The following is a 56407-nucleotide window of genomic DNA, read 5'->3' as shown; positions in this document are numbered from 1 at the left end:
TGTGAACGAGCGCTGGGAAGAACTGGGGATCGATATTCCGCTACCCGCCCCTCGCCATGGCGGCTGATACTGCCGCCCACGCGGATCGATTTTCTACAAAGAGGCTTTCATGAGCGCAAGGACGTTACGAGAGACTGCGACGTGCAGAACGTTGACCTGCCAGGTAACGGCCGTTGAGGATTTGAGTCCTGATGTATTTGGCGTAACGCTGGAAGGCCGCGCCGAAGCGATGGCCCATGCGCCCGGCCAGTATCTGGAACTTCAGCTGGATGAAAGCACCTGGGTGCCGTTTTCCATTGCCAGCGCCGAGAAAGGTGATGGCGTAATTGAGCTGCATATTCAGCACTGGCCTGAGCGCGATAACTCAGCGCGGCTTCGCAACTTGCTTCAAGTCGCCAATCAACTAACCCTGCGTCTGCCCAGCGGCGAGTGCGTGGTTGATCGGCAAAGCGAGCGCCCGCTGCTGCTGATTGCGGCAGGCACCGGGTTTTCACAAATGAAGGCGATCATAGAAGCTACCCTGCATGACCAGCCTGAGCGGCCAATCTCACTCTGGTGGGCCGCTCGTGAGCATCGCGATCTTTATGCCGAAAGCCTTGCTAGCGAGTGGGCACAACGCTACCCCCAGATTAGTTTCCAGGCGGTGACCGAGTTTCCCCTGACCGAGCCTCTGGCAAGTGGCGAACGCATTCACCACCACCAGGGCCGGGTAGATCTGGTGCTGGAAAAGTCGGGCCTTGCGTTCAGCGATTACGATATTTACCTCTCGGGTTCTCCGGGAATGGTATACGCCTGCCTGGACGTACTAGAAGCCAAAGGCGCCACGGCCGAGCGCGTCTTCTCGGATGTGTTCGCCTACGCACCGCGCCCTTAAACACGCTTATAGCGTTAAATGTCCTGCCTGGGGCGGGCAAGGCAACTGTTTTGCGACGAACAGTTGCCATTTGTCACGCTTGAAGGCAGGATAAAGCAACAGTTTACAAAACCATGGCACCAAACGTCACGTTTTAACGCTTATTTTCGCAGTGCCTCCGGCCTGCCAATAACCCGGAATGATATGCCAACACTTGCCTTCGCCCACACTGCTAAATGCCTGCCTCTTGCGGCGGTTAGCGTGCGCTCGCATGGTGTTGCCTATTTTGGATATTGGTTTAGCGGCGGTGTGCCCGCGGCCGACGTCTGACGTTGCGCTACCAGGCACACCCACTAGGTTGCCTGCCGAATGTCTGAACCCCGGTTGGTAGCCCAGCCGGGGTTTTTGCGTTTAGCACCCTTTGTTCAATGCCATAGACTTTATTCAACACCATCGAAACGTCATCAAGGAGCGGCACCATGACTTATCGCGCTTACCAATACGCTACTGCAACCGGCTATGTGGGCTATGGCTGGCGATTTAGCGGCGCGCGGTCGGTGCAAGCTGCCACCTCCGACCGCGCCAGCCTGGGTGGTAACGCCAGTCAACGATGTCATGCGAGTCCGGAGAATCCTTTATGAACGCCCCAGCAAGCCCAGCCCTGAATATCCAGCGTACTGTTTCTGCCACTGCCCCCACACCCAGTGCCACCACGCTGCTGCCTACACCCGCCCAGCTGCGCCAGAGTGTTTGCGTGGATGCTGCGCTCGCACAGCAGATATCTCATCAGCGCAAAGCGGTACATGACATTCTAAGCGGCCAGGACGATCGCCTGCTGGTGGTGGTCGGGCCTTGCTCGATACACGACCCGGATTCCGCGCTCGAGTACGCCGACCGTCTGGCGGTACTCAGCGAGCAAGTAAGCGAGCGGCTGCTGCCGGTGATGCGCGTCTACGTTGAAAAGCCACGCACTACGGTGGGCTGGAAAGGGCTTGCCTACGACCCGGATCTGGATGGCCGCGGCGATATGGCTAAGGGCATTACGCTATCGCGGGAATTAATGCATGCCGTGGCCGCCCGCGGCCTGTCGGTTGCCACCGAGCTTCTACAGCCCATGCTCGCGCCTTACCTGGATGATCTCTTGAGCTGGGTTGCCATCGGCGCGCGCACCACCGAGTCCCAGCTGCATCGCGAGCTGGCAAGCGATCTAGCGGCAGCAGTCGGTTTTAAGAATGCCACCAGCGGCGATGTGCAAATTGCCATTGACGCGATGCAGGCCGCCGCCCACGGCCACCAGCGCTTTGCCCAGGATGCCAACGGGCGCCCGGTGATGCAGCAGAGCGCTGGCAATCCGCACACCCACGTGGTGCTGCGCGGGGGGCATGGCGAGCCCAACTACCAGGCTTCGCACGTTCAGGCGGCTGTTAAAGCACTCACTCAGGCGGGCCAGAACCCACGGCTAATGGTCGATTGCAGCCATGCCAATGCGCGCAAGGATCACCGCCGTCAGAATGAAGTCATGCTGGATGTACTGGCCCAGCGTCAGGCGGGAAACGTCAATCTGGTTGCGCTGATGCTAGAGAGCCACTTGTTTGAGGGCAAGCAGCCGTTGAAGCCGAACGCCCTGCGCTACGGTGTTTCGGTGACCGATGCCTGTGTTAGCTGGGAGGCAACCGAGCGGTTGCTAAAAACAGCCGCAGAGCGGTTAAGCTAACGTTTAGCGGCCCAGACTTGTTTGCTTTGGTCAGCCCCGTATCATAGAGCGTTCAATTAGATGACGAGGTTGGCCATGGTTTTTACCCTCGAGCAGCATGATTCACATAGATATCGCCGCAAGGCGCGCATGATCAGCTTCGCAATGGCGGGGCAGCTGATTATTTTCGGCATGCTGTTTTCCATGCTGCTGGCATCGACCTTTGGCAGCGGCCCTTGGCTATACGCACTGGGTATATTTCTTGGGCTTCTAGCCACCAGTGCGCTATTTGCCGTGCTGCGCGAGCGTCCGTGGATGACGGAAATGCGTTATGTATGGCAATTGCGCCAGCACCTGTCGCAGATCAGCGGCTTCCTGCCCACTTTGCGTCGCGCAGTTGAAGACGATAACCGGACCGCGCTTGATATCGTCACGTTCTACCATGCGGGCGTGACGCAGCTTGCTGAGCTTAATGGCCGCACGCCACCTGGCGATGCCGCTTGGCTTGCCGAGGCGACGCGCCTTGCCGAGAAGCGAGAAGCACTTGGGCTGCAAGCTCAGGTAGATACCTTCGACTCGCAGGATCTGCACGCCTTCAAGCGAAGCTGAAGCTTTAAGCGACGTTCAGCCGCTATATAATAAACGAGAAATGTAGGGAAGAAATTGATGACACGGTTTTCAAAACCCATCTCGATAGTCGGAGCGGGTATTCTGGCAGTGGCGCTGGCAGGCTGCGCTGCCACACAAATGCCAGAGGCTACGCCTACCCAAACTACAGTGAACAGCAGCGCGCCGCTGTTTCCGTCAGTGCTGTTTGCGGGCACGGCCGAGCGCTTTCAAGGCTGGCACTGCACGCCGGCCAATCAGCACCTAGTTAGCGCTACCAATGCGCAAGACTTGCGGCTCTGGTCTCTGCATGGCGCGTGGAGGCTTCCCCAGGCTGTGGTAGCCAACGGCGCACGCTATCAGGACGGTAAAATCAGCTTCTGGAACCGCGGCGATGAAGCCCGGGTGGAGACGCCCCGCGGCCAGCTGAAATGTTCGCTGAGTGATGAGCGAGTGGCTATTACCCGTGCAGAAAAACCGGGCGTTATGTTCTGGGGGCAGGGCAATGAGCCCGGCTGGAACGTGGCGTTAGCCCATGATGCGCCGACGCTTGCTCTACAGCTCAACTATGGTGATACGCGTATCGAGCTGCCCTACATGGTCAGCGTGATGGACAACGCAGCGGGGCGGGTAGTGCTTGAAAATGCGCGCGTCGAGCCTTTCTTTCGCCTGCGCATTGAAGCGGCTGCCTGCTTTGACAGCATGAGCGGCCAGCCTTTTCCTTCCCGGGTGACGCTCACCTATGCAGACGAGCAGTACAGCGGCTGTGGGCAAGGAATCGCCCCCTAGCGCAGCGGCTAGCAGCGGTATACAAACCGCTCGACTCGCCAGTGTGATGCCACAAAATCGCTGGCACATAAGGCTGTTACGTCGCCGGTGGCACGCTCGGCAAGCCTTGAAAGGGTGGCAAGGCTTATGCCCCGAGGCGCTTCTACCGCTTCGCTTCTTGCCACCGGCACCCAGTGATTATCCTTCAGGGTGGCAAGCGTAAAGCTAAACGGGTGAAAGCCAGGGAAACCCAGGCGGATATCGGTGGCTACCAACGTTTGGCTGCCGTTAACCAGACGCACGTCGTAGCGTAGAAAGGGGCCGGTAAACCACGTCAAACGCTGGCCCAAGGGGCCTGAAAGCGCGTCCTGTTCAAGCCCTGAATTACGCCATAGCGCTTCTAGCTGGGGCAGGCGGGGCGAATCAAAAACGCTGACCAAACTCTCGTAGTAGCGGTCTTCGCCCACTATCGTGGCCCGCCAGAGCAGAATATTGAAGGGCGTTGGCTGGACGAGAAGCGGCATTTGAGTAAGCCCCTGCTCGGCAAGCGCAGGGGCCAGGCGCTGCTCCACGTTCCATTTTGCGCCTGCTGCCAGAGCTAGATAAAGGCTCGAGGCCGATAACCCCCATACGCAGTATTTGCGCACCCGCTGGGAAGCCAGACCTACGCCCAGGCCAATCAAAAGCGCCAGGGTATAAACAGGGTCGATGATAAAGATAATTGGCCATGCGGCGGGCGGTGTATCCAGCGGCCAGAAAAGTTGAGTGCCGTAGGTCGTTAGCGCATCAAGCAGCGGGTGAGTCACTAAACATAGCGTAAAAAAGCTCCACCAGCGGAGCAGGGAAATATCCCCGGCGGGCGCGAAACGCTTGCACAATACGGCCAGCAGCGTAGCAAGGCCAGTAAGAACAAATACGGAGTGGGAAAACCCGCGGTGCTCGGTCACATTGGCAATTGCATCGCCATAGTCAAGCACCACATCAAGATCAGGCAGGGTGCCTAGCAGTGCGCCAATCAGCACAGCCTTTCGCCCCAGACGACGGCCTAATACCGCTCCACCCACAGCGGCACCTAACGCAGCCTGTGTGATTGAATCCACTGGTTCCTCCTTGAAGCTCGTTAAAATTCCTTCTTAACATTTATTATAAAACGTTATTAATTTTGTGCTTGTGTGTTGCATATTCGCCAAGTGAAAAAATATTGGTAAATGAATACAGCAGGCCAAAGGCGTAATCGGGCAATTTTCTGTTCTGCGCGATATCATGCATCAAGAGTACACTGGAATCGTCATCACTGAAGGAGTAACTGCATGCAATATTTACATACGATGGTGCGCGTTAAGGATATAGACGCCTCATTGCGCTTTTACTGTGACCTGCTGGGGCTTAAAGAGGTGCGCCGCAAGGAGAGCGAAAAAGGTCGCTTTACGCTGATCTTTCTCGCTGCACCGGATGATGAAGAGCGCTCGGCGCAGTTAACCGCCCCCGAGCTTGAGCTGACCTACAACTGGGATCCTGAAGAGTACACCGGCGGGCGCAACTTTGGCCACCTGGCCTATCGGGTGGATGATATTTATGCCCTGTGCCAGAAGTTTCAGGACAACGGCGTGACCATTAATCGTCCGCCACGCGATGGCCATATGGCGTTTGTTAAATCGCCTGACGGTATTTCCATCGAGCTTTTGCAGAAAGGCGATGCGTTGCCTCCTCAGGAGCCCTGGGCTTCCATGGAAAACAGCGGCAGCTGGTAAGCAAAAGGTGAAGGATATGTTCATGAAGAGACTACGCCCACGTGCTGGCCTGCTGCCCTTGCTGGTGCTAGCCACCCTGTTACTCAGCGCGTGTAGCAGCGCGCCCGGGCCGCAGTTGAACGAAGCCTCCCAACATTCAGGGTTATCAGGCCCGATAGTGGGCCAGCGTTGGAACCTGCTGCTGGTAGGTACTGATGAGCGGCTATCGTTTGCAGAAACGCCGTTTTTCACGATCTCGCAGGATGGAACAGTAGCAGGATCTGACGGATGCAACCGCTTTACCGGCCATGTAAGCCTGGGGGAAAGCCATCGTATCGATTTTGAAGGGCTTGCAACCACGCGTATGGCCTGCCCGCAGATGGCCGACGCCAAACGGGTAACGGATATGCTGGATACCGCTTACCGTTATCTGATTGATCACGACCGGCTGGTATTCTTCGGCCCGGATAGCCGCGTTCTCGGCGGCTGGCGTAAGGCGCACTAACGCCCGGAGATTTACAGAACCTAAACCCCTCATGCCCGCTGATGCGGGCATGAGGGGTTTTTTTACGTTCTATTGGCGCAGTATCTAGTGGTGGCCTTGCAGCTTTTGAAAGGCGCTATCGAAGAAGGCAGCCATACGCTCGATCAAGCGGGTAATGTACGTGTTGCATAGAATCCATGGGAGCACTACCAGCGCGATGGCGAGTGCACCAAAGTAGACGTCGCTCACCCAATGGCCGCCCACCATGATTCGCGGCAGAGTAACAAAGATGGTAATTGCTACGGCGACCAAGGCGATCAAGCGGTCGGCGAAGCGCAGCATGAAGCTTGCAAACACCATAGCCAACAGGCCGTGGTCGCTGGGGAAGCTGTTTGCTGCTGTCGCCTTGGCATTCATGTAAGTGTAGTCGGTGAGCAGATTAGCCCCATCGTGCACGATTGTCGGGCTGGGGCGCGCCATCAGCAGGTGCACATGCAAAAGCTCGCCAAGTAATGCGCCCACCGCTGACATGATCAAGCCTATGGCCAGCCACTTCGGCCAGCTGCCGTTGCGGTCGCGCAGCATGGCAAGAAACAGCATTACTAATAGCACCCCAAACATGATCTTGTCGAAGGTGCGAGTATTGAACAGGGCCAGCACTTCTATCCAGCGCGGGTATACCGGGCTGATAAACTGGTTGAAGAAGAAAAACACATCGTCATCAAGCTTGGTCCAGAACAAAAGGGAGGGTAGCCACCAGCTTAGTATCAGGACAAGTCCTAAGAGGTTATAAAATAGAATTCGACGAATTTGCATAGTACGGCGCTCACTAGATGGTTTACATAGTGCAATATGCGCCAGTTTAAATAATTAGCCTGTTAATTAACAGTGTTTCCTAACTCGCTTGTGCCACCAATAACGTGACCCAACGTTTATAGCGGCCATAAAAACGCCCGGCTCCGCAAGGGGCCGGGCGCACTAGCGTCTATGAACCTGGGGAGGGCTTATAGTGCCTCGATCTTGGCCCGCTGCTCTTCCAGCAGTTTCTTGGCAGACTGGAACTCGGCAAGTTTACCGCGCTCTTTCTCGACAACGGCGACCGGGGCTTTGGCGATGAAGCCATCATTACCCAGCTTTTTCTCGATACCGCCAATCAGCTTATCCTGTTTTTCAATTTCTTTGGTTAAGCGGGCTAGCTCGGCATCCTTGTCGATCAGATCGGCCATGGGCACCATCACTTCCATATCACCTACCAGCTGAGTAGCTGAAAGCGGTGCGTCATTGGGGTTTTCAAGCCAGGTGGCACTTTCAAGCTTGGCAAGCTTGGCCAGGAAGTGGTGGTTTTGCTCCAGGCGCTTAACGTCTTCAGGCTGGCCCTTGGTCAGCAGCACGTCCAACGGCTTGCCGGGGGCAATGTTCATCTCTGCGCGGATATTGCGCACGGCGATAATGACGCCTTTCAGCCATTCGATATCCCGGCTGGCCTGCTCGTCGATCTTGCTCTCGTCGGCTTCGGGCCAGGCTTGAAGCATCAGCGAAGCACCTTCGCCCATAAACGTACCGGCCAGAGGCGATACGCGCTGCCAGATCTCCTCGGTAATGTAGGGCATCATCGGGTGAGCAAGGCGTAGGATGGTTTCGAGTACGCGCACTAGCGTGCGTCGCGTTCCACGCTTGGCTTCAACGGAAGCATTTTCGTCCCACAGTACCGGCTTGGAAAGCTCCAGGTACCAGTCGCAGTACTCGTTCCATACGAATTCGTAAAGCGCTTGGGATGCATGGTCAAAGCGGTACTCCTCCATCGCCTTGGTGACCTGGGCCTCGGTTTTCTGCAGCTGGGAAATAATCCAGCGATCAGCCAGCGAAAGCTCCACCTCGCTGCCCTGGCCTTGAGAAGGGATGCCGCAATCCTCGCCTTCAGCATTCATCAATACGTAGCGCGAGGCGTTCCACAGCTTGTTGCAGAAGTTGCGGTAGCCTTCCAGGCGGTTCATATCAAACTTGATATCGCGCCCGGTGGTCGCTTGCGACAGGAAGGTGAAGCGCAGCGCATCGGTGCCGTGGGGCTCGATACCGTCCTTGAACTCATCGCGGGTAGCCTTGGCGATGGCCTTGGCCTTTTGCGGCTGCATCATGTTGCCGGTGCGCTTCTCTAACAGCTCATCCAGCGTGATGCCGTCGATGAGGTCGATGGGATCCAGCACGTTGCCCTTGGACTTGGACATCTTCTGGCCCTGGCCATCGCGCACCAGACCGTGTACATACACGGTCTTGAAGGGCACCTCTCCGGTGAACTTCAGGGTCAACATGATCATCCGGGCAACCCAGAAGAAGATGATGTCGAAACCGGTGACCAGCACGCTGGTGGGGTGGAAGGTCTCAAGGTCAGGCGTCTGTTCCGGCCAGCCCAGCGTGCCGAAGGTCCAAAGACCCGAGCTGAACCAGGTATCCAGCACGTCTTCGTCCTGGGTCAGCACCAGGTCGGCATCCAGGCCATGCTTCTCGCGCGCTTCTTCTTCCGTGCGGGCAACGTAGACGTTACCTTCGGCGTCGTACCACGCCGGAATGCGATGCCCCCACCACAGCTGGCGGGAAATACACCAGTCCTGCAGGTCGCGCATCCAGGCAAAATACATGTTCTCGTAGTTCTTGGGTACGAACTGAATCTCACAATCCTCAACCGCTTTAATGGCCGGTTTGGCCAGTGACTCAACTGCCACGAACCACTGGTCGGTAAGCAATGGCTCGATCACATCGCCCGAGCGGTCGCCATAGGGCAGGGTGTTGTTGATGGCTTCCACCTGCTCCAGCAGGCCGAGAGCATCCATGTCTGCGACGATCTGCTTACGCGCTTCAAAACGGTCCAGGCCCGCGTATTTCGCGGGCAGGCTGGCATCTTCTTCCGGCTGCGGCTGGCCCTTGAGGTCGAAGATTTCCGCCGTTTCAAGAATCGTGGCGTCCTTGGAGAAGACATTGATCAGCAGATGGTTCTGGCGTTTTCCGACTTCATAGTCGTTGAAGTCGTGAGCAGGTGTAATCTTCACACAGCCCGAGCCTTTCTCCATATCGGCGTGTTCGTCAGCCACCACGGGAATGCGGCGACCTACCAGCGGCAGCTCGATAAACTTGCCGACCAGCGAGGCGTAACGTGCATCTTCTGGATTTACCGCCACACCGGTGTCGCCCAGCAGGGTTTCCGGGCGGGTAGTGGCAACCACCACGTAATCCTTGCCATCGGCGGTTTTAACGCCGTCGGCCAGCGGGTAGCGGAAATGCCAGAAGCTGCCCTGCTGCTCTTTGTTTTCCACTTCCAGATCAGAAATGGCGGTGTGCAGGGTAGGGTCCCAGTTGACCAGGCGTTTGCCGCGGTAGATCAGCTTCTCTTCGTGCAGGCGAACGAAGACTTCCTGGACCGCCTTGTAGAAGCCGTCATCCATGGTGAAGCGCTCGCGGGACCAGTCGACACTGGCACCCATGCGGCGCAGCTGGCGGGTGATATGCCCGCCGGACTCTTCCTTCCACTCCCAGATCTTGTCGGTAAACGCCTCGCGGCCGAGATCGTGGCGCGTTTTACCCTCTTCTGCGGCGACCTTGCGCTCAACCAGCATCTGGGTCGCTATCCCCGCATGGTCGGTGCCTACCTGCCAGAGCGTGTTATTACCCTGCATGCGCTTCCAGCGCGTCAGGGTATCCATGATGGTGTCCTGGAAGGCGTGGCCCATGTGCAAGCTGCCTGTCACGTTGGGCGGCGGAATCATGATGGAGAAAGGCGCGCCCTTACCCGAAGGGGCAAAGCGGTTATCAGCTTCCCAGCGCTGGTACCAGCGAGTTTCGATCTGTTCGGGTTGGTAGGTCTTTTCCATGGGGAGTTGGCTCACAACGTGCAAAAAAATGGCGACAAGTATAGCGCGATAAGCGCGAAAGCGTCAGGCCCTTGGCGAGTGATGGTTAAGGCCGCGCATAGCAATCAGACCCAATACCGGGCCCGGGAGCAGCCACCAGGTAACGGCCAGGCTCTGGCTTGACCACAAGGCGGTTACCAGCGCGATAGAGGGAATGGTTAACCCAAAACCAATGGCGTTCATCATGGCAAGCGCCGCGCCCAGCCGTTCGGGCGGGGCGTGAGCAGACGCCAGGGCCGAAAACTGCGCCGAGTCAGCAATCACGCTAACACCCCAAAGGCCCAAAAGCATCAGTAACAACCAGGGTGACAGACTGCCTAGCAGTGGATAAGCCAGGCAAAGCGCACCAGAGGTAAGCAGCGCCACAAAAGCGACATGGGCGCTGCCTGCTTTGCGGCTCCATTTTCCCGCCCACACGCAGCCTGGCAGGCCCAGGGCAATGACCACAAAGCTTAACCACGGTTGAAGGCTCGCTGATGTGCTTAACCGTTCAAGCTCGCGGGTAACTAGAAAGGGAACCAGCGCCCAGAAGGCATAAAGCTCCCAGCAGTGGCCGAAGTAGCCTAAAGCGGCTTTGCGAAACGAGCGCTGCTTGAAGGCGCTAAGCCCCGCCCAGGGGCGGCCGCTTCCGGCTTTAGCAGGCAGGTGGGACCCCACGCCTAACCGGAAAACCATCACCGCAGCAATCAGTGCCAGAAGAGAGGCCAGCAGCAACGGCCACTGCCAGGGTAGGTTTAGCGTTAAACCGCGCAGCAGGTGCGGCGAGGCGATGCCGAGGGTCAACATGCCGACAAGCCAACCCAAGGCGGCACCTGCGTGTTTGGGCGTCCAACTGACGATAAGCTTCATACCCAGCGGATAGATGCCCGCCAGGCAAAGCCCGGTGGCAAAACGGGCGGCCGCAGCCAGCGTGATGTTTTCGGCCACACCAATAAATGCCGCGTTGATTAACGCGCCGAGAACGGAGGAAATCGCAAACAGATGGCTTGCCCGCATGCGGTCGGCAAGGCCGGTGGTAGCAATCAGCAGCGTGCCGCTAATAAACCCGGCCTGAACGGCAATGGTCAAAAGCCCCAGATCGCCCTCGCTCAGCCCGACCGCTGCCTGCAGCGCAGGGCCAACACCGTTGACGCTGAACCACAGCGAGGTGCCAAACAGCTGGGCGATGACAATAACGGCCAGCGGGTAGCGGGGTAAAAAGGAGTAGGTCATCATCAAACTCTTGCACTAAGTAGTTGTTATTAACGTTTTGAACTTATGTTGGGCAATCGCTCTCTAGTCCAGCTTGTGCGGCACTACTTCTTTTATCTCACCTAGTTTTTTATCTCGCCTAGTTCCTGCTCGATCTGCTCAATACTAGGTAGATCGGTTTGCAGTTCAGCAGGTAGTGATTCCAGCAATTTGTATTCGGCAATGCCCATTGGCTGGGATTTGTCGCTTAAAGCATACTCGGCCACCACCTTGTTTTTGCTCTTGCACAGCAGCAGGCCAATGCTGGGATTATCTTGTTCACCCTTGAGCTGGCGATCAACCGCCGTGAGATAAAAGCCTAGTTGCCCCAAATGTTCTGGCTTGAACTTGCCGGTCTTCAGTTCGATTACCACATAGCAACGCAGCTTGAGGTGATAAAAGAGCAGGTCGATAAAAAACTCCTCGCCGCCCACATCCAACACTACCTGCCGCCCGACGAAGGCAAAGCCTGCACCCAGTTCTAGTAAGAACTCTGTGACATGGCGCACTAAAGCCCTCTCCACTTCACGCTCCTGCGCCTTTGCAGACAGCCCAAGAAAATCAAAGCGGTAGGGGTCTTTCAGCGACTCTCGCGCTAAATCTGATTGTGGCTTGGGCAAGCGGACTTCAAAATTGGTAACGGCAGCCCCTTGGCGTTCTAGCAAACGGGTCTCAATCTGCATTACCAGTACATTACGCGACCAGTTATGTTCAATTGCTTGGCTTGCGTACCAGCGCCGACTTTCTGTATCGGCCAGCTTGTCCAGCAGTGCCAATTGGTGATACCAAGGCAATTGTGCAAGCACTCCTTGCACAAATTTTTCGTCCGGCCATGCCTCAGCAAAAGAGCGCATATACTTGAGGTTGCGAGGTGAGAAACCCTTCATGTCAGGAAAAGCCGTGCGCAAATCATGAGCCAGCCGGTCTATTACCTTAGCACCCCAACCCTGTTCGGCCTGGCGCTGGAGAATATCCTGCCCGATCTGCCAATAAAGCAGCACCAGCTCGTGGTTGACCGCCTGTGTGGCGCGCTGCTGGGCGCTATGGATACGGCCCTTCAGCTCAGCCAGCCAGTCGGTGTAGCCTTCCGGCGGTGTTGTCAGTGACGTAGGTTTGTCGTTCATAAAGGCAGCTTATTCCGGTTAACCAAGCTTATGCGGCACCACTTCATGCCCGAGCTCTTTATAGCGCTGCCAGCAGGCGCGTTTGGCCACTAATACGTCCTGGTGTTGGTTGATGATTTCGGCGATACGCGCGTAGCGCTCAACGCCGTCAGGAATCTCGGGGTGCAGGTTTAAAAGTGCGGTCTCCTCAACAGGGATTGGCAGCTGCTGCCAACCCAGGGTGACCGGCACGCTGCTTGCCATGTCACTGTCTTCAAGGGCGTGGGGGAGATAGGCGTCTTCGCGAAAACTCCACAGGGCCTTATCGGCCTGCTCGGCCAGGACCTTGTCTTCACAGTGAAGGTGCAGGCGATAGCCCTTGCGCCAGATGGTTTCGGCCAGTTTGCAGGCGAAGGCCAGACGCGCTTGTAGGGTGGTATCGGGGAGAATATAAAAGTCGATGCGCGCCATAGCGGCTCCCGCTCTTGCAGAGTTCCAAAGCCGCCGCCATTGCTGGCGGCGGTAGGGGCATTACACCAGTTGAGTCAGCCAGCCGTGCTTGTCTTCGCTACGGCCGTACTGGACGTCGAGCAGCTTCTTGCGAATGCGCATGGCCACTTCGTTACCGCCGTCGCCGTTCAGGCGAATGCGCTCATTTTCAGTAACCAGCTCGCCCACCGGCGTAATCACCGCGGCGGTGCCGCAGGCGAACACTTCGGTGATTTCGCCGGAAGCCGCGCCTTCGCGCCATTCGTCAATGCTGATCGGGCGCTCTTCAGGCGTCAGGCCTTCATCTTTGGCAAGCGTCAGAACCGAGTTGCGGGTAACGCCTTCCAGAATGGTATCGGTGAGGCGTGGGGTGACTAAACGACCATCCTTGAAGACGAAGAACAGGTTCATGCCGCCAAGCTCCTCGATCCACTTGCTTTCAGCGGCATCAAGAAATACCACCTGGCCACAGCCGTGAGACTCGGCTTCCTTCTGGGCAGCGAGAGAGGCCGCGTAGTTACCGCCGCACTTGGCAAACCCCGTACCGCCCGCGGCTGCACGCTTGTAGTGAGAGGAGAGCCAGATGGAAACTGGGCTGATGCCGCCTTTGAAGTAGGACGCCGCCGGGGAGGCGATCACGTAGTAATCGACTTCGTGAGCCGGACGCACACCCAGGAAGGCTTCTGAAGCGATCATGAACGGTCGAAGATACAGGCTGCACTCATCGGCATCGCTTGACGGCGTGGGTACCCAGGTATGGTCTTGGGCCAGCAGTGCCTTGATGGAGCCGATGAAGTCTTCGTCAGAAAGCTCCGGCAACGCCAGACGGCGGGCGCTACGCCGGAAACGCTCGGCGTTTTTCTCAGGCCGGAAGGTCCAGACCGAACCATCAGCATGACGATAGGCCTTGATGCCTTCAAAAATTTCCTGACCATAATGCAGTACGGAGGCGGCCGGGTCGAGGGTCAGCGGGCCGTAGGGACGCACCTGATGGCCGTGCCAGTCGGCGTCGATCGTCCAGCGGACATTGACCATATGGTCGGTGAAGTATTTACCAAACCCTGGGTTGGCCAGAATGTTGTCACGGATACTGTCAGCCGTCGGCTGATTGGACGGCAGGATTTCAAATGATGTAGAGCTAGTGGGCACGGCGTGTTTTCTCCGCTAGAGCCAGGCCCCGAAGGGCGAATGTAAGCATATCGTCAGGAGTAGCGTGTGCCATAAAGGAGTGGCACACGCTAATACTCTCAAGTTTAAATACTCTCAGGTTTAACGGTTGTCGTCTTGAAAGGCAACCATCAAGCACTCAATCAGGTCATTAATTGACGCTGGTTTCTACCTGGGCGTCAGCTTCACGGTCCAGGAGGTATTGTGTCAGCAGGCCGACCGGTCGGCCGGTCGCGCCTTTCTGCTTGCCTGAATGCCAGGCGGTACCAGCGATATCCAGATGCGCCCAGGGGAAGTGATCGGCAAAGCGCGACAAAAAGCAGGCCGCGGTAATCGTACCCGCCGGGCGTCCACCGATATTGGCCAGATCCGCAAAGTTGGATTCCAATTGCTCCTGATACTCATCCCAAAGGGGCAAGTGCCAGGCGCGATCCCAGGCCGCTTCGCCCGCTTCTAATAAATCGAGCGCCAGGTCGTCGTCATTGGAGAGCAGGCCGGTCGCGTGGTGGCCCAGGCCAACAATGACCGCACCAGTGAGCGTTGCGATATCTACAACGCTTGCCGGCTTGAAGCGCTCGGCGTAGGTCAATGCATCACACAGCACCAGGCGGCCTTCGGCATCGGTATTCAATACTTCAACCGTCAGGCCCTTGAGCGTTTTAATGATATCGCCCGGTTTTGTCGCCAGGCCGTCCGGCATATTTTCTGCGGCGGCGACAATGAAGACCAGGTTGAGCTTGGGCTTGATAGCCAACATTGCTTTCACGGTGCCAAACACGCTGGCCGCACCGCACATGTCGAACTTCATTTCGTCCATGCCTTCGCCGGGTTTCAGCGAAATGCCGCCGGTATCAAAGGTGATGCCCTTGCCCACCAATACGTGGGGCGCCTCTTCACGCTCCGCCGCGCCGTTGTACTTCATGACAATCAGACGGGTGGGCTCGTTACTGCCCCGGCCCACGGACAACAAGGAACCTGCGCCCAACGCTCCCAGGGCCTCTTCGTCGAGAATTTCGACCTCTAGCGCGCCGTTAGATGCCCGGCCCAACTCTTCGGCCTGTTCGGCAAGGTAGCGCGGCGTGCACACATTGCCCGGCAGGTTGCCCAGCGTGCGGGTGTAGTTAATGCCTTGGCCGATAGCAGCGCCAATGCGGGCGCCCTGCTTGGCAAGCGTGGCATTTTCAGGCTCGCAAAAAAGCGTGAGCGCTTTAAGACTCGCTAAAGGTGCGGGCTGCGACTTAAACTGATCAAAGCGATAGACCGCGCGCTCAGCGGCTTCCAGCACCTTGCGGGCTTTCCAGCTGCTGTCGCGGCTTTCAAGGGGAACATCATTAAACGCGATGCTTGCTTCATCCACCGACAGCTTGGCAAGTGCTGTCATGGCCGCGTCCAGGCCTTTTAAAAAGGCGGCTTCCTGGCACTTTTCGCGCTCACCGAGGCCTACTAATAAAAGCCGCTCGGCACACAGGCCAGGCGCAAAAGGAATCATCTGCACATTACCAAGGGCGGCGTCGAAATCGCCACGCTCAAGCAATTGGCAGATTAAACGCTCGCTGGCGTCGTCCAGGCTGGCTGCCGTGGGCAGTAAGTGACTACCTTTAAAAAGGGGGATGACGAGACAAGCCGTTTCGGCTTTGGCCGGATTGGCGGTCTGAACGGAAAATTCCATGACGTCTCCAACAAGACAAGCATCGAGGGATTCGGGATAATGCCCCGTACTGAGTGTTCGTTTAGTGTACCCAAGCCATGCGTGCATTGCATGGCATCCTGCATGATTAGCCGGAGAGGGCGTTGATTTTATTTCGGTACTTAACTCGCGAAGTGTTACTCACCATGTCGGCGGTCGCCGGCATTTTGCTGCTGGTCATCATGGGCAGTCGTTTTATCCGCTACTTTTCAGATGCGGCAGAGGGCGATTTTCCGGTCACCATTCTAGGCAGCCTGATGATGTTTCACCTGCCGGGCTTTATGGAGCTGGTGCTACCGCTGGCGTTTTTCCTGGGGATTTTGCTGGCTTATGGCCAGCTCTATATGAACAGCGAAATCACCGTAATGGTCGCCTGCGGCATGAGCCCGCTGCGCCTTTTACGGGTCACGCTGCTGCCTGCCTCTATTGTGGCGGTATTAGTCGCCCTTTGCAGCCTGTGGCTAACCCCGGCCGGGGCGTTGCAGACCGCCGCCACCCTTGAGGAGCAGCGCAGCCGGCTGGATGTTTCAGTGCTGGCGCCAGGGCGGTTTCAGGATTTCGGTGGTGGGCGGACGGCCTATATCAGCGATTTCAGTAGCGATGGCACTGAGATGCAAGAGGTGCTGGTTCATGAGCAGCCCGGTCCTGAAAGCCCGCATAGCTTCGTGACACGGGCGGGCTCCGGGTATCAGGAAACCCGCGTCGAAACGGGCAGCCGCTTTCTGGTGCTGGAAAATGGCGAGCGCTACGGCGTAATGCCGGGGCAAAACGATGCCCAACGGTTGACCTTTGAGCGCTATACCATGCGCCTTGGCCTAAGCCGCAGCCTTCAGGAGCTTGATTCGCTCGAGTACGCCACAACGCAGGAGCTGTGGCACGACCCTAACCCGCGCGCCCAAGCGCAGTTTCAGTGGCGAACCGGGCTTCCGCTAATGGTCTTTATTCTGGCCTTGCTTGCTCAGCCGCTCTCCCGGGTGAACCCGCGTCAGGGTCGGTTTGGCAAGTTGCTGCCCGCCATCTTTCTGTACGTTGCCTATTTGAGTCTGCTGCTGGCGGCGGTGGACGCCATTGGCAGTGGCAGTCTGCCAACAGTGATAGGTGTCTGGCCGGTTCATCTCCTGTTTCTGGGATTAGGGCTGCTGCTTTTATGGCGCTCACAGCGTAAGGGGATGCGTTAATGTTGACACTGGCCGACCGCCTGGATCGTTATATTGCCCGCAACGTTCTGGGTGCGATTATTATTGTTCAGTTTGTCCTGCTAGGCCTGGATATCACCATTGCCTACATTGGTGAGTTAAGTAAAGTACAAGAGGGCTATTCGGCGCTGGATGTACTGTTTTATTTGCTGATGCGCATGCCGTGGCGGTTTTATCAGTACGCCCCCGTGGCAGTATTGATTGGCGCGCTGATTGGCTTGGGCAGCATGGCCTCCAGTAACGAGCTTACCGTCATGCGCGCCGCCGGGCGCTCGCTTGCGCGCATTGTATGGGGCGTGATGAAGCCGGTGCTGGTCGTGGTGGTGGTTGTACTGTTGGTCGCCGAGTTTGTAAGCCCACGTACCGAGCAGTTTGCCGAAGCGTGGCGCCTTGAACAGCGCCAGGGTGAAAACGCCCAGCCCGCCAGCCGCAGCGGCTGGCAGTTTGAAGGTGACAGCGTTTACCGGTTTGGCGCCATTCGTGCTGACGATGTGGTGCTTGACCTGACCCGCTACCGGTTTGACGAGCGCCGTCTGGTGGAAGCTACTCACGCTTCGCGCGCGCACTGGGAAGAGGGCGCCTGGCGGCTTGAAAACATTACCACCACGCGCATCTATGATGACTATACCGAATCAGATACTCAGGAAAGCGCCTTCTGGGAAACGCATATTACCCCTACCCAGCTCGAGCGCCTGCTGCGTGATATCGAAAGCCAGGCGCCCAGCGAACTGTGGGCCTATGCCAACTACCTTCAGGCCCAGGGGTTGACGGCAGATCGACCGCTTCTCTACTTCTGGCAGAAAATGCTGATGCCGCTCACCATGGGCTCACTGGTACTGATCGCCGCCTCTTTCGTATTTGGTCCGCTGCGTACCGTGGCGGCGGGCACGCGAGTGTTTTACGGCGTAATCACAGGACTTACGTTTAAATATATTCAGGATCTGCTGGCTCCGGCCTCCACCATTTTTGGTTTTTCCCCTGTATGGGCGGTGCTTGTACCTACACTTGTGTGTGTCTTTGTGGGTGTATACTTCCTGCGCCGCAATGGCTAGTCACGTAACTGCCGGTTTAGGGCGCCGCCTGGGCGCCTTGCTCTATGATGGCGTACTGATACTGGCGCTCTGGTTGGTGATTACCACGCTGCATTTAGTGTTTTTCCAACAGGTGCTGGGTCGGCCAGCCCAAGCTGTATGGGCTTCTGCGTTGGGGGTGTGGAGCCTGCGCGGTTTACTGGTGGTGGCTACTACACTTTTCTTCTGCTTTTTCTGGCGTCGCGCCGGGATGACGCTGGGCATGCAGGCCTGGCGGCTTCAGGTGCAAACGCTCAACGGCCAACCCCTCTCCCTTAAACAGTGCCTGATGCGCTGCGCCACTGGCTGGCTCTGTCTGGCGGCTTTAGGTCTTGGCTACTGGTGGGTGATTGTTGATCGCCAGCGCCGTAGCTGGCCGGATATGGCCTCTCATACCCGTACTGTTTTACTGCCTAAGCGTTAATCTATATATCAACATTTGAGAAAGTAACGGATAAGTAGTTGTATTGGTTGGGCTGCTTATTAGGTGAAAGGCAATCACTGCTATTAGGCATCATTTTTTACTTGATAAAATGTATGCGAATCATTTACATTCACCTCATGTAATTTATGAGGTGTCGCCATGTACGTTTGTGTGTGCAAGGGAGTAACCGATCATCAGATACGCCAGCAGGTGAGCGACGGAGCGCGCAGCTGGCGAGAAGTGCGTGAAGCCACCGGCTGTGCCACCCAGTGCGGCAAGTGCGCCTGCTTTGCCAAATCGCTGACCAAAGAAGCGCTTCAAGAAGTGCGTATGGAAGCTGACATGAGTCTCGCTTACGCTGTGTGACGCGAATCACTCTTGTTAGGGTTATCGTTAGCAAATAACTGATTTATTTGAATTTTTCTTTGCCTTCTCTATACTCTCAGAAAACTGGGAGTATGCCTTTGTATGGCCTATACTCCTTCATTAACGTAACTGCTTGATTGGTCAGATTAACTGTCAGCATTGCAGCGAGAAAGGTGACGTCATGAAAGGTGATCCCCAGGTAATCCAGCATCTCAATAAGGCCTTGGGCAACGAGCTTATTGCCATCAACCAGTACTTTTTGCATGCCAAAATGTACAAGGATTGGGGCTTGAAAGCGCTCGCCAAGTGGGAATACGACGAGTCCATTGAAGAGATGCAGCACGCTGACAAGCTGATCGAGCGTATTCTGTTTCTTGAAGGCATTCCCAACCTGCAGGATCTGGGTAAGCTGCACATTGGTGAAAACGTTAAAGAAATGCTGGAAAGTGATCTGCGCATCGAGCATGACGGCCGCAATGATTACATTGTAGCGATTACCTATTGCGAGAGCGTGAAAGACTACGTTACGCGTGATTTGCTGCGCGATCTGCTCGCCGATGAAGAGGATCACATCGATCATATCGAGACCGAGTTGAAGCTGATCGAGCAGGTAGGCATCCAGAACTACATGCTGCGCCAGATGCAGATGGCAGGCGATCATGAGTAGGCGCGCCGCTTAAAAGCCGCTCATGCGCTGCTAAAACGAAAACGCCCCCGAATATTTCGGGGGCGTTTTTTTGCCTGATCATCTGCGTGAGCCATCTAGCGGGCTGACTTGCTTGAGCCTACAAAGCTTGAAAGCGACACGGCAAGTACCGAAAGCAGCACCAGCGCAAGCGCCGGAATCAGCACCGCCCAGGGCGCGCGCTCGATATAAGGCATGCCTTCAGCCAGCACTAATCCCCACTCTGGCGAGGGTGGGCGCGGCCCCAGGCCCAGAAAGCCCAATGCCGCAAGCGCCAGGGCGACCCCCGGCAAGCGCAGCATGGCGTGGCGAAACACCGGGCCAATCACCGCGGGAAGAATATAACGACTCATCAAGCGCAGTTGCCCCACCCCAAGAATCGGCGTTATCCGCACGTGTGGCTGGGCTTTTGCCTCGGTAACCAGCGCCGCTGTATGTGCGGCAAGCGGCGCCCAGGCCACGGCTGTAACGGCAATAATCGCGCCGCTGGTGCTGGGCCCGATCAAACCGGCAACGATAAGACCCGCAATGGTCGGTGGCGTCGCCTTGGTGATCTCGATAGGCCCTGTGGCAAGCCTCGGCGCCAGGCCAATCAGCAGCCCCAGAATCAGCGTGAAAAATACCACGACAATCGCCATGCCAATCGTAGACAGCGCGCCATGCGCCACCCGTGCCAGAATATCGCGCCCGGTCCCGTCCGCCCCCAAGGGAAGGCCAAGGCTGGGTGTTTCAAGGCGCATAAAGGCGGAGCTGAATGGGTCGCGGGTAATACCTGCCACCACTAGCACGCACAGCAGTATGATCGCGACGGCCGGGACGATCCACGTTCGACGCGACACGCTCTGCTCGCTGTGGGCAACGGGCAGGGCACCCAGGCGAAATGCCCGGCCCAACAGCAGGGCACGACCCATATTGGCAAGGCTGCCCAGCACAATGGCAATCACCAACAGAATAAGAATGCCGGTTTGCAGTGCAGGCATGTCCTGGGCCGATGCCGCACCCAGGGTGGCCCGACCCAGACCCGGAATCGAAAACACCTGTTCGACGGCAATCGCGCCGCCAGTCAAGCCCACCATGACCATGCCCACCTGGGGCATAAGACTGGGTAGCGTACGGCGTAGAACGGATAGCGTGATACGGCGATGAGAGAAGCCTGCCACGCTCCAGGTCGCTACCCAACGCTCGGTAAAGGTGGCCGAGAGGCCATCACTGAACAGGCGGCCCAAAAGCCCACCGGCGGGAAGGCCCAGGGCTAGTGCCGGAAGCACCACGTAGCTCAAGCCGCGCCAGCCGTAAGGCGGCAGCCAGTTAAGCCAGGCGGCAAACACCACCAGCAGCAACGAGGCAAGCAGGAACTCGGGCAGAGCCGTTAATGCTGCACCCACGGCACCTGACGAACGGCTGATCTGGCCGCGTAAACCGCGCCGAACCACCGGCAGGCAGATAAGCGTTGCGGTGACAACGGCCACCAGCATGGCAAAGCCCATCAGGGTAAGCGATACCTGGGCGCTTTTCAGCATGCCGGGTAGCACCGGCGCGCCTGAAATCCAAGAGTTGCCCGCATCGCCATGGAGAAGCCCCATTAGCCAGCGCTGCAGCATCTCCAAGGGGCCAGACTCCAGGCCCAGCTGCGTACGAATAGCGGCCAGCGCTTCAGGTGTTGCCTCCTGCTCGGCAGAGCGCGCCCGCAGGATGCTCAACGCCGGGTCGCGACCCGAAAGCCAGGGTAGCAGGCCCACCAAAACCACGACGCCGGTAAGCGTCACCAAGCGCGATAACAGCGGAATAAGCGGCTCGATGCGTAGGCTGCGCCATAGACGCAGTGATGTTGCGTTAATCATGCGTGGCGCGCCTTCAAGACTCGCTATCGGTGTCGAGTGTGGTCTTTTCGGAGATCAGCATACGCTCACGCGGGTCGCGCTCCGCGTTGGCAACCCGCGCCGACTCGCCCTGAATGACCCGCTCGTGCAGCATCGGAATCGCGGCATCGGTGCGCAGGATAGCAGCTTCGGCGTCAATAATTGCCTGACGACGCGCCTCGCCGGTAGGCTGGGCTGCCGCGTTGGCAAGCGCCTCATCAACGGCTGGGTCGCAAAGCTGGGCGATATTGAAAGAGCCTTCACAAGCGAAGTCGCTATACATGTAGGCCACCGGGTCGCCAGAGTCGAGCACGGTAGCACGCGACAGAATAAAGGCGTCAAATTCACCCGCCACGGCTTCAGACTCGATATGTGCGTACTCGCGCACTTCCTGCGTCACTTTGAAACCTGCCCGGGTCAACTGCTGCTCAAGCAGTACGGCCACTTCCGGCAGCTCAGCCCGGTCGGTAAAGGTCGCCAGGGTAATTTCAGCGCCATTTGGTGCGGTAGGCTCGGTGCGGTCGTCAATCTGAGTACGGTAGTCGCTTGCCCAGGCCAGCGCCGGGCCAAGCAGGCCTTCGGCGATATCGGCACGCCCTTCGTAGATGGTATTGACAATGGCGGCACGGTCAATCGCTTCCCGGGCGGCCGCGCGCAGGCCGGGGTCGGCCATGGGGCCTGATTGGGTATTCAGGTAGAGCGTATTGGTGCGCGGCATGGGCACTTCGTGGACAAGCGCCTGGTCAAGCAGCGCCACTTGAGACACCGGAATGGCTTCCACCACGTCGGCGTTGCCGGTTCTTAGTGCAGCGGCACGCGCCGTACCGTCGGAGACGTAGTCAGCGTCAATACCGGCAACCGCGGCGGGTTCGCCCCAGTAATCGCCGAACCGGTCAAGCGTGGCGCTGGTGGTGCCGTTGATCTCTTTAAGTACAAAAGGGCCGGTGCCCGCTTCGATAGGATTCACCCGGCCGTCTTCGCCGTAGGCACTGGCCGCCAGGATCGCCAGCTGCGGGCTGGAAAGCCGGTTAGCAATCAGCGGGTCGGCTTTCTCGGTACGTATAAGTACGGCATTGTCGCCATCGGCTTCAATGGTCATATTGACACCATCCAGAATACGCGGCTTGGGGGCCGCCTGGGTCGCGGCGGTCAGGGAGTTCACCACATCATTGGCGGTCAGCTCGGTACCATCGTGGAAAGCCACGCCGTCACGAATCACAAAGCGCCACGTCTGATCATCCACCTGCTCCCACTCGGTTGCCAAAAATGGCTTTGGGTCGCTGTTAGCATCCAGGCGAACCAGGGTTTCAGCATTACTCCAGCGCGATAGTTTAAAAGCGTCGTCGGATAATGGGCTCAACCCTGAACGTGGCGGCTGAAGCATCGCCACGCTAATACGCTCATCGGCGTCTGGTGAGGCCGAGACAGCATCGCGCTGGTCATCAAAGCAACCAGCGAGGAGAAACGGGGTGGCCAGGGCAACGGGTAACGATAGGCGAAGCTTGCGGCGTAACATTGGAAAGTCTCCACATCAGGAATATAAGTAAAAGCTAAAAGAAAACAGCCATCAGACGTGCGTAGGCAAACGCTTAACCGCCACGCTGGCGAAACGGGGTATCAGTCACGGATGGTTTTTTAACAGCCCGCTATAAAAGCGCCTCCACATCGGCCGCATTACAGTGCGGGTAAGCGCAGGTGGGCAACTGAGAGACTGCCTTGATCAAGTCAAACGTTATGGGGTGGCGAGGCGTACGCCAAAGCTCTGCGGTGGGGCGGTCTTCAACAATCTTTCCGTCATCCATCACTAAGGTACGCTTGCAAAGGTTGGCGACCACGGATAAATCGTGCGATACCATCAGCAGGCCTGTACCGTTCTCATCGCAGAGCTTTTTAAGCACGTTGATCACCTGAGCGCGCACCGGCAGGTCAAGCCCGCTAAGCGGCTCGTCGGCCAGTAAAAAACGCGGGCGCGTGGCTATCGCCCGGGCAATCGCTACCCGCTGCGCTTGGCCACCGGAAAGCTCATGAGGCTTGCGGTCCAGAAACGGAGCACCTAAACCCACTTGCTCAAGCGCTTCCTGGGCGCGCTCAATCGGGTCGCACGCTACCTTGAGCCGAATCAGCGGCTCGGCAACCAGTGCGCGCACGCTCATTCGTGGGTCAAGTGAAGACGCCGGGTCCTGGGGAATATACTGAACTGCTTGGCGGTACCAGCGCAGGCGGGCTGTAGACGCGGGGCGCACCGCTTTATGTTGGCAGGTAATCGATCCGCTATCAGGTGCTTCAATGGCCAGAAGTGAGCGCAACAAGGTGGTTTTGCCCGAGCCGGACAAGCCCACCAGCCCCACGCGTTCGCCGGGGTAAAGCGTGAGGTCGATATCGCGCATTACCCGCTTGCGCTCACCCGCTCGCCAGAACATCTCGCGCGGCAGCGTGACGCTTTTATTAAGTCCGCGTGCCGATATAAATGCTTCTCTACCCACGAATGCTTCCTGAAGACTAAACGGTATGGGACTTTGCATCAGGCGCTCTTTAAGTAGTCAACGGATTGAGGTTCGGTCGTGCTCGTGAACTCGGCGGGCTGTACGCTGTGTGCCGCGGTCACCAGTTCTTGAGTAAAGCGGTGCTGTGGCGCGGTAATCAGCGTATCCAACGCGCCACTTTCGATCATTGCGCCGCGTTCGATAATCACGGCGCGTTGGCAGAGCTGGGCGGCTGCATGAAGATCGTGAGTGATAAACAGCAGCGATGTGGCCGTTTTACCCGTATGTTCACGCAGGGCGCGGAGCACCTGCGCCTGGGTGACGACATCCAGGGCGGTCGTGGGCTCGTCGGCCACGAGCAGCGAGGTTTTACAGGCCATGGCAAGCGCAATACATACGCGCTGGCGCTGGCCACCGGAAAGCTCGGCGGGCGTGCGTTTGATCAAACGCTGCGGGTCCGGAAGGCCCATGGCCTCAAGTAATGCAACGGTTGCCTGCACGGCCGCCTTGCGTGATAGGCCGTGGTGGCGCGTGAAGGGCTCGCGCAACTGAGAACCGATAGTCACCAGCGGATTAAGTGCCGAGAGCGAATCCTGAAACACCATGGATACGCGGGTTGCGTTGCGGCGCTGCGCAGCAGGGGTGTGGATGACTTCCTGATCATGAAGGCGAATGCTGCCCTGGACGTGGGCATTAGGGGGCAAAAGCCCTAATACTGCTTTCGCGGTAAACGATTTCCCCGATCCCGATGCGCCGAGTAGGCACACGCGCTCATTCGCCATCACATCAAAGGAGAGCCCTTCGACGACCGGTTGGTGGCCAATTTGAATGCGCAGGTCACGCACGGATAATACGGGGTTGCTGCACATGGACAACATCTCAAGCTAAGCCATTAAATCGTAAGTAATCGTTATGATATAACGTTTTTAATGTGGTCAGCAATACGAGGCGTTAACTCACAGGCATAAAAAAAGCGCTGAAGACTCAGCGCTTGAAAACGGCCAGGCAGCGGGCTGCCTGGCAATGGGTAATTACTTGCTGGCCGTGGCCAGCGCTTCTTCACCAAAGTTATTGGCCGGCTCGTCCACCGCAAAGGTTGCGCGGCTCAAGCGGCGTACACGCTTCATGAATAGCGCAATGCAGATCAGGGTACCGAGGGCAGCGGCGGCGTAGCTCCACTGCAGCGGCAGGCCAAAACCAATCGGCGCGTAGGCGATATAGGTAAAGGTCGCCATGGTCATGAAGACCGCCGGGATCGAGGTGATCAGGTACGGCTTGCGTGAAAGCACCAGATACATGGTGGCCACCCACAGGGCGATGACGGCGGTCGTCTGGTTGGCCCAGGAGAAGTAGCGCCACAGTAGGGTGAAGTCCATGTGGGTCAGAATGTAGGACATCGCAAACAGCGGCAGGGCAATCAGCAGGCGCTTGACGATCGGGCGCTGGTCGATTTTCAGGTAGTCGGCAATGATCATGCGCGCACTACGAAACGCGGTGTCGCCCGAAGTGATCGGGAGAACGATAACGCCGAGTACCGCCAGCGTGCCGCCAACGGCGCCCAGCATGGTGGTGGCCACTTCGTTGACGACAGCCGCCGGGCCGCCCGCCGCCAGCACGTCAGAAAGGCTTTGGTCACCGTGGAACAGGCTCATGGCCGCCGCCGCCCAGATCATGGCGATAACGCCTTCGGTGATCATCATGCCGTAAAAGATCTTGCGCCCGTTGGTCTCGTTTTCGGTGGTGCGCGAAATAATCGGGGTTTGCGTGGCGTGAAAACCGGAAAGCGCGCCGCAGGAGATGGTCAAGAACAGCAGCGGGAAGATGGGGGCACCTTCCGGGTGCATGTTCTGGAATGAAAGCTCAGGAATGGGTGCGCCGGTGACCACCATGCCGATACCGATACCCGCCGCGCTGAACAGCAGCAGTGCGCCGAAGTAGGGGTAGATACGGCCAATCACCTTGTCGATGGGCAGCAGCGTGGCAATCAGGTAGTAGGCAAAGATCGCCAGGATAATCACGGTCAGTGAAATCGACGTCATGTTATTCAAAAGCGCCGCGGGCGACGTGACAAACACGGTGCCTACCAGCAGCAGCAACAGAATGGCAAAGCCGTTCACCACGTGCTTCATGGCCTTACCAAGAAACTTGCCCGCTAGTTGGGGCAGGTGAGCGCCGTGGTTACGAATCGAGATCATACCGGTCAGGTAGTCATGCACGGCACCTGCAAAAATGCAGCCGATCACAATCCATACAAAGGCAATCGGACCGTAAAGCGCGCCCAGAATGGGCCCGAAAATAGGCCCGACACCGGCAATATTCAAAAGCTGAATTAACGAGTTGCGCGTAGTGTTCATCGGCACGTAGTCGATATCGTCACGCATGCTGAAGGCAGGCGTCTGACGTTTGCGATTAGTGACGAAGACCCGCTCAACGAATTTACCGTAGGTAAAATAACCCACGATCAACAGCAGTATCGATACGATAAAGGTAATCATTTTGGGCACTCAATGGTCAGGGGGATAGTGAAGAGCGATAAGCATGCAGAAAATATTCGGTCAGCACGCTTATTTAGACCGGCTGAATGTACAGAGTCATGCGACAAATCGCTTTAAGACTTTAGTTGCCCACTGGGGTTGAGTGCGAATACTGGTAAGAAAACGGGCAGCGTATAACTGCCCGTTAATATTGCAATGGTGAGTAGTCGTGGTGTTACGACTCAACCACACCGCATGCCATGCGACCACCGCCGCCGCCCAGGTGGGGCTCATCGGAGTATGTGTCGCCGCCTTCGTGGATCATTAGCGCACGCCCCGGCATATTTTCCATGCTCAGGCGCGGCGCCAGCACGGGAAGGTTGGCTTCGCCGTCATCGTTAACCGTCAGCACGGGCAGGTCGCCTAAGTGACCATCGCCATAAGGGCCCTGATGGGTGCCGGTTTCTTCGGGGTCGTAGTGGCCGCCAGCGGCTTGAGCGGCTGTCATTTCGCCGTCATCATTTTCAGCTGGCTCACAGCTGGCATTTTGATGCACGTGAAAACCGTAAACACCGGGCTCAAGATCGCTTAGCGAAGGCGTCAGCAGCAAGCCGTCATCGGTCTGTTCCAGCGAAATGGTGCCAATGGACTCTTCAACACCATCCACACTCACCTTGTGCATATCGACATCCAAGGTTTCGTTGGCGTGGGCGGTGGAGGCAAGCAGCAGTGAAGCCGCAATACCGGTAAGCGTGGTTGCAATACGCATGATGAACTCTCCTTTCCTGATCCATGGAAACGCGGGTTAAGCGTTGTTACTCAAGGTAGCTGGCTCTGCACGACTCCGCCAACCCCGCCTGCCACAAGCATCCCCAGGTGATTGGCGGTTAAATCCTCCGGCAGTGGATGACATCTGCCCGCCAAGCCGCGACAATAGCGCCTTGTTTTTCCCCAGGAAGCGCTATGTCGGCCCTTAGAATCCTTTATCAGGATGAGCACCTTGTCGCGGTGCATAAGCCCTCAGGGCTCTTGGTGCATCGTTCGGCACTGGCCCGGGGCGAGACCCAGTTTCTGCTTCAACAGCTGCGCGACCAGTTGGGCCAGCGGGTATATCCCGTACATCGGCTTGACCGGCCCACCTCGGGCGTTATCGTGTTTGCGCTCTCTTCAAGTGTTGCCGCCTTGTTAAGCGAAGCGTTCAGCGAACGCCAAGTCGAAAAGCGCTATCTGGCGGTGGTGCGTGGTAAAGCCCCCGAGCAGGCGCGCCTGGATTATCCGCTGCGTGAAGAGGACGGCACACGGCCCAAGGCGGAGATGCCGGCCATGCCCGCCATGACCGATATTCGCCGCCTGGATAGTGTGGAACTGCCGGTACAGGTCGACCGCTACCCGAGCGCGCGCTATTCGCTGGTGGAAGCTCGACCGCTCACCGGACGTCGCCACCAGATCCGCCGCCACCTGTCGCGGCGCGGCTACCCGATTATTGGTGACGCCAAGCATGGTAAAAGTATCCACAACCGATTTTTTGCCGAGCAGCTCGGCGCACCGCGCCTTTTGCTGGCGGCGACCTACCTGGCGTTCGACCACCCAGTAGTGGCAACGCGGCTAGCCATTAGCTGCGCGCTGGATGAAATAACGGCCGCGCTGTTTGATCACCTGGGGTGGGCCGGGCACCTGCCGCTGGATAGCGTGCGTACGCTACCGCTGGCCGCGTCTTCTGCTCTTCAGGAAGTATCGGTTCAAGTTCCGTCTGTTCAAGAATTATGAGTAAGCCTGCTATGTCCTCGACCACCTCAACAAGCACGCCAGCAACGCCTTCACCGGCCTCGGCTGATTATGAATTTCGCTTTGGTGGCATTCGGCGCCTCTACGGGCAGCGCGCGGCCACCTCATTTCGCCATGCCCATGTGGTGGTCGTAGGCGTAGGCGGCGTTGGCAGCTGGACGGTGGAAGCGCTGGCGCGTTCTGGTATCGGCAAACTCACTCTGATCGATCTGGACGACGTGTGTGTTTCCAACGTCAACCGCCAGCTTCACGCGCTGGATGGCACTATCGGCAAACCCAAGGTAGACGTGCTGGCCGATCGCTGCCGCCTGATCGCCCCTGAGATCGAGATTGTCGCTGACACCGCGTTTGTCACGCCGACCAATCTTGCCGAGCGCATTCCCGATGACGCCGATCACGTGGTGGACGCCATTGATAGCGTAATTGCCAAGGCGGCGCTGATCGCCTGGTGCAAGCGGCGCAAGATTCCGATTACCGTGACCGGTGCTGCCGGAGGGCAGACCGATCCTACGCGTATTCAGGTTGCCGATTTAACCCGTACCGAGCACGACCCACTGTTGGCAAAGGTGCGCTCGCGCTTGCGCCGTGATTACAACTTCTCACGTAACCCCAAGCGCCGCTTCTCGGTCGAGTGCGTCTACTCCGACGAGCAACTGGTTTACCCCGGAAGCGATGGCGAAGTGTGCCTGCAAAAGCCCGACAGCGGTGAGGCCACCCGGCTGGACTGCGCCTCCGGCTTTGGCGCGGCGACGTTCGTCACCGGCACGTTCGGCTTTGTCGCGGCCTCCAAGGTGCTTGAACGCCTGGCCAAAAAAGCCAACCAGCCAGCTACTCAAAAGGAAAGCGAATGACTGCCCCTGTTCCCGGTATTTACCGCCACTATAAAGGCGCACTTTACGAAGTGCTCGGCACCGCCCAGCACAGCGAGACCGAAGAACCGCTGGTGGTTTACCGCGCCCTGTATGGCGACTACGGGATGTGGGTTCGTCCCCTTGAGATGTTTACTGAGGCTGTCATCAAAGAGGGCCACACCCAGCCACGCTTCGCACTTGAGAAAGCGTTTTAGTTGGCTTTTGCTTTTTCCTCAACATCTTCTTTGCTCAGAAAAAAGGGGGGAGCTGCCTGCTTTATCGCTTTACTGAAGCAGTCGTGTTAATACGTCATAGCTCTTATATTCTTTATATGACTATGGTTATAACACGACTGTTTCAAGTGGTAGGCTATGGGCTTATCACTTAGTGAGCAGCCAGGAGGCCGCATGAAGACGTTTGCACGTTCAGCAAGTACGGGGCAGGGCATGCCGGAGGTGGCCGGCTTTTTTGATTCGCGTACGTTTAGCGTTCAATACATCGTCAGCGACCCGACCACTCAGAAGTGCGCGATTATCGACCCGGTGCTGGATTTTGACGAAAAGTCCGGCGCCACGGCCACCCACCATGCTGATGAGCTGCTTGCCTATGTGGCGAAGCACGATCTGAGCGTTGAGTGGATTCTGGATACCCATCCCCATGCGGACCACTTCTCCGCCGCCCAGTACCTGAAAGAGAAAACCGGTGCGCCGACCGCGATTGGCGAGCACATCACGCAAGTACAGGCGCTATGGAAAGAGATATACCACTGGCCGGAGATGCCCTCGGATGGCCGCCAGTGGGATAGGCTGTTTGCGGCGGGCGATACGTTCAAGATTGGCGAGTTAAGCGCCCGTGTGCTGCATTCACCGGGGCATACGCTGGCCTCGATTAGCTATGTTGTCGGCGATGCTGCGTTTATCCACGACACGCTGTTTCAGCCGGATTTTGGCACCGCGCGGGCTGATTTTCCTGGCGGCGATGCCCAGGCACTCTGGCACTCTATTCAGCAAATTCTCGCACTCCCCGGCAGCACCCGCCTGTTTACCGGCCACGACTATATGCCGGATGGCCGCGAGCCCTCGTGGGAAAGCAGTGTGGCCGAGCAGCGGGAGCGTAATTTGCATCTAGCGGGCAAGCGTAAGGCAGACTACATTGCCCTGCGCCAACAGCGCGATAGCGAACTACCCATGCCGAAACTGATGCTTCACGCGCTGCAGGTGAATATTCAAGGTGGGCGCTTGCCGGAGCCTGAAGTCAACGGCAAGCGCTATTTGAAAATCCCTCTGGATGCCTTAAAAGGGGCGAAGTGGGGCTAGCACGATGGTTTACTTCTGACGCAGTGTAATACGGGTTAACTCCGAAGGCTTGCCCAGGCGCAGCGCAAAGCCAGGCCAAAGCCCGGTGCCGTTGTTAACGTAAAGCGCCATCCCCTCAACATCGTACATGCCTGACACAAAGCCGTTATTGGCACGGGCCACGATGCGATCAAACCCCCAAATCATGCCGCCGTGGGTGTGGCCGGAAAGCTGTACGTCAACGCCAGCTGCGGCTGCGCTGACGGCCTCAAAGGGTTGATGGTCGAGCAGGATAATCGGCGCGTTGGCGGGGGCACCAGCAAGTGCCACTTCGACGTCCGGTGCGGGCCAGCCGGTACGGGGTGCTCTTAAATCAGTGATGCCAGCAAGCACTAAATCGGCCCCGTCTCGATTGATCACGGCATGCTGGTTGGCCAGCGTCTGCATACCTAATGATTGGTAATGCGCCATCCACTGCTCGTAGCCAAAGTAGTATTCATGATTGCCGGGGCTTGCATAAATGCCGTCGGGTGCTGAAAGCGCTTGAAGCGGCGCCACGTCGGCGCGCCGGGCTTCAAGATCACCATCGATCAGGTCACCGGTGATCACGATCAAGTCAGGCGCCAAGGCATTGGTCTTGGCAACCACCGCGTCAACCCAGGGCGTCTCAAATAACCTGCTGATATGCAGGTCGGTTAGGTGAATGATTTGATACCCGTCAAACTGGGCGGGAAGCTCGGCAATGGCGATCTCGACCTCTTTCATGGGCGGTACACGCACCGCCTGGTTGACCGCAAACGCCGCCATTGCCAGGGCGATAGCCCCAATGGCGTAGCGCAAAAGAGCCGGGATCGCGAGGCGCCGCCTTTTGATTACCATCAAGATAGCCGTCCCCAGGTCGACCAATAACTGTAATACCGCCAAAAAAATCATGGCGCCGAACAGCCAGTTAATGGCCAGCACCATTATTCTGGGCACCTCGGGGGAGAACATGCTGCCGAAGGCCAAATACGTCATCAGATGATGCTGTGAAATGAGCAGTAGCAACGCGCTGAGTGGAATCTTGACCCAGAGCGGCCAGTGTAGCGGCGCCAGGTAACGGGCAATAACGATCAGACAGGGTATGGCAACAAAGAAGTGAAACATCAATGGCGCTCGTATAAGAGGAAGTCGTCGGTTAGGTAAGCAAACCACTAAATTAGCGATTCAGCAAAAAAAGTGCAGAGTTGGCCGAGGCAGCGTCATGCGTTGTCACCGGGTAGAAGCCGTTCACACCAGCTGTCCCACGGCGGTACAGGCCCGACTACCTCGAACAGATGATCCAGAAAGGCGCTGACTTTTCGGGTATGCAGGCGCCGCTGAGCATACAGCACATGTATATCGCGTCTACCGGGGGCCACCTCGCCGCGCCACTGTTCCAGTACGGGTAGAAGTGCTTGAGCGGCCAGCTCGTCGGCAATCAACCAGGTAGGAAACATGACCAGCCCCTGGCCCATCAATGCCGCCCGCACCAGGCTTTCGGCATCGTTGCTGTAAAGGGAGCCATCCACTTTACAGGTGAGAGAAGGCTGCTCAGGATGATGAAAATACCAGCGTTGGCGGCCCATTTCACCTTGGTAAAGCAAACAGTTGTGCTCGCTCAGGTCCGCCGGGGTAAGAGGCGTCCCTGCGCGCTGCAAATAGGCCGGGGCCGCGGCCACCACGTAATTCATGGGCGCCAGGCGGCGTGCCACTAGCGTGGTATCTGCCAGTTCGCCGACCCGAAACGTGATATCGAGGCCTTCACGCACCGGGTCGGTCAGTTGGTCGGTGAGCATTAATTCGACCTTGATAGCGGGGTAGCGGCGCTGAAAGTGATGCAGAATCGGCAGGATCTGCCGCTGTCCGAAAGCGACCGGCGCGTTAAGACGCAGCAGGCCCGAAGGCTCAGAGCCAGGAGCCATCAGCGCCTCGGTGGCTAGATCAAGCTGCTCAAGAATCTCACGTACATCCTGATAATAACGCTCACCGGCTTCGGTCAGCGTAACCGCCCGGGTATGCCGATAGAGCAGCTGCTGGCCCAGAGACTCTTCCAAAGCCGCAATCTGGCGCGAGATAGACGACACCGCACGATGGAAGTGGTGTGCAGTAACGGTAAAGCTGCCGGTCGCGGCTACTCGCTCGAAAACACGTAATGCATTGAGATCCATTAGGTTGCGCCTGAAGCAATAAAGATTTGCGATTTTTCCAATTGTAGCAACTCTGGTGGCTGTCCAGAATAAGCCATAACCAATACGGACACAGCGTTCGTCTTTTAAGAGCTTTTTCACAGCTACATTTTTAGAGCTAACTCTTTCAAAGCAATTTTGATGGCAACGAGTTACCTCGTTTGGATAAGGAGTTAACAATGCGTAAAGGCAATGCTCTTGTAGTAGGCGCGACCGGTATTACCGGTGGCAACTTGGCAAGCTATCTTAATGCCAGTGGCTGGACCGTTTACGGTTTATCACGCCGTCCCACTACCCAAACCGGCATTATTCCGGTTGCCGCCGATCTTCTGGATCGTGAAGCCACCGAGAAGGCGCTGGCCGATTTACCCATTACGCACGTGTTCTACTGCACGTGGATCAAGCGTGATAGCGAAAAGGCCAATGTTGAAGCCAATGGCGCGATGATGCAGAACCTGTTGGATGCCTTGCAGGGTGCAAAAATCAAGCATGTTTCTCTGGTCACCGGCACCAAGCAGTACCTGGGCTCTTTTGAGAGTTATGGCAGTGGCAAGACCGAAACACCGTTTCGTGAGTCCGCGCCGCGCGTACCGGGTGAGAACTTCTACTACACCCTTGAAGACACCATGTTCGCTGCCGCCAAGCGTGACAGTTTTAGCTGGAACGTGCACCGCCCGCATACGGTGATCGGCTATGCGCTGGGTAACGCCATGAATATGGGCGTGACGCTGGCCGTCTACGCGTCTATCTGCAAGGCAACGGGCAAGTCCTTCACGTTCCCAGGCTCCCAGATTCAGTGGAATGCACTGACCGACCTGACCGATGCACTCGTGCTGGCACGCCAGCTTGAATGGGCCGCTACCACGCCGGGCGCCCATAACGAAGCATTCAATACCGTTAACGGTGATGTTTTCCGCTGGCGCAGGCTCTGGCGTGAAATTGGCGAGTTCTTCGAGGTGGAAGTGGCCGATTGCCCGGAAACGCCGCAGCCGCTGGAAACACAGATGGCCGATAGCGCGCCTACCTGGGCTGACATTGCTGAAAAGCACGACCTTATTGAAGCCGATGTGACCAAGCTGGCGTCCTGGTGGCACACCGATGCTGACCTTGGCCGTGAGCTTGAGTGCGTCAACGATGTGACCAAGTCCCGGGATTTCGGCTTTGATCACTTCCGCGAAACCCGCGCTGCGTTTTTCGATCTGTTCACCCGCTTACGCGCAGAACGCATCATTCCTTAAATAAAAACGCTGTTCAACGCAAACCGGGGCGCCTGATTGGCACCCCGGTTTGCGTTGTCTGCTCTGAAAGTCTTGTTAGATCAGGGCTGGATCAGGGCAGCACCGCCGAGTGAAGCTTTAGGTGAAGCAGCTCAGCGGCATTTTTACCGGCGACGGCCCCGAGCACTACCGCGCTGAGCAAACCGTTACCGGAAAGGTAGCCGCTGTCGTTGGAACCTGACACGCCGCGGGCCGCCCCGCCTGCCGCAAACAGGTTGGGCAGCGCCTGGCCCTGTTGATTGAGCACGCGCGTCTGGGTGTTGATCTCAAGCCCGCCCTGGGTATGAAACAGCGCACCCGTTACGCGAATGGCGTAGTAGGGCGGCTTTAATAGGTTGACCGGATCAAAGGCGCGCCCAAACGGGTCGGCCTTTTGGTCCTGGGCCAATTGGTGCATCTCGGCAAACGTGTTTTGTAGTGCTTCAAGCGGCAGGTTCAGGCCATCGGCCATCGTTTCCAGGTTTTCGAAACGGCGTACGGCGCCGGTATTAAACGCGTTGCGATAGTCTTCAAACGCCAGCACAGCTTGGTGAATGCGCTCGTCAAAAACGTTCCAAGCAATCTTTTCCGGCTGTGCCAGCACTTTGGCGGCTTGCTCGGAATAGCCGCCATGCTCATTGGAAAACCGCGCGCCCTGAACGTTAACCTGAATGCCGCCCTGCATCATCACCGCCCAGCTGATCAGGGTTTGGTGGGGCGTAGCCAGCGACCCATGGCCCTGGCAGGCGGCCAGATCTTTGGTGCTGGCACCCATCGCCTGCCCCCATAGCAAGGCATCGCCCTGGTTGCCCTCATGGCCGTAATAAAGCGCATGTTTGAGCGAGGGAATATACCGGTCCACCAGTTCAGGGTTGCCGCCATAGCCGTTACACGCCAGTATCAGTGCATCGCAGCTGATGTTTTCGCGGCTGCCATCCGGGCGTTCGAGCGTCACGCCGCGCACTCGCTGGGTGGTATCTACGTGAAGGTCCACCACTCGGGCCTGGGTAAGAATATCGATACCTGCCGTTTCAGCGGCGCTTAACAGGGCGCCCATCAGCTCTTCCCCCGTACGCCGTGGTGTTGCATGCATACGCAGGTGGGTATGGCCGGGGTATAAAAAACCTTCTACCAGCTCGAAGGGCAGCTGATGCCGGTCAGCCAGCCACTCAATGACGGGCCCCGACATGGTCGCCAACAGATCGACGATGGCGGGATCGGCCTCATAACCGTTTTTATACTGAATATCCTCGGCCATTTTGGCGGGCGTGTCGTCGACGCCCAGGGCTTTTTGAAACCGCGTATTGGCGGCAGGAATAAAGCCTGACGACATGGCGGTGCTGCCTTGGGGCCGCGCATCGCGCTCCAGCACGGCCAGTTCAATTCCTGCTTCATGAGCCGCCAGCGCCGCCACTAGACCGCAGGCGCCGGCGCCAATAATCAAAAGGGGCAAATGCGCATCAAAGGTGTGGTGCTGCGTGTAGGGAACGATGGCCATTATGCTTGCTCCGTTGCCGCACTAAATGCATCGAGAATCTCGCCAGCCGGTGCCTGCCATACCTCGCTATGCCCGCTTATATGCGCCAACACTTCTTCAAGACAAGCTATGCGGTGAGGTTGACCGACCAGCCAGGGGTGCAGATTAAGAGCAAACAAACGCCCGCCCTGCTCGCGAGACTCTTCGAGCAGAAAATCGAAGGCATCTTTTACCTGCGTTACCCACGAATCTTCCGAGTGCAGGTTCTGGCTCATCACGAACTGGTCTTCAATTTCGGTTGCCAGCGGCATCATGGCCAGGCTGTTCGTCTGGGTATGACACGCATAGGGCATATCATCATTGACCCAGTCGGCGCAGTACTGGATACCGTTCTCGGCCAGAAGATCCAGCGTGTTGAAACTCTGATGCTTGGCGGGACTCAGCCAGCCGCGAACGGGCTGACCGGTTACGCGGCGCAGGGTCTCGACAGAGCGTTTGACCAGCTCGGCCTCTTCTTCACGGGGCTGGCCGCCATAGTGCAGGTGGTCCATGTTCCAGCCGTGGGCGATAAATTCGCCGCCGTGTGCTTTCAAGCGTTCAACCAGATAAGGCGTTTGCTCGGCCAATTGGGCGTTGATGGCAAAGGTTGGCTTGATATTGTGAGCTGCCAGCGCCTTGAGGACTCGATAGATGCCCACCCGGTTGCCGTAATCGCGCAGCGAGAAGTGGCGCAGGTCCGGGTAGGGCATGGTCATGCCATTGGGTACCTTGAACGGCTCGCCGCGCTGATTGAGTGGATAGAACTGCAGCGAAACATTGATCCATACCGCCAGGGTCTTGCCTTCCGGCCAGGTGATGGGCGGGCGTTCGCTCAGCATCGACCACTCAAAACGCTCATGATCGTAGCCGTGGCGGCGCAGCGGGTAGTCGAGGTAGTCATCGTTGAGTGCCATGGCGTTATCCTTCCCTGCCTGCGCTGACGGCCTGGGCTGTCATGCTGTCGAGTGCAGCGTCGTAATAGTGGGTCATGTAGTAGTCGGCAATCTCACGCCCGGTGGCGACCCATACATCCGGGTGGCCGGTAATGTACTCAAGGGCCTCTTCAAAGGCCTTGATGCGGTGCGGGCAGCTGACCTGGTAGTTGTGGGTGGGAATGCACATCACCGTGCCGGACTCCGCACCTTCCAGGTACAGGCGGTCGAAGTGGCGTTTAAGCATGGTCGAATACTGGCGCGGCTCCACCTTGTTTACCGCATACACGATGGTGTCGTTCATCTCCAGCGAATAGGGCATGGAGATGAACCGCTTGCCGGAGCGCACCCTGACCGGCGTGGGCTGGTCGTCATGGAACAGGTCACAGGTATAAAGCCCGCCCTTGGCGCCAAACAGCTCTTCGCCTACCTCGGCAAACAGGTCCAGCGTGTGCTCGGAGTGAGAAAGCGCGGGGGCGAGATATCCGGCGCACGCCTGCCCCGTATGACGATGAATGGTTTCCATGCTGTCGCGGATCATCATTCTTTCTTGCGCTTCACTTAATCCGTAGGTGTAGCGGGTGTTGTAGATGCCGTGGCTGAAGAACTCCCAGTCGCGCTCTTTACACATCTGGATGATTTCCGGGTGGTGCTCGCAGAGCGCCGTCGATAGCGATATGGAGCCGCGAATGCCGTACTTGTCCAACAGCGCCATCTGACGCTGGTGGCCCACCCGGTTGCCATAATCGCGAATGCTGTAACCCGGCACCGCAGGGTGCGGGTGGGGCCACGGTTTGCGGCTGGGATTCTGGGGCGGGTCGAGTTCGTAATACTCGATATTGGGCGCGACCCAAAAGGCTACCTTGGCGCCTCCCGGCCACTCGATCCTGGGGCGCTGGTCGTAGGCCCAGTAGTCATATACGTCTAAGCTCTCTTTTAAGCACGCTTTTAAGTTTTCTGTCATTACCGGCTCCTCCCTCTCTTGTAGGCGTTACGCGTTGCCATCCAGCCAGGCCAGTACATCGGCCACGGGCATCACATCGGCATACTTGAGGTGCAGGTCGGTCAGGTTGGCGTAGTGGTAGCTTTCGTGCTTATCCGATACGCACTCCATGGGAACAATGGTGCGATACCCCCGCGAGAGGCTGTCCACGGCGGTGGCGCGAATGCAGCCAGACGTGGAGCCGCCGGTAATAATCACGGTGTCGACCTGATGCCAGACCAGCAGTGACTGCAGCGGCGTTTCAAAAAACGCTGACGGCATGCGCTTGGTGTAGATCACGTCGCGGCTGCGGTCGGTCTCACAGCGCTCGTCGAATTCGGCGCGCTCAGAGTCGTACTTGATGTTTTGCAGCGAGTCCGGCGTATCGGTGCGGGTACCCCAGACACCTGCGTCCTCAGCCGAGTCCAGAAAGGCGACATGCGTCCAGACCACCGGCCAGCCCTTGTCCCGAAAGCCGCGTGCCAGCTGGTTGGTGTACTCCAGCTGCTTGGGGTCGGTTTCATACGCGGTCTTGTAAAGATCGGTGCGGGTATAGGCTTTTTGCGGGTCCACGTTGACCAAAACGGCCTTTTTGCCAAAGCCGAACGGCACCCGCTGCGGGTTGGCCATGACATCGAAAAAGATCTCTTTGGCGGTTTTATCGGTGGTCTGCATCGTCGTCTCCTGACTTTTATTTATTGAAGCGTATGGCTGGGGGCCATCCGCGAGCAGGGCTCAGCGGTTATCGTACTGCTCGCCAAGCTCCAGCATCTTCTGGGTGCCCAGGTAGTCGTTGAGCTGTTTGAAATCGAGCATCTGGTCGCGGAAGGCATCGGTGGTGCCGTCCTGCTTGAGCGTGGCAAAAAAACGGCTGGCCATATGGGTAATGGCCCGTACCAGGGCGCCGGGGAAAATCACCAGCGAAAAGCCGAGCGCCTCGAGCGCCTGAGCATTCTGCAGCGGCGTGTCGCCACCCTCTACCATGTTGGCCATGATCGGCACTTTGCCCTTGAACTGCGCCATGATTTTCTGGATATCCTCGTCTGTGCGGATACCTTCGATAAACAGCATATCCACGCCGGCCTCATAATAGGCCTGGGCGCGCTCGATGGCGCTGTCGGTGCCTTCCACGCCCAGGGCATCGGTTCGCCCAATGATCAGCGTGCTGTCGTTTTCCCGGGCATCGAGTGCTGCATGCAATTTTCCGACCATTTCGCCTTTGGGTACCAGGGTCTTGCCCTTCAAGTGGCCGCAGCGCTTGGGGTAGGTCTGGTCTTCAAGCTGAATGGCGTTGGCGCCCGAGCGCTCCAGCATACGTACGCTGCGCATCACGTTCATGGCATTGCCAAAGCCGGTATCACAATCCACTACCACTGAGAGGTTGGTCCGCTCGCGAATATGCGCCATGGCGGTGCAAATTTCAGTGATGCTTAAAAGACCGATATCGGGCCGGCCCAGCTGGGTGTAGGCCAGGCTGGCACCCGAAAGGTACACCGTATCAAAGCCTGCCTGCTCGGCCAGCGAGGCACCTAAGGCGTCGAACACGCCAGGCGCCACGACAATGGGCTTTTCATGAAGCAGTTGTTTGAGTTGCGTTGGCTGGTGTGTAGCGGGTTGTTGGCGTGTCATAAACGTCTCGTTATTTTCCAGTGAAGCGTTAGCGATTGAATCGGAGCGTTAGCGATTAAGCCGAAGCGTCAGCGATGCATAAGGGCGTTAGCGGCGGATAAGGGCCAGATCGTTCCAAACGTCCTGACGGGTAATCAGGCCATCGGTTAATTCAAAGCGGTCGATAAAACGCACGCCGGTAAACGTGCTGCCATCCAGCCATTCCACGCTCAGCTCGCCGTGGCAAAACACGAGGGTGTGGTTTTCCTTGATGACGCGGTCGATGGCGTGAAAGGTCTTTTGGACGTGGTGATAGCGGTTTTTGGCCCAGTCCACCAATTCGCTTAACCGGTACATGGGCGGCGCATCGGGAAACTGCATGACCGCGCCTGGCGCAAGAAACGCTTCCGCCTCTGCCAGGTTGCGCATTTCCAGCGCCTGTAAAAAAGCGCGCACGCGCTGCGCATCATTGTTTGTTACGTTCGCCGCTGCCGTGTTAGCCATCGCGAGGTTTCCATACGGTTGGCCGCTCGTTTAACGCCTCGCTGGCTGCGCTACTGGCAGGGCGATGATTCTGTAATAATGACGTTGAACGACAGCTGCTGTGTTATTGATTGTCTTTTCATATGTATTATATGTAATACATTTTTATGTCTATTATTGTCCCCGCGTCAAGCTTGGCGTATTTTTTTTACAACAGCAAAAGGAGCGGCATGAATGAGTGAGGCGCAGCCTTCGGCGATGGGCGGTACAAAATCGCACCGAATTTATCTGCTGCTGAAAGATGCCATCCTCAGCGGCCGGTTACCGGCCGGCAATAAGCTGCCGGGCGAAAACAAGCTGGCCGAGCAGCATGGCGTATCACGCGTTACGGTCCGGCGCGCCATGGAAGCACTGCAGTCGTCGGGGCTTGTTGAGCGCAAGGCGGGGGTAGGTACGGTAGTGCTGGAGCATCCGCTAGATGCCACGGTAATGACCGCCAGCGTGTCTAACCTGTTGCCCAACATGCTCAAGATGAGCCAGGCATCTCAAGTGCGGTTAATTGAGTTTGCCTATGTGCTGCCACCGGAAATGATCCGCGAGCGTCTGGGAATGGCCCACGGCGGCAAAGTGCAGCGATCGGTGCGAGTACGCATGGTGGATGACAAACCATTTTCCTACCTGGTGACCCACGTTCCGGAGTCGGTGGCATTGCACTATAACGAAATGGATCTGGCCAATACGCCCCTGTTCGTGCTGTTGGAGCGCAGCGGCGTAAAGGTCGACCACGCCTCTCAATCCATTTCCGCTACCTTGGCCAATCATGATATTGCTGAAGCGTTGGATGTCGCCGTGGGCTCACCGCTGATTTCATTGACCCGGGTGGTATACGACGAACAGGGCCGGGGCGTGGAGCATCTGGATGCGCTGTATCGTCCGGATCGCTACCGCTTCCAGATTGACCTAGAGCGAAACGGTGACGACAACTCGCGCTATTGGGAACCTAAAGTGGGAGGAATGCCTACCCAGGGCGAGGGGTAGGCACAGATGCGAGGCCGTTTTTTTAATGTATTAAAATTAATACAGATTTAAAAATACAAAAAATACATTTGACCTGTGTTGTGATAGTGCGCTAGTTGTATTGGGTGAGGGTAAGGCAGCGCGATAATCAAGGTTTATCAAACGCTAAGAATAATTGCCTGAAAAAGATTCCAACGTAGACCGTGCCGATACAACGAGTTCATACAATGAGTACACCCACAACGCTGTTTGATAAGGTTTGGCGTGCCCACGAGATTCATCGCAGCGAGAGCGGGCAAAGCCTTTTATGGATTGATCGCCACTTTGTCCACGAAGGCTCCTTTCACGGATTCAACAAGTTGGGCGAGCGAGCGCTGCCCGTCGCCCGGCCCGATCTGACCTTCGGTATTGCCGACCACTATGTGCCTACGTTGGCGCGTGATCTTGACGGTGTGGCGGACCCCAAAGTGCGCTCCATGATCGAACAGCTCTCCTACAATACCCAGCGCCACGGTGTCACACTGTTTGGCCTTGATGACCCGCGCCAAGGCATTGTTCACGTGCTGGGCCCAGAACAGGGGCTGACCCAGCCGGGCCTGGTCATGGTGTGTGGCGACAGCCATACCGCCACCCATGGCGCTTTTGGCAGCATCGCGTTCGGCATTGGCGCCTCAGAAGTCGCCCATGTACTTGCCACGCAGACCCTCTGGCAAACCAAACCCAAAGTGATGCGGATCACCATTGACGGCCAGCTGGCGCCAGGAATTACCGCCAAGGATATCGCCCTGACCTGGATTGCCCGGCTGGGTGCCGACGGCGCCCGCGGTTACGCGATTGAGTACGCCGGTGAGGCGATCCGTGCGCTCTCCATGGAAGCGCGGCTTACGCTGTGCAATCTCTCTATTGAGGGGGGCGGGCGCTGCGGCATGATTGCTCCGGATCAAACCACCTTTGACTATCTACGCGAGCGGCCCTGGAGCCCGAAAGGGGAAGCTTTCGAACAGGCCTGCGCCTACTGGAAGACGCTCTATAGCGACCCCAGCGCCGGCTTCGACCTTGAAGTGACGCTGCACGCCGATGAAATCGCCCCGACGGTGACTTGGGGAGTGTCGCCTGAAGAGGCGCTGCCTATTGATCAAGCGCTACCTGACCCTGAGAACATCAGCGATCCTGCCAAGGCACGCCAGGCCCGTGACAGCATGGCGTACATGGGCCTGTCAGCGGGGCAAAAGCTCACGGATATCAAGATTGATCGGGTGTTTATCGGCTCTTGCACCAACGCACGGATTGAAGATTTGCGTGCGGCGGCCAGCGTATTGGCAGGGCAAAAAAGCCGTGTGCCGGGCATGGTATCGCCCGGCTCTACGCTGGTGAAAACCCAGGCGGAGGCCGAAGGCTTGGATCGCATCTTTATCGACGCAGGTCTTGAGTGGCGCCACTCGGGCTGTTCGATGTGCGTGGGCATGAACGGTGATCTGGTGGCCAGCGGCGAGCGCTGTGCCTCGACCACCAACCGTAACTTCAAGGGCCGCCAGGGGCCTGGCGCGCGCACCCATTTGATGTCGCCCGCCATGGTAGCGGCCGCCGCCGTGAGCGGGCATCTGGCCGATATACGCACGCTGTCCTCTCAGGCTAGCGCTACAGGAGTCTACTGATGCAACCTTTTACCGTATTAGAGTCCCTGGGCTGCGCGCTACCGGCAGCCAATGTGGATACCGACCAGCTGATTCCCGCCCGATTCATGAAGGAGCCGCGCAGCGTCGGTTACGGCCAGTTTCTGCTTTATGACGTGCGCCACGATGAGCAGGGCGCGCCTGATCCTGAGTTCATTCTGCACCGTGCTGGTGCCAATGATGCCGAAGTGCTGGTAAGCCGGCGCAACTTCGGTGCGGGCTCCTCTAGGGAGGCTGCGGTTTATGCGCTGGTCGATTACGGCTTTCGCTGTGTTATCGCCCCCAGTTTTGGCGATATTTTTGCATCCAATTCGGTTAATAACGGCTTGTTGCCTGCCGTCGTGGAAGAAGACGATGCCGAGCGGCTTCTCACAGCGCTGGGTGATCATCCCGCTGAGATTAACGTCGATCTGGTAGAGCAGCGTATTCGTGTTGCTGAAGTGGATGTCCCGTTTACCGTCAGCCCCGTTTGGCGTACCAAGCTTCTGAATGGCTGGGACGATATTGATATGACCCGCCAGCATGAAGAAACAATTACCCGTTTTGCCAAGGACTACGCACGAAAGTTTTCATGGGCATCGCCACAGCCGCCTGAAACGAACATTATCAGCAAAGGGTAGCGCTTAGGCTGCCCTCAATGTTTGCCCACTTATAACAACAGTAAGCACGCTTGCCGCAACGGATCCGAAACAATAACGACCCTATAAAAGACCACCTTGTGCAGGAGACACACCATGAAAAAAACAGCGATAACCTTTAGCGTGCTGGCGGCCATGGCCTCAAGCCAGGCAATGGCGATGGATCAGATCACGGCCGTGCATGCGTTTCCTCCTTCCCTGATTTATACCCAAAGCTTTTTAGAGTTCGTCGATAAGGTCAACGAGCGCGGCGAAGGCGTCGTACAGATCAACGTGCGCGGTGGCCCTGAAGTCATTGGCCTATCTGAGCAGCCTGATGCCGTACGCAATGGTGTGGTGGATATGGCCTACACTGCGGCGAGCTTCTATGCGGGTACCGTGCCCGAGCGCGATGCCATGGTCGCCTCCAATACCAATGCCATCTATGCTCGTGAAAATGGCGGTATCGATCTGCTAAATGAAATCCACCAGCAAAAGATGGGCACCTACTATCTGGGATGGTTCGACAGTGGGGTGAGCTACAACCTGTATACCATTGATGAACCCACTGTGGATGCAGAGGGCAACCTGAGTATTTCTGGCTTGCGCCTGCGCAGTAACCCGGTGTACGACGCCTTCTTCCAGGACTACCTGGGAGCCCAGCCCATCAGCCTGCCCACCACTGATGTCTACGCCGCGCTTGAGCGCAGTGTCGTCAACGCCACCGGCTGGACCCAAATTGGTCTTAAAGACCTTAACTGGGACCGCTTTTTAAACTATCGAGTCGACCCAGCGTTCTTCTCCACCGACATGGGCGTGATCGTTAATTTGAACAAGTGGAACCAGCTGAGCGAAGAAACCCAGCAGATTCTTCAGGAGGTAGCGATTGAGCACGAGCGCGAAAGCGCTGAGAAGCTGGAAGAGCGTTCCCTGGAACAGCAGGCTCAGCTGGAAGCCGACGGCATGCAGGTCATCACCCTTGAGGGTGAAGCGAGCCAGCGCTACGCCGATGCCGCACGCGATGCCACGTGGGAGCGCATGCGCCGCCAGATGGAGCGCCATCCCATGGGGCTTGAGCATTACGATACGCTGATCGAAAAATTCAACGATCTGTAAAAAGCGTGCTGGGCGCTCCTATCTATAGCGCCCTTTTCTGTGTGGCTATTTTCGTCAGGGTCTTTTATGCGCTACGCACAACGCGGCTATTTGCTGCTGCTTAACGGCATGGCACTGCTTGCCGCCATCATGCTGGTATGGCTGATGGTGGCGGTGGTGCTTTCCGTGGTCATCCGTAATCTAGGTCTTCAGCCTTCGGCGTGGTTTTTCCTCTCGACCGAGTACGCCATGTTCTATCTCACGTTGTTGGGCGCGCCTTGGCTGGTGCGCCAGAAAGGCCATGTGCATATCGAGCTTTTGACCGCCGCGCTGCCCCTGCCGGTACTTAATGTATTAAGCCGTGGGGTATCAATTATCTGCGTAGTGGTTTGTGGCGTATTGGCATGGAAAGGGCTGGATCTGTTTCTGCTCAACATCGAGCGTAATGACTACGATGTGCGCGCTTTCTTTGTGCCCAAGTGGATGTTGACCATCGTGTTTCCGCTCAGCTTTACCTTGATGGCTATCGAATTTGGCCGCTTTGTAGTGGGCCATGACATTCTTCACAGCGGCGAAGCGGGGATTAAAGAATAATGGAATGGTACTTTGCACTCGCTTTTCTGCTTTCGCTGATTCTTATCTTCATGGCAATCGGCACGCCTATCGCTCTAGCCTTTCTAGCGGCCAACGTGATTGGCGCCTGGCATTTCATGGGCGGACAAACCGGTATCCTGCAGATGCTCAACAACGGTTTTGGCGCACTCTCCAGTTTTAACCTGGTGCCGATTCCGCTTTTTCTATTGATGGGCGAGCTGTTTTTCCGCACCGGCCTTGGCATGAAAATGTTCAACGCGGTCGATCAACTGATGGGCAAGGTGCCGGGGCGGCTTTCCTACGTGACCGTGGTAGGCGGCACGGCGTTTTCAACGCTAAGCGGCTCTTCCATGGGGTCGACTGCGCTGATGGGCTCGCTCTTGGTGCCGGAAATGGAGCGGCGCGGCTACAAAAAGAAAATGGCCATTGGCCCGATTTTGGGCACCGGCGGCCTGGCGATCATTATTCCGCCGTCAGCATTGGCGGTGCTTTTGGCAACGCTTGCCAAGGTTGATATCGGGGCGCTGCTGATCGCGGGCATTCTACCAGGACTGACGTTGGCCGGTTTCTATATTGTCACTATCTTTATTCAAACCAAGATGGATCCCGCTGCCGCACCCGCCTATGAACTTGAACCCGTACCTTTAAGCGCCAAGCTCAAGCTGATCGTGACCGATATTCTGCCTATGCTCAGCGTGATGGTAATTATCGTGGCGCTCATGCTTGTGGGGTTTGCCACGCCCTCAGAAGCCGCCGCCTTTGGGGCACTAGGCGTCATCATTCTGGCGTTTATCTTCCGTTGCATGACCTGGAAGGCCTTCGCGCTCTCCGTAACCGGGGCACTAAAAGTCACGCTGATGGCCTACCTGATCGTGTTCGGCTCGGCAACGTTCAGCCAACTGCTGGGCTTTTCAGGGGCGTCGGGCGGGCTGATTCAGTGGGCGACCAGCTTTGATTTATCCCCTATTCTGATGCTCTTGGCCATGTTTGCCGTACTGCTGGTGCTGGGTACCTTTATGGAGCAGATCTCCATCATGATGCTTACCGTACCAATTTTCTTCCCGCTGGCGCAGGCATTAGGGTTTGATCTGGTCTGGTTTGGTGTCGTGGTGCTGCTGGCGCTGGAAATCAGTTTCTCGACACCGCCGCTTGGGCTGTTGCTGTTCGTCATGAAGGGCGTTGCCCCACCTGGAACTACCATGCGGGAAATCTACTCAGCGGCTGTTCCGTATATTGTCTGTTCTATGCTCTTGGTTGCTTTGCTGATCGTGTTCCCGACCTTGGCAACGTGGCTGCCCAGTATGGTGCGTTAAGCCTGGTTGAAAGGGAGCCGCCTAGGTAGGCTCCCTGTTAAACATACGAACTAATGGTTACTCTTATTGGCCAGCGTTTAGCTGGCTTTTTTACGGCTATTTATAATATGAAAAGTAATTAAAAGAGTGTTGGGTAGAAGGAGGTAAAAGGTAAAGTGAGAATAAATAGATATTTTTAAGTTGTTATATAGAAGTTAAGGACGCACTAAAACCGAGCCTTGTTATGCTTTAAAAAAGCCTAACAGCCCTGTTTCTTTTTTGTCTTTACGCGCTACTATAAGCACAGCTCGCGCAGGTTGTTTTATATAGCCAACGTTAAAAGAGGGCGGCCCGCGGGTTAATGCGTGCGGGTAGTTATGCTGAAAAAGCGCACCGGCTTGCGGCGCAAGAAATACACCGCCAAGCACCACAAACGCTTCGCTGGCAATGGCGGGTAACGCAATGGTGAGCGACGGGCTGTGCTGCCACAATTCACAGTAGCCACACTGGTTGTGCCAATCCGACAGGGCGTTGAAAGGCGGCAGGCCCATCGCCGTATCCTGCAGGGTAGCCAGGCGCGCTTGATGGTGGTGCTCAGCATGCCCAGAATGGGGATCACTGTGAGCACCGTGGTCACGGGAAGAATCATGAGCCTGGTGGGCGTGATGGCTATGGTGATGACCCTGATGACTGGCCTGAAACTGAGAAATGAGCGGGCCCGCAAATAACAGACACATGGCTACCCATGCCATCACCAATGTGCAGCGATAGTAGAGTAAACGTGCTGAGTGAGACAGTGGCATCAAATTCAGCCCTTACGGCGCTAACAGAAGCCGTATTGTAGCAGTCTTGCTCGGGGCGACCATTACATTATCTGTCAAATAGTGGCTGGTTTTATAGCATCTGAAAATACACCGTGTGTTAAGGGTTAAACGTCGCACGCTTTATATTAATGGTTTGAGTTTTATTGAGCTTGTTGTGTCATTAAGTAGTTTTTAATATCGATATTTTTTTCAAATGCTCTGTGCAAGAAAGTTCGCTTTAAAACCTTTATGGAAAGATAAGCCATGCTATCGAAAAAAGCCGACCCTGCGCCGTCCAGGCGGAATGGGAAAATCCTTTTTGCGTTTTTAATGCGTATGCACTTCTACGTTGGGTTGTTGGTAGGGCCTTTTATTCTCGTGGCCGCTTTAACCGGTATCGTGTACGTATTAACACCTTCGGTGGAAACCTGGCTTTACCGCGATGCACTAACGGCAAGCACTCAGAATGCGCCGCAGCCGTTGGCACGGCAAATTGAAGCGGCACAGCTGGCCACTGGGCAAGCGGGGCTTCCCGCTGCGGTTCGCCCCGCGCCTGATGCTCACAGTACCACGCGGGTCATGTTTGCCGACCCGGCGCTTGGGCCTTCTGAGCACCGGGCCATTTTTATTGACCCCGCCACGCTCGAAATAAAGGGCGATATGACGGTTTACGGCACTAGCGGCATACTGCCTTTTCGTACGGCTATCGATCAATTCCACCGGGGGTTACTGCTGGGTGATACCGGACGACTGTATAGCGAGCTGGCCGCCTCCTGGCTATGGGTTATTGCCCTGCTCGGGCTCATGCTTTGGGTAGCACGCCGTAAAGCGCTCAAAAACGCCAGCCCGCGTATGGCACCCAGGCGCCACCACGCCACCGTGGGAGCGTTTGCGGTCGTCGGGCTGCTGTTCTTTTCAGCCACCGGGCTTACCTGGTCGCAATGGGCCGGCGGCAACATTGGGGAATTAAGGCAAGCCTGGGGCTGGGGTACGCCCAGTGTGTCTACCGTGCTTGAAGCGCCCGACGATGCGGCAGGTCATGACCCTCATGCCCATCACGATATGCACGCCGACCATGGCATGAGCCACACCCCCGAAGCCGGGGAGTATGCAAGCCCTGAAGGATTTGACCAGGCGCTTGAAGCGGCCCGACATGCAGGGCTACTGGCAGAGATGATTCAGGTAGAGCCGCCTGCCGGTGAAGGCCGAGCGTGGCGGGTATCGGAAATTGACCGACGCTGGCCTACCCAGGTAGATCAGGTCGCCCTGAATCCCGGTGATATGCAAATTCTCGATCAGACGGATTTTTCTACCTTCCCTCTGGCAGCAAAGCTGACGCGTTGGGGCATTGATTTACATATGGGCGTTCTCTTTGGGCTGATCAATCAGCTTGTGTTGGCTCTGTTTGCCACCGCCCTGGTTTTCCTGATTATCTGGGGCTATCGGATGTGGTGGCAGCGCATCAAAAGCACCACGGTTAACCAGGCGCAGACCATGACGGCACTGTTTATTATGCTTCCTCTGATCACTCAGTTAAGCCTGTTCGTCACCCTGGTGCTCTTAGGGTTCGCTTTACCGGTACTCGGCGTCAGCCTGGTGATTATTTCGATAATTGATGTGCTTCGATGGGTCGCATCCGGCAAGCGTCAAAACGTCTAACAACGCTGATAGCAAGCTGCAAAAGAAAAGGCCTCAGATAACATCTGAGGCCTTTTAGCTTATTTACCTGCGCGCTTATTCCCAGGCGGGGAAGGGGTCAGGCAGTGCTTTCCAACGCTCCATCCCTTCTAATAGCTCACCTTCACTGAGTAGGCAGGCATCCAGCGCTTCGCGCATACGGGTTTGATCCAGCCCCTGGCCGATAAACACCAGCTCCTGGCGCATATCGCCAAACGGCTCCTGCCACTTTTCCTGAATGAATTCGCGGTATTCCGGGTCTTCCGGCCAGCGCTCTTCGGGGATGGCTTTCCAGAACATGCCCGCCACCCCGTGGTGGGCGATACCGCCCGCCTGGCTCCACTGGCCGGCCCACTGCGGGCGTGTGGCCAACCAAAAGAACCCTTTGGAACGCAGCAGCCCCTCGCCAAACCACTCCGAATGGAGAAGGTCGTGAAACTTGGCCGGATGAAAAGGGCGACGCGCATGGTAAGCGAAGCTGCCGATGCCGTACTCTTCGGTTTCGGGTACGTGCTCGCCGCGCATCTCTTTCAACCAGCCCGGCGCCTGCTGGGCGCGTTCAAAATCGAATCTGCCGGTATTCAGCACTTTATTCAACGGTACGCCGCCCTGGCGGATGGGCACGAGCTCTGCATCCGGGTTAAGCGAACGCAGAATAGCCTTTAACGAGGCCAGCTCTTCGTCGCTGATCAGGTCCGTTTTACTGATTAACAGCACATCGCAAAACTCTATCTGGTCGACCAGCAGGTCGGCCACGTTACGCTCGTCTTCTTCGCCCAGGCTCTCGCCAGCCTCTTCCAGGCTTTGCGCTTCGCGGTACTGCTTAAGGAAGTTGGCGCCATCCACTACCGTTACCAGGGTATCCAGACGGGCCACGTGGGAAAGGCTTTGACCGCTTTCATCTTCAAAGGTAAAGGTTTCCGCAACGGGTAGCGGTTCAGAAATACCGGTCGATTCAATCACCAGATAATCAAACTTGCCCTCTTTGGCGAGCTGGTTAACCTCGATAAGCAGGTCTTCACGCAAGGTGCAGCAAATGCAGCCGTTGCTCATTTCCACCAGGCGCTCTTCACTGCGGTTCAGTGCCACTTCGCTGTCCAGGGTCGATTCGCCAGGGCCGCCGCGCACCAGCGCGCCGTCGATATTCACCTCGCTCATATCGTTGACGATTACCGCCACGCGAAGGCCTTCACGATTGGCCAAAATATGATTGAGCACGGTGGTTTTACCGGCACCCAGAAAGCCCGACAGCACCGTCACGGGTAGGGGGGAAAACGCAGTCATTGCTAGCACACCTCTAAACGGTTCTATGTTATGTAATATTATAACAATTTAAAGGCGATTAAAAAGCACTGCATTAACTCATGAAGAAAATATCAGCGTTTGTATTGTGTCGGGAAGTAGCCGCGCGCTACACCCGACTCAGAAAGGCCCAGCAGCGTTTCGATGGCTTCAAAGGGTGTGCGGTCTTCCCAGGCCATTTCAATCACGCGGGACTGCTCATCATTAAACAGGCGACGAAAGCGTTTTACCGATACGTTGGGCATGTTGGCACGAAATGTGCTCATAAAAACATTGAGTGTATGGGCGGCAACCCATGAACACCGGGCGCCGCTATCGTAAAGGCGCTATGGTTAAACCCAATAACGTTCTTTTTCGTAACGCCTGACGTTGGAAAAATAAATACAAGGAAACTCCATGGCTCAAAGCTTTCACTCCACGGTAGGCAGCCGACACTATCGCTTTAAAAGCTTAGCCGAACTGATGGCCAAAGCGACTCCGGCCCGTTCGGGCGATCGGTTGGCGGGCGTGATCGCCGAAACGGCTGAAGAGCGCGTGGTCGCGCAAATGGTACTGGCGGATCTACCGCTGACCACGTTCTTGAACGACGCACTGATCCCTTATGAGCAAGATGAAATCACCCGGCTGATTATCGACGACCATAACGCCAAGGCCTTTGCGCCCATCCGGCATTTAACGGTCGGCGATTTTCGCAACTGGCTGCTCTCGGATCAGGCAACTTCTGAAGCCCTCACCGCCGTTCGCCCTGGCATTACGCCGGAAATGGCCGCGGCGGTGAGCAAATTGATGCGTAATCAGGATCTGATTCTGGTAGGTAAGAAGTGCCGGGTCACCACGGCCTTTCGCAACACCATCGGCCTGCCCGGCAGGCTCTCCACCCGCCTTCAGCCCAACCACCCGACGGATGATGTCACGGGCATTGCGGCAAGCATTCTGGATGGACTTCTCTACGGCAGCGGCGATGCGGTGATCGGCATCAATCCGGCCACCGATAACGTGGCCCAAAGTGTGAAGCTGATGCGCCTGATGGATGATGTGATTCAGAAGTATCAGATTCCCACCCAGTCCTGCGTGCTTACCCATGTGACCAATACGTTGGAGGCGATCGAGCAGGGCGCCCCGGTGGATCTGGTGTTTCAGTCGATTGGCGGTACCGAAGCGACCAACCGCAGCTTCGGGTTCGATTTAAGCACGCTCGCCGAGGCCGAGGCGGCGGCGCAGTCGCTTAACCGGGGAACGGTCGGGCGCAACGTCATGTACTTTGAAACCGGCCAGGGGAGCGCGCTTTCTGCCGATGCTCACCATGGCCTTGACCAGCAGACCTGCGAGGCCCGCGCCTATGCGGTTGCGCGTAAATTCAACCCGCTGCTGGTCAATACGGTGGTGGGTTTTATCGGCCCCGAGTATCTGTTCGACGGCAAAGAGATTACCCGGGCCGGGCTTGAGGACCACTTCTGCGCCAAGCTCCTGGGCGTGCCCATGGGCTGCGACGTTTGCTACACCAACCACGCCGAAGCCGATCAGAACGATATGGACAACCTGCTGACCCTGTTGGGTGTGGCGGGCTGCAACTTCGTGATGGGTATTCCGGGGTCTGACGACATCATGCTCAACTATCAGACCACCTCGTTTCACGATGCGCTCTACGCCCGCCGTGTACTTGGGCTAAAAGCCGCGCCCGAGTTCGAGCGCTGGCTGGCCGAGATGCAGATTTTTCAAGATATGGAAACGCACCGGCTAAACGACCAGTTGCCTGCCGCGTTTGCCAATAGCCTGCGCCACCTGCCCAAGGAGCCGCGTCATGACGTCTAGCAAACCTATCGTGGTTGAAAACTCCTGGGAGCGGCTGCGCGCGTTTACCGATGCCCGCATCGGTTTGGGCCGGGCGGGTGTCAGCTTGCCCACCCGCAAGCTGTTGGAGTTTCAACTGGCCCACGCCCAGGCACAGGACGCGGTGCACTGCCCGCTGGAGGTAGACACGCTGGCCCGCGAGCTGCAAGAAACGTTTGCCTTGAAAGAGACGCCGCTACGTCTGCACAGCCAGGCAGAAGATCGCGCCATGTATCTTCAGCGCCCTGATTTTGGCCGCCGCTTGAATGATGACTCGCGTGAGCGCTTACACGCAGCAGCCGCTTCGCAATCGCGTGTGGCGCTTGCCGTAGTGGTAGTTGATGGGCTTTCTGCTCTAGCGGTACAGCAGAACAGCCTGCCGTTTTTAAAAGCGCTTTATCAGCAGTTTGAGCAGGACGCTGCCGAGTGGCCGCTGGCACCACTCACCATCGTTGAGCAGGGCCGGGTGGCGATTGGCGATGAAATTGGCGCGCTGCTTAATGCCGAGGCGGTACTGGTGATGATTGGCGAGCGGCCGGGGCTTGGCTCGCCGGATAGCCTGGGGCTTTATATGACCTGGGCGCCTGAGCCGGGGCTCAAGGATGACCGCCGCAACTGTATCTCCAACGTGCGCCCCGCCGGGCTGCAAATGGATGAAGCCGCCAGGCGGCTATTTCTACTCTTGAAAGAGGCGCGCCAACAAAAGCTTTCCGGCGTCAAACTGAAAGACCGCAGCGAAGATAACGTGCTGGAAGGCGATGCAGCTACAACAGGCTCAACCCAAAACTTTCTGGTCGACGATTAACGCTCAATCCATCACCACCTAATAACCACTAACAACAGCTACCCGAATAACAACATGGAACCGCTACCACGATGCACGCCGCTGACATAGGTTTCGTTCCACACTAAAAGGGCAAAACAATGACGCAATCTTCAGTTGATCAGGCGTATCTGGCCAAGCGCCAGCTGCGTAAGGGAACCGCGGGCTGGTTACTTCTGGCAGGGCTTGGGGTTTCCTATGTCATCTCCGGTGATTTCGCGGGGTGGAACTTTGGGATCGCCGAGGCCGGGTGGGGCGGCTTTGCAATTGCCGCCTGCCTGATGGCCTTGATGTATCTGGCACTCGTACTCTCCCTTGCGGAAATGTCGGCGGCCATTCCCGTGGCTGGGGGTGGCTACAGTTTTGCCCGCCAGGCGATGGGCCCCGCCGGGGGCTATTTAACCGGGCTGGCGGTACTGATCGAGTACGCTCTGGCGCCTGCCGCGATCGTGATTTTTATTGGCTCCGCGGTGGAAGCCCTTACCGGGCTGGACGGCCCCTTGGTGTATCTGCTGTTTTATGCCGTCTTTATCGGCATTCACTTGGCAGGTGTTGGTGAAGCGTTAAAGGTGATGATGGTGATCAGCGGCTTGGCTGTGTTTGCCATTTTGGCCACGGCGGTGGCGCTGATAGGTAGCTTTGATTCGGCCAACCTGTTTGATATAGCACCTACGGATGCGGCAGGCGCCAGCACCTTTATGCCCTATGGCTGGTACGGCATCTGGGCGGCGCTGCCGTTTGGCATGTGGCTTTTTTTAGCCGTGGAAGGCGTGCCGCTGGCAGCAGAAGAAGCCAAAGACCCCGCCCGCGATATGCCCAAGGGGATTATTGCTGCGATGCTATTTTTGCTCTTCACGGCTTTGCTGGTCGTGGTATTGCTGGCCGGGGTAGCCGGGGCTGAAATGATTGGCCAAAGCGGTGTGCCGCTAGTGGATGCACTCAACGCGGCGGGTAACCCAACGCTTGCCACGCTGGTTAATGTGCTGGGGCTAGCGGGTCTGATCGCCTCGTTCTTCTCGATTATTTATGGCTATAGCCGGCTGGTGTTTGCGCTTTCCCGTGCGGGTTACCTACCGAAAAAGCTGTCGCTGACCAGTAGCCGTAAAGTGCCTTATCTGGCACTAATCGTGCCCGGTATCTTCGGCTTTCTGGCCTCGCTAAGCGGCGAGGGCGATCTGATCCTGGCGATGGCGGTGGTGGGCGCCACGCTTTCCTATGCGTTGATGGCGCTTAGCCATATTCTGCTGCGTCTTAACCGTCCCGATCTGCCGCGGCCCTATAGAACCCCCGGCGGCGTGGTGACTTCATCGATTGCACTGGTGCTGGCGCTGGTCGCCCTCACAGGCGTTTATGCGTTTGATCCGCGCGCGTTTAATTACACCATTGTGCTGTTTATCATCGGGGCGGCGTATTACTTCCTGTACAGCAAGAACAAACTGGTCGCCAAAACCGCTGAAGAGGAGTTTGCGCTGGTCATCGCCGAGCCGGACGTAACCCCCGCCACGCCAGAGCCAGCTATATCTGGCGCAAAACCGTAACGCGGCCGCCTTTCTGATAAAGCCTCCGTGCTCAATGGCCCGGGGGCTTTTCATGGTATAGGCTGGGGAAAAACGCCAAGAGATTCGCCCGTGAAAACCACGCCTGCCGACCGCCTGGCCGCCACTATTCTGCATGGTTTTGAAGCGTATCGAACCCGCTTTAAAGCAATTACCCAAGACGCCCACCGGCGATTTCGTGAGGGCGCCTGGCATGAGGGGCAGCAGGCCTCGGTTGATCGCATCAACCTCTATCAGCAGAAAGTCCAAGAGGGGCTGGCGAGCCTCAAACAGGCGTTTTCAGAAGACACACTGGCCCACTGCGACCTATGGCGCGAGGCGCGTGCTCAGTATGCCGAACGGATCAGCCAGCGGCTGGATTACGAACTGGCCGAGACGTTCTTCAATTCGCTGTTTTGCGCTGTGTTCAACCATCGCCACATCCGCAACGACTGGATGTTTGTAGAGAGTTCGCGCACCGACGCTGCACACCGTTCGGGAATCGAACTATGCCGCCGCCACAAGGTAGAGGGCGACTGGCAAAATGCCTTGCGGCGGGCGCTGGAAGGCGCCGGGCTTGAAAACCCCTTCGCCGATATGGCCCGCGATACGCGTTTGGGCGCGGCGCGGCTAGCAGAGCATCTGCCAGCCGCCATCGCTCACGCCCATGGCGCCGAGATTGAGCTGCTCAACAGCATTTTCTACCGAAACAAGGGTGCCTATCTGGTGGGGCGGATAAGCGGTGGCGGCCAGCACGTGCCGTTGATACTGCCTATCCGCCACAGTGAACGCTTTGACGAACAGGCGGGCGCGGATCCCGGGCTGCATCTGGATACCGTGTTGCTCGAACCCGACGACGTGGCGATTGTCTTCTCGTTCACCCGCGCCTACTTTCAGGTAGACGTACCGGTGCCCGGTGAGTTTGTTGATTACCTGCAAACGCTGATGCCTCACAAGCCTGCCGGTGAGCTGTATGCGGCCATCGGCTTTTTCAAGCATGGCAAAACCGAGTTCTTTCGTGCCCTGAATCGTCAGGTCGCCAAGCGCGAGGATAAGTTCGTAATTGCCCCGGGCGTGCGCGGTATGGTGATGGCGGTGTTTGTGCTCCCGAGTTTTCGCACGGTATTCAAGATCATCAAGGACAAGTTCGACCCGGCCAAGGACGTAACTCACGCCGTGGTGCGCGAAAAATACCGCTTGGTAAAACGCCACGACCGAGTGGGGCGCATGGCCGATACCCAGGAGTTCTCCAACTTCGTGGTCCGCAAGGATCATTTCGACCCCGAGTGTCTGGCACACCTGCTGGACGTTGCGCCCTCTACGGTTTTTCTGAAAGGCGAGAAAGTCATCATCAAGCACTGCTATACCGAGCGCATGATGACCCCGCTGAATATTTACCTGGAGCAGTGTGATGATGAGGCGCAGTTAGCGGTGCTCAAGGACTACGGCGATGCCATCAAGCAGATGGCGGCGGCCAATATTTTCCCCGGCGATATGCTGCTGAAAAACTTTGGCGTTACCCGCCAGGGGCGCGTGATCTTTTACGACTACGATGAAGTGTGCTACCTCACCGATTGCCATTTTCGCGCCATCCCCGTCTCAAGCGGTGGCGATTACCTAAGCGGTGGAAATGAAAGCTTCTCCATTGGCCCGCACGATATCTTTCCCGAGGAGTTTGGCCCGTTCATGTTTGCCAGCCCGGAACGGTTGCGACTTTTTAAAACGTTTCACCCGGAGCTGTTTGAGGTCAGCTACTGGCAGGGCTTGCAGCAGGCCATTGTCGATGGACGAATCATTGACGTGTACCCTTATGGGAACGAGCAGCGCTTTGTAGACGCTGAACAGTAACCGCGGTAAAGCAGCGAGGTAACCATGACGACAACGTGCCATCTGGTGGTATTTACCGGCTCGGGCATTAGCGCCGAAAGCGGTATCAAGACGTTTCGCGCAAGCGACGGGCTATGGGAAGACCACCCGGTGGAAGAGGTCGCGACCCCAGAAGGCTGGCAACGTAACCCTGAGCGCGTATTAAGCTTTTATAACCAGCGCCGCGAGCAGATCCGCAAGGCCCAGCCCAATGCAGCGCACAAAGCGTTGGCAAGCCTTGAACAGGCGGGCTTCAAGGTCACCATCATCACCCAGAATATCGATGACTTGCACGAGCGGGCCGGCTCCAGCCAGGTAATTCACCTGCATGGCGAAATACTCAATGCGCGCTCCAGTGTAGATGAACGCATGCGCTACCCGTTGAAAGGCAATATTGCGCTGGGCGATGTGTGTGATAAAGGCAGCCAGCTGCGCCCTGATGTGGTCTGGTTTGGTGAGGCAGTACCGCTGTTTGAAGAGGCCTGCGAGATTGCCGCCCAGGCGGATTTTTTGCTGGTGGTGGGCACGTCGCTCGCGGTGATGCCCGCAGCCTCACTGCTGTCGTATATCGACTACGACACGCCCTGCGCACTGGTTGACCCGGATGCCGATGCCTTAAGCCCACCCGGCGTGCTGGCGATTAATGCCACCGCCGGTGAAGGCGTGCCCACGCTGGTCAACCAGTGGATAGAGCAGAAGAATCTAGCGCTTTAAATACTCGCATCCATTGCTAGATCCGCCATGCGTTCGTTACGCGCATTTTGCGCTGCCCGCTGGGCCAGACGCTCACTCTGCGCGGGCTCGCTTTCACAAGTTTCGCGTGTCTCCGGGTGTAAGCCCAGCTTGGCAAACAGGGCACGATCACGCGCTGCTTGCGGGTTGCCGGTGGTCAGCAGCTTGTCGCCGTAGAAGATAGAGTTGGCGCCTGCCAGAAATGCCAGCGCCTGGGTCGATTCGCTCATCTGCTCGCGCCCGGCGGAGAGGCGCACGTGGCTTTGTGGCATCATGATACGGGCCACTGCAATGGCACGGATAAATTCGATAGGATCGAGGTCCTCTACGTTTTCAAGCGGCGTGCCGGGCACTTTAACCAGCATAT

Annotated in this window: 55 protein-coding genes (2 of these 55 only partly in view); 29 read left to right on the top strand and 26 right to left on the bottom strand. The window is 57.2% G+C overall.

The genetic code is table 11. From position 1 onward, the window contains the following. The 5 genes from ubiD to ELY25_RS07890 all read left to right on the top strand — a co-directional run. Positions 1-67 carry the 3' end of a 4-hydroxy-3-polyprenylbenzoate decarboxylase gene (ubiD, locus tag ELY25_RS07910; protein WP_126950724.1) on the top strand. It extends 1430 nt beyond the left edge of the window, so 67 of the gene's 1497 nt are visible here — the last part of the coding sequence; its start codon lies beyond the left edge, outside the window; its stop codon occupies positions 65-67. Between the two features lie 42 nt (positions 68-109). Beyond that, positions 110-874: an NAD(P)H-flavin reductase gene (locus ELY25_RS07905; RefSeq protein WP_126950723.1), complete on the top strand. Its 765-nt coding sequence runs from the start codon at positions 110-112 to the stop codon at positions 872-874. A 616-nt stretch (positions 875-1490) separates the two neighbouring features. After that, a complete protein-coding gene (locus ELY25_RS07900; protein WP_126950722.1) occupies positions 1491-2567 on the top strand; it encodes a 3-deoxy-7-phosphoheptulonate synthase in 1077 nt (358 codons plus the stop codon). Positions 2568-2642: 75 nt separating this feature from the next. Next, entirely contained in the window at positions 2643-3155 is a 513-nt protein-coding gene (locus ELY25_RS07895; protein WP_126950721.1) for a DUF3087 family protein, read from the top strand. A 57-nt stretch (positions 3156-3212) separates the two neighbouring features. After that, a complete protein-coding gene (locus tag ELY25_RS07890) occupies positions 3213-3941 on the top strand; it encodes an MliC family protein (RefSeq protein WP_126950720.1) in 729 nt (242 codons plus the stop codon). A gap of 8 nt (positions 3942-3949) precedes the next feature. Here ELY25_RS07890 and ELY25_RS07885 read toward each other — a convergent pair whose 3' ends face one another. Then, positions 3950-5020 carry a metal-dependent hydrolase gene (locus ELY25_RS07885; RefSeq protein ID WP_126950719.1) on the bottom strand — a complete coding sequence of 357 codons (1071 nt, stop codon included), beginning with the start codon at positions 5018-5020 and terminating at the stop codon, positions 3950-3952. Between the two features lie 210 nt (positions 5021-5230). Between ELY25_RS07885 and gloA the strand changes: the two genes are divergently transcribed. Together gloA and ELY25_RS07875 are read left to right on the top strand one after the other, a co-directional pair. Next, positions 5231-5671: a lactoylglutathione lyase gene (gene gloA / locus ELY25_RS07880; protein WP_126950718.1), complete on the top strand. Its 441-nt coding sequence runs from the start codon at positions 5231-5233 to the stop codon at positions 5669-5671. Between the two features lie 16 nt (positions 5672-5687). Then, entirely contained in the window at positions 5688-6155 is a 468-nt protein-coding gene (locus tag ELY25_RS07875) for an META domain-containing protein (RefSeq protein ID WP_126950717.1), read from the top strand. Positions 6156-6239: 84 nt separating this feature from the next. Here the strand turns inward: ELY25_RS07875 and ELY25_RS07870 are convergent, their stop codons facing one another. The 7 genes from ELY25_RS07870 to ELY25_RS07840 form a co-directional block, all read right to left on the bottom strand. After that, a complete protein-coding gene (locus ELY25_RS07870; RefSeq protein WP_126950716.1) occupies positions 6240-6950 on the bottom strand; it encodes a phosphatase PAP2 family protein in 711 nt (236 codons plus the stop codon). A gap of 188 nt (positions 6951-7138) precedes the next feature. Continuing rightward, on the bottom strand, positions 7139-9997 hold the full coding sequence (locus ELY25_RS07865) for a valine--tRNA ligase (protein WP_126950715.1): 2859 nt from the start codon (positions 9995-9997) through the stop codon (positions 7139-7141). Between the two features lie 63 nt (positions 9998-10060). Further along, positions 10061-11251 carry an MFS transporter gene (locus ELY25_RS07860; protein WP_126950714.1) on the bottom strand — a complete coding sequence of 397 codons (1191 nt, stop codon included), beginning with the start codon at positions 11249-11251 and terminating at the stop codon, positions 10061-10063. 98 nt (positions 11252-11349) lie between these two features. After that, the gene (locus ELY25_RS07855) at positions 11350-12390 is read right to left on the bottom strand and encodes a PDDEXK nuclease domain-containing protein (RefSeq protein ID WP_126950713.1); all 1041 of its coding nucleotides are present in this window, start codon (positions 12388-12390) and stop codon (positions 11350-11352) included. An 18-nt stretch (positions 12391-12408) separates the two neighbouring features. Continuing rightward, positions 12409-12840: a DNA polymerase III subunit chi gene (locus ELY25_RS07850; RefSeq protein ID WP_126950712.1), complete on the bottom strand. Its 432-nt coding sequence runs from the start codon at positions 12838-12840 to the stop codon at positions 12409-12411. Between the two features lie 60 nt (positions 12841-12900). Next, complete coding sequence (locus tag ELY25_RS07845) at positions 12901-14007, bottom strand: branched-chain amino acid aminotransferase (protein ID WP_126950711.1); 1107 nt, start codon at positions 14005-14007, stop codon at positions 12901-12903. Between the two features lie 169 nt (positions 14008-14176). Further along, a complete protein-coding gene (locus ELY25_RS07840; protein ID WP_126950710.1) occupies positions 14177-15694 on the bottom strand; it encodes a leucyl aminopeptidase in 1518 nt (505 codons plus the stop codon). A gap of 122 nt (positions 15695-15816) precedes the next feature. On the opposite strand from ELY25_RS07840, the gene lptF reads away from it, so the two are divergent. The 5 genes from lptF (at position 15817) to bfr (ending at position 19435) form a co-directional block, all read left to right on the top strand. After that, entirely contained in the window at positions 15817-16890 is a 1074-nt protein-coding gene (gene lptF, locus ELY25_RS07835) for an LPS export ABC transporter permease LptF (protein WP_126950709.1), read from the top strand. After that, positions 16890-17960, top strand: coding sequence for an LPS export ABC transporter permease LptG (gene lptG / locus ELY25_RS07830; protein WP_126950708.1), 1071 nt, complete (start codon positions 16890-16892; stop codon positions 17958-17960). Before lptF ends, lptG begins: the two co-directional genes overlap by 1 nt. After that, positions 17953-18402 (top strand): RDD family protein, encoded by a 450-nt coding sequence (locus ELY25_RS07825; RefSeq protein WP_126950707.1) that lies wholly within the window; start codon positions 17953-17955, stop codon positions 18400-18402. Before lptG ends, ELY25_RS07825 begins: the two co-directional genes overlap by 8 nt. Before the next feature lie 159 nt (positions 18403-18561). Beyond that, positions 18562-18768, top strand: a complete 207-nt coding sequence (locus tag ELY25_RS07820; RefSeq protein WP_126950706.1) for a bacterioferritin-associated ferredoxin — start codon at positions 18562-18564, stop codon at positions 18766-18768. Between the two features lie 181 nt (positions 18769-18949). After that, a complete protein-coding gene (gene bfr / locus ELY25_RS07815) occupies positions 18950-19435 on the top strand; it encodes a bacterioferritin (RefSeq protein WP_126950705.1) in 486 nt (161 codons plus the stop codon). 95 nt (positions 19436-19530) lie between these two features. Here the strand turns inward: bfr and ELY25_RS07810 are convergent, their stop codons facing one another. From ELY25_RS07810 to sodC, 6 genes are all read right to left on the bottom strand, one after another. Beyond that, complete coding sequence (locus ELY25_RS07810; protein WP_126950704.1) at positions 19531-21294, bottom strand: ABC transporter permease subunit; 1764 nt, start codon at positions 21292-21294, stop codon at positions 19531-19533. A gap of 13 nt (positions 21295-21307) precedes the next feature. Next, positions 21308-22828: an ABC transporter substrate-binding protein gene (locus tag ELY25_RS07805; protein ID WP_126950703.1), complete on the bottom strand. Its 1521-nt coding sequence runs from the start codon at positions 22826-22828 to the stop codon at positions 21308-21310. Between the two features lie 130 nt (positions 22829-22958). Then, positions 22959-23834: an ABC transporter ATP-binding protein gene (locus ELY25_RS07800; RefSeq protein WP_126950702.1), complete on the bottom strand. Its 876-nt coding sequence runs from the start codon at positions 23832-23834 to the stop codon at positions 22959-22961. Then, complete coding sequence (locus tag ELY25_RS07795) at positions 23834-24664, bottom strand: ATP-binding cassette domain-containing protein (RefSeq protein ID WP_126950701.1); 831 nt, start codon at positions 24662-24664, stop codon at positions 23834-23836. The genes ELY25_RS07800 and ELY25_RS07795 overlap by 1 nt, the downstream gene beginning before the upstream one ends. A 162-nt stretch (positions 24665-24826) precedes the next feature. Beyond that, entirely contained in the window at positions 24827-26290 is a 1464-nt protein-coding gene (locus tag ELY25_RS07790) for a carbon starvation CstA family protein (protein WP_126950700.1), read from the bottom strand. A gap of 214 nt (positions 26291-26504) precedes the next feature. Then, positions 26505-27038, bottom strand: a complete 534-nt coding sequence (gene sodC / locus ELY25_RS07785) for a superoxide dismutase family protein (protein ID WP_126950699.1) — start codon at positions 27036-27038, stop codon at positions 26505-26507. A gap of 194 nt (positions 27039-27232) precedes the next feature. Here sodC and ELY25_RS07780 point away from each other — a divergent pair, with 194 nt between their 5' ends. The 4 genes from ELY25_RS07780 (at position 27233) to ELY25_RS07765 (ending at position 30221) form a co-directional block, all read left to right on the top strand. Then, the gene (locus ELY25_RS07780; protein WP_126950698.1) at positions 27233-28036 is read left to right on the top strand and encodes a pseudouridine synthase; all 804 of its coding nucleotides are present in this window, start codon (positions 27233-27235) and stop codon (positions 28034-28036) included. Positions 28037-28047: 11 nt separating this feature from the next. Further along, positions 28048-28905, top strand: coding sequence for a tRNA cyclic N6-threonylcarbamoyladenosine(37) synthase TcdA (gene tcdA / locus ELY25_RS07775; protein WP_126950697.1), 858 nt, complete (start codon positions 28048-28050; stop codon positions 28903-28905). After that, positions 28902-29120: a DUF1653 domain-containing protein gene (locus ELY25_RS07770; RefSeq protein WP_126950696.1), complete on the top strand. Its 219-nt coding sequence runs from the start codon at positions 28902-28904 to the stop codon at positions 29118-29120. Before tcdA ends, ELY25_RS07770 begins: the two co-directional genes overlap by 4 nt. Before the next feature lie 192 nt (positions 29121-29312). Next, on the top strand, positions 29313-30221 hold the full coding sequence (locus tag ELY25_RS07765; protein ID WP_126950695.1) for an MBL fold metallo-hydrolase: 909 nt from the start codon (positions 29313-29315) through the stop codon (positions 30219-30221). Between the two features lie 9 nt (positions 30222-30230). On the opposite strand, the gene ELY25_RS07760 is transcribed toward ELY25_RS07765, so the two are convergent. Beyond that, on the bottom strand, positions 30231-31346 hold the full coding sequence (locus tag ELY25_RS07760) for a metallophosphoesterase (protein ID WP_126950694.1): 1116 nt from the start codon (positions 31344-31346) through the stop codon (positions 30231-30233). A gap of 95 nt (positions 31347-31441) precedes the next feature. Beyond that, positions 31442-32389 (bottom strand): LysR family transcriptional regulator, encoded by a 948-nt coding sequence (locus ELY25_RS07755; RefSeq protein ID WP_126950693.1) that lies wholly within the window; start codon positions 32387-32389, stop codon positions 31442-31444. Between the two features lie 197 nt (positions 32390-32586). Here ELY25_RS07755 and ELY25_RS07750 point away from each other — a divergent pair, with 197 nt between their 5' ends. Next, positions 32587-33645 (top strand): SDR family oxidoreductase, encoded by a 1059-nt coding sequence (locus ELY25_RS07750; protein ID WP_126950692.1) that lies wholly within the window; start codon positions 32587-32589, stop codon positions 33643-33645. Between the two features lie 91 nt (positions 33646-33736). Here the strand turns inward: ELY25_RS07750 and ELY25_RS07745 are convergent, their stop codons facing one another. From ELY25_RS07745 to ELY25_RS07720, 6 genes are all read right to left on the bottom strand, one after another. Next, a complete protein-coding gene (locus ELY25_RS07745) occupies positions 33737-35161 on the bottom strand; it encodes an FAD-dependent oxidoreductase (protein ID WP_126950691.1) in 1425 nt (474 codons plus the stop codon). Beyond that, positions 35161-36093, bottom strand: a complete 933-nt coding sequence (locus ELY25_RS07740) for a polysaccharide deacetylase family protein (RefSeq protein WP_126950690.1) — start codon at positions 36091-36093, stop codon at positions 35161-35163. The genes ELY25_RS07745 and ELY25_RS07740 overlap by 1 nt, the downstream gene beginning before the upstream one ends. Positions 36094-36097: 4 nt before the next feature. Beyond that, positions 36098-37075, bottom strand: coding sequence for a polysaccharide deacetylase family protein (locus ELY25_RS07735; RefSeq protein ID WP_126950689.1), 978 nt, complete (start codon positions 37073-37075; stop codon positions 36098-36100). Positions 37076-37102: 27 nt separating this feature from the next. Continuing rightward, entirely contained in the window at positions 37103-37768 is a 666-nt protein-coding gene (locus ELY25_RS07730; protein WP_126950688.1) for an isochorismatase family protein, read from the bottom strand. Between the two features lie 60 nt (positions 37769-37828). Next, on the bottom strand, positions 37829-38722 hold the full coding sequence (locus tag ELY25_RS07725; protein WP_126950687.1) for an isocitrate lyase/PEP mutase family protein: 894 nt from the start codon (positions 38720-38722) through the stop codon (positions 37829-37831). Positions 38723-38809: 87 nt separating this feature from the next. Beyond that, positions 38810-39205 carry a nuclear transport factor 2 family protein gene (locus tag ELY25_RS07720; protein WP_126950686.1) on the bottom strand — a complete coding sequence of 132 codons (396 nt, stop codon included), beginning with the start codon at positions 39203-39205 and terminating at the stop codon, positions 38810-38812. 213 nt (positions 39206-39418) lie between these two features. Here ELY25_RS07720 and ELY25_RS07715 point away from each other — a divergent pair, with 213 nt between their 5' ends. From ELY25_RS07715 to ELY25_RS07690, 6 genes are all read left to right on the top strand, one after another. Beyond that, positions 39419-40222 carry a GntR family transcriptional regulator gene (locus tag ELY25_RS07715; protein ID WP_126950685.1) on the top strand — a complete coding sequence of 268 codons (804 nt, stop codon included), beginning with the start codon at positions 39419-39421 and terminating at the stop codon, positions 40220-40222. A gap of 206 nt (positions 40223-40428) precedes the next feature. After that, on the top strand, positions 40429-41856 hold the full coding sequence (gene leuC, locus ELY25_RS07710) for a 3-isopropylmalate dehydratase large subunit (RefSeq protein ID WP_126950684.1): 1428 nt from the start codon (positions 40429-40431) through the stop codon (positions 41854-41856). Continuing rightward, positions 41856-42494: a 3-isopropylmalate dehydratase small subunit gene (gene leuD, locus ELY25_RS07705; RefSeq protein WP_126950683.1), complete on the top strand. Its 639-nt coding sequence runs from the start codon at positions 41856-41858 to the stop codon at positions 42492-42494. The genes leuC and leuD overlap by 1 nt, the downstream gene beginning before the upstream one ends. A 114-nt stretch (positions 42495-42608) precedes the next feature. Continuing rightward, positions 42609-43607: a TRAP transporter substrate-binding protein DctP gene (dctP, locus tag ELY25_RS07700; RefSeq protein ID WP_126950682.1), complete on the top strand. Its 999-nt coding sequence runs from the start codon at positions 42609-42611 to the stop codon at positions 43605-43607. Positions 43608-43673: 66 nt separating this feature from the next. Beyond that, positions 43674-44180 carry a TRAP transporter small permease gene (locus ELY25_RS07695; RefSeq protein WP_126950681.1) on the top strand — a complete coding sequence of 169 codons (507 nt, stop codon included), beginning with the start codon at positions 43674-43676 and terminating at the stop codon, positions 44178-44180. Further along, positions 44180-45493 carry a TRAP transporter large permease gene (locus ELY25_RS07690; RefSeq protein WP_126950680.1) on the top strand — a complete coding sequence of 438 codons (1314 nt, stop codon included), beginning with the start codon at positions 44180-44182 and terminating at the stop codon, positions 45491-45493. The genes ELY25_RS07695 and ELY25_RS07690 overlap by 1 nt, the downstream gene beginning before the upstream one ends. Before the next feature lie 221 nt (positions 45494-45714). Here ELY25_RS07690 and ELY25_RS07685 read toward each other — a convergent pair whose 3' ends face one another. Continuing rightward, complete coding sequence (locus ELY25_RS07685) at positions 45715-46275, bottom strand: DUF2946 domain-containing protein (protein WP_126950679.1); 561 nt, start codon at positions 46273-46275, stop codon at positions 45715-45717. A gap of 264 nt (positions 46276-46539) precedes the next feature. Here ELY25_RS07685 and ELY25_RS07680 point away from each other — a divergent pair, with 264 nt between their 5' ends. After that, positions 46540-47934 carry a PepSY-associated TM helix domain-containing protein gene (locus tag ELY25_RS07680; RefSeq protein ID WP_312845180.1) on the top strand — a complete coding sequence of 465 codons (1395 nt, stop codon included), beginning with the start codon at positions 46540-46542 and terminating at the stop codon, positions 47932-47934. 75 nt (positions 47935-48009) lie between these two features. On the opposite strand, the gene zigA is transcribed toward ELY25_RS07680, so the two are convergent. Further along, positions 48010-49236, bottom strand: a complete 1227-nt coding sequence (gene zigA / locus ELY25_RS07675) for a zinc metallochaperone GTPase ZigA (RefSeq protein WP_126950678.1) — start codon at positions 49234-49236, stop codon at positions 48010-48012. Positions 49237-49328: 92 nt separating this feature from the next. After that, entirely contained in the window at positions 49329-49520 is a 192-nt protein-coding gene (locus ELY25_RS07670) for a DUF2805 domain-containing protein (protein WP_236995673.1), read from the bottom strand. Positions 49521-49650: 130 nt separating this feature from the next. On the opposite strand from ELY25_RS07670, the gene ELY25_RS07665 reads away from it, so the two are divergent. The 5 genes from ELY25_RS07665 (at position 49651) to ELY25_RS07645 (ending at position 56022) form a co-directional block, all read left to right on the top strand. Next, complete coding sequence (locus ELY25_RS07665) at positions 49651-51066, top strand: ethanolamine ammonia-lyase subunit EutB (protein WP_126950677.1); 1416 nt, start codon at positions 49651-49653, stop codon at positions 51064-51066. Then, positions 51056-51889: an ethanolamine ammonia-lyase subunit EutC gene (gene eutC, locus ELY25_RS07660; RefSeq protein WP_126950676.1), complete on the top strand. Its 834-nt coding sequence runs from the start codon at positions 51056-51058 to the stop codon at positions 51887-51889. Before ELY25_RS07665 ends, eutC begins: the two co-directional genes overlap by 11 nt. 119 nt (positions 51890-52008) lie before the next feature. Continuing rightward, a complete protein-coding gene (eat, locus tag ELY25_RS07655; protein ID WP_126950675.1) occupies positions 52009-53445 on the top strand; it encodes an ethanolamine permease in 1437 nt (478 codons plus the stop codon). Positions 53446-53535: 90 nt separating this feature from the next. Continuing rightward, positions 53536-55290, top strand: coding sequence for a bifunctional isocitrate dehydrogenase kinase/phosphatase (gene aceK / locus ELY25_RS07650; protein WP_126950674.1), 1755 nt, complete (start codon positions 53536-53538; stop codon positions 55288-55290). A gap of 24 nt (positions 55291-55314) precedes the next feature. Then, complete coding sequence (locus ELY25_RS07645; protein ID WP_126950673.1) at positions 55315-56022, top strand: SIR2 family NAD-dependent protein deacylase; 708 nt, start codon at positions 55315-55317, stop codon at positions 56020-56022. Here ELY25_RS07645 and bioB read toward each other — a convergent pair. Further along, a protein-coding gene (gene bioB, locus ELY25_RS07640) for a biotin synthase BioB (protein WP_126950672.1) crosses the window boundary here: on the bottom strand, positions 56019-56407 show its 3' end. It continues 676 nt past the right edge of the window; 389 of the gene's 1065 nt are visible here — the last part of the coding sequence; its start codon lies beyond the right edge, outside the window; its stop codon occupies positions 56019-56021. The genes ELY25_RS07645 and bioB overlap by 4 nt on opposite strands.

Origin of the sequence: Vreelandella populi, assembly GCF_003989825.1 — a bacterium.
GTDB classification, from domain to species: domain Bacteria; phylum Pseudomonadota; class Gammaproteobacteria; order Pseudomonadales; family Halomonadaceae; genus Vreelandella; species Vreelandella populi.
This window is presented reverse-complemented; position numbering and strand designations above follow the sequence as displayed.

Excerpts from the sequence above, each read along its gene's own strand:
- ELY25_RS07905 (WP_126950723.1), top strand. The coding sequence starts at position 110 with ATGAGCGCAAGGACGTTACGAGAGACTGCGACGTGCAGAACGTTGACC.
- ELY25_RS07900 (WP_126950722.1), top strand. The coding sequence starts at position 1,491 with ATGAACGCCCCAGCAAGCCCAGCCCTGAATATCCAGCGTACTGTTTCT.
- ELY25_RS07895 (WP_126950721.1), top strand. The coding sequence starts at position 2,643 with ATGGTTTTTACCCTCGAGCAGCATGATTCACATAGATATCGCCGCAAG.
- ELY25_RS07890 (WP_126950720.1), top strand. The coding sequence starts at position 3,213 with ATGACACGGTTTTCAAAACCCATCTCGATAGTCGGAGCGGGTATTCTG.
- gloA (WP_126950718.1), top strand. The coding sequence starts at position 5,231 with ATGCAATATTTACATACGATGGTGCGCGTTAAGGATATAGACGCCTCA.
- ELY25_RS07875 (WP_126950717.1), top strand. The coding sequence starts at position 5,688 with ATGTTCATGAAGAGACTACGCCCACGTGCTGGCCTGCTGCCCTTGCTG.
- ELY25_RS07870 (WP_126950716.1), bottom strand. The coding sequence starts at position 6,950 with ATGCAAATTCGTCGAATTCTATTTTATAACCTCTTAGGACTTGTCCTG.
- ELY25_RS07865 (WP_126950715.1), bottom strand. The coding sequence starts at position 9,997 with ATGGAAAAGACCTACCAACCCGAACAGATCGAAACTCGCTGGTACCAG.
- ELY25_RS07860 (WP_126950714.1), bottom strand. The coding sequence starts at position 11,251 with ATGATGACCTACTCCTTTTTACCCCGCTACCCGCTGGCCGTTATTGTC.
- ELY25_RS07855 (WP_126950713.1), bottom strand. The coding sequence starts at position 12,390 with ATGAACGACAAACCTACGTCACTGACAACACCGCCGGAAGGCTACACC.
- ELY25_RS07850 (WP_126950712.1), bottom strand. The coding sequence starts at position 12,840 with ATGGCGCGCATCGACTTTTATATTCTCCCCGATACCACCCTACAAGCG.
- ELY25_RS07840 (WP_126950710.1), bottom strand. The coding sequence starts at position 15,694 with ATGGAATTTTCCGTTCAGACCGCCAATCCGGCCAAAGCCGAAACGGCT.
- lptG (WP_126950708.1), top strand. The coding sequence starts at position 16,890 with ATGTTGACACTGGCCGACCGCCTGGATCGTTATATTGCCCGCAACGTT.
- ELY25_RS07825 (WP_126950707.1), top strand. The coding sequence starts at position 17,953 with ATGGCTAGTCACGTAACTGCCGGTTTAGGGCGCCGCCTGGGCGCCTTG.
- ELY25_RS07820 (WP_126950706.1), top strand. The coding sequence starts at position 18,562 with ATGTACGTTTGTGTGTGCAAGGGAGTAACCGATCATCAGATACGCCAG.
- bfr (WP_126950705.1), top strand. The coding sequence starts at position 18,950 with ATGAAAGGTGATCCCCAGGTAATCCAGCATCTCAATAAGGCCTTGGGC.
- ELY25_RS07810 (WP_126950704.1), bottom strand. The coding sequence starts at position 21,294 with ATGATTAACGCAACATCACTGCGTCTATGGCGCAGCCTACGCATCGAG.
- ELY25_RS07805 (WP_126950703.1), bottom strand. The coding sequence starts at position 22,828 with ATGTTACGCCGCAAGCTTCGCCTATCGTTACCCGTTGCCCTGGCCACC.
- ELY25_RS07800 (WP_126950702.1), bottom strand. The coding sequence starts at position 23,834 with ATGCAAAGTCCCATACCGTTTAGTCTTCAGGAAGCATTCGTGGGTAGA.
- ELY25_RS07795 (WP_126950701.1), bottom strand. The coding sequence starts at position 24,664 with ATGTGCAGCAACCCCGTATTATCCGTGCGTGACCTGCGCATTCAAATT.
- ELY25_RS07790 (WP_126950700.1), bottom strand. The coding sequence starts at position 26,290 with ATGATTACCTTTATCGTATCGATACTGCTGTTGATCGTGGGTTATTTT.
- sodC (WP_126950699.1), bottom strand. The coding sequence starts at position 27,038 with ATGCGTATTGCAACCACGCTTACCGGTATTGCGGCTTCACTGCTGCTT.
- ELY25_RS07780 (WP_126950698.1), top strand. The coding sequence starts at position 27,233 with ATGTCGGCCCTTAGAATCCTTTATCAGGATGAGCACCTTGTCGCGGTG.
- tcdA (WP_126950697.1), top strand. The coding sequence starts at position 28,048 with ATGTCCTCGACCACCTCAACAAGCACGCCAGCAACGCCTTCACCGGCC.
- ELY25_RS07770 (WP_126950696.1), top strand. The coding sequence starts at position 28,902 with ATGACTGCCCCTGTTCCCGGTATTTACCGCCACTATAAAGGCGCACTT.
- ELY25_RS07765 (WP_126950695.1), top strand. The coding sequence starts at position 29,313 with ATGAAGACGTTTGCACGTTCAGCAAGTACGGGGCAGGGCATGCCGGAG.
- ELY25_RS07760 (WP_126950694.1), bottom strand. The coding sequence starts at position 31,346 with ATGTTTCACTTCTTTGTTGCCATACCCTGTCTGATCGTTATTGCCCGT.
- ELY25_RS07755 (WP_126950693.1), bottom strand. The coding sequence starts at position 32,389 with ATGGATCTCAATGCATTACGTGTTTTCGAGCGAGTAGCCGCGACCGGC.
- ELY25_RS07750 (WP_126950692.1), top strand. The coding sequence starts at position 32,587 with ATGCGTAAAGGCAATGCTCTTGTAGTAGGCGCGACCGGTATTACCGGT.
- ELY25_RS07745 (WP_126950691.1), bottom strand. The coding sequence starts at position 35,161 with ATGGCCATCGTTCCCTACACGCAGCACCACACCTTTGATGCGCATTTG.
- ELY25_RS07740 (WP_126950690.1), bottom strand. The coding sequence starts at position 36,093 with ATGGCACTCAACGATGACTACCTCGACTACCCGCTGCGCCGCCACGGC.
- ELY25_RS07735 (WP_126950689.1), bottom strand. The coding sequence starts at position 37,075 with ATGACAGAAAACTTAAAAGCGTGCTTAAAAGAGAGCTTAGACGTATAT.
- ELY25_RS07730 (WP_126950688.1), bottom strand. The coding sequence starts at position 37,768 with ATGCAGACCACCGATAAAACCGCCAAAGAGATCTTTTTCGATGTCATG.
- ELY25_RS07725 (WP_126950687.1), bottom strand. The coding sequence starts at position 38,722 with ATGACACGCCAACAACCCGCTACACACCAGCCAACGCAACTCAAACAA.
- ELY25_RS07720 (WP_126950686.1), bottom strand. The coding sequence starts at position 39,205 with ATGGCTAACACGGCAGCGGCGAACGTAACAAACAATGATGCGCAGCGC.
- ELY25_RS07715 (WP_126950685.1), top strand. The coding sequence starts at position 39,419 with ATGAGTGAGGCGCAGCCTTCGGCGATGGGCGGTACAAAATCGCACCGA.
- leuC (WP_126950684.1), top strand. The coding sequence starts at position 40,429 with ATGAGTACACCCACAACGCTGTTTGATAAGGTTTGGCGTGCCCACGAG.
- leuD (WP_126950683.1), top strand. The coding sequence starts at position 41,856 with ATGCAACCTTTTACCGTATTAGAGTCCCTGGGCTGCGCGCTACCGGCA.
- dctP (WP_126950682.1), top strand. The coding sequence starts at position 42,609 with ATGAAAAAAACAGCGATAACCTTTAGCGTGCTGGCGGCCATGGCCTCA.
- ELY25_RS07695 (WP_126950681.1), top strand. The coding sequence starts at position 43,674 with ATGCGCTACGCACAACGCGGCTATTTGCTGCTGCTTAACGGCATGGCA.
- ELY25_RS07690 (WP_126950680.1), top strand. The coding sequence starts at position 44,180 with ATGGAATGGTACTTTGCACTCGCTTTTCTGCTTTCGCTGATTCTTATC.
- ELY25_RS07685 (WP_126950679.1), bottom strand. The coding sequence starts at position 46,275 with ATGCCACTGTCTCACTCAGCACGTTTACTCTACTATCGCTGCACATTG.
- ELY25_RS07680 (WP_312845180.1), top strand. The coding sequence starts at position 46,540 with ATGCTATCGAAAAAAGCCGACCCTGCGCCGTCCAGGCGGAATGGGAAA.
- zigA (WP_126950678.1), bottom strand. The coding sequence starts at position 49,236 with ATGACTGCGTTTTCCCCCCTACCCGTGACGGTGCTGTCGGGCTTTCTG.
- ELY25_RS07670 (WP_236995673.1), bottom strand. The coding sequence starts at position 49,520 with ATGAGCACATTTCGTGCCAACATGCCCAACGTATCGGTAAAACGCTTT.
- ELY25_RS07665 (WP_126950677.1), top strand. The coding sequence starts at position 49,651 with ATGGCTCAAAGCTTTCACTCCACGGTAGGCAGCCGACACTATCGCTTT.
- eutC (WP_126950676.1), top strand. The coding sequence starts at position 51,056 with ATGACGTCTAGCAAACCTATCGTGGTTGAAAACTCCTGGGAGCGGCTG.
- eat (WP_126950675.1), top strand. The coding sequence starts at position 52,009 with ATGACGCAATCTTCAGTTGATCAGGCGTATCTGGCCAAGCGCCAGCTG.
- ELY25_RS07645 (WP_126950673.1), top strand. The coding sequence starts at position 55,315 with ATGACGACAACGTGCCATCTGGTGGTATTTACCGGCTCGGGCATTAGC.